Here is a 51,700-nt window from a genome sequence, read left to right as displayed (position 1 = left end):
CCCCTACCCCCACCGTGCCCCCTGTCGGGCCGTCCGTCAAATAGAGCAACGCCGCTGGAAGCGAGGCCAGCATTTTCGCGTTTCCGCTCGTCAGTGCCCGAGTCGCGGCTACGCTGGGGGCAGCTCGTACCTTCAGTCGGCGGTGGTGGCCTCGCGCAGCCGGGCCGCGGTGCGGCGCGGGTCGTAGTCCGGGCCGACGCCCTCCACGATGAGGGTGGCAGCCTCGATGTGCCGGGTCCGCAGCGGCAGGATCTCCTGGTACGCCGGCGAGGCGTACCAGGCTCGGGCCCGCTCGACGTCGGGGAACTCCACGATCACCACGGTCCCCGGCCAGTCACCCTCCAGGACCTCCACCTCGGCCCCGTGCACCCGGAACCTCCCCTGGTACGGGTCGAGGGTGGTCTGGATCCGGTCGATGTACTCGAGAACGTCCTCGTTGATCTGCGGCGTGCGAATATGGGCCAGCGCGAAGGCGGGCATGGTTTCTCCCCGTGTCGTCGACCCACCCCGTGTGGATCACTGTGGACGATTCTTCCAGCCACGCGGTGGACCGCCCCAGTGCCCCCGTACGGATCCGGATCAGCGCAACGCGACCGCCTGGAGGCCGACGTTGCCGCAGTCGGAGTTGAAGGTCCGCTCGACGACCCACGACATCAGCAGCTTCTCGCCCGGAGGCACCCGGAACCGCACGACCCACTGGACGGTGTGGCTGGTGTGCGGGTCCTCCAGCCGCACCGTCCGGGTGGGGCCGCCGGTGGAGAGCCGAACGTCGAGCCGGCCCCGCGCCATCCAGACGCCGACGAAGAGGCGCACGGTGTGCAACTGGCCGCTACCGGCCACGGCGAGACTGAAGCCGTTGCCAACACCGCAGGTGTACACGCTGGTCATGGCCGCGCCGACGGCGGCGACGGGGGTGCCGTCGCGCCAGCGGAACGACTCCGGGTTGGTGTCGATGCTGGCCCGCGTGCCCCGGCCGCCCTCGTCGCGGATCTCGAGCGACCCGCCCCGCTTGCGGACCTCGGAGTCGGGGCCGTGCAGTCCCCAGTGGACCCAGTCGCGGCTGCCGAGGGCGGTGAGGTCCACCGTGGCGGGCACCTCCGCCTCGGCGACGGTGAGCACCGGCCCGGCCTGCACCGGCTTCGTGGTCGGCGCGGCCGTGGGGGTCAGCGACGGGCTCGGCGACGGGGTGCGTTGCCGGGGCCGCAGCCCTGGGGAGGCGACACCGGCCTCGGTCACCTCCGCGGGCAGGCCGGTGGGCCGACCGGCCACGGTCGGCGCACCGGGCGACAGCGTGCGGTCCTCGGCCGGGAGCGCCCGGTCCCCGCCGACGTTCAGGTACGACACCAGAGCGGCCAGGCAGGTCAGGGCGGTCAGCGACGCGAGCGCCCGGCGGCGACGGCGTTTGCGGTGCCGGGCGGTCCGAGTGGTCGCGCCGTCGGAGGGACCGGGTCCGATCCGTCTCACCTGGTCGTCCGCCACCGCTTCTCCGTTCCGCACACCGCGCGTCGGCCAACCATGATCGCAAGGCAGACGTGAGCCCCGTCACGTTTACATCTGTACGACCGCTTACGCCATAGTCCGGCCTGTCAGCGTTTTGAGTTCGTTACCGAACGGCGGTAGCGAAAACCGTCCCAACGACGCCAGGATCGACCCGCTCAGCCGAGTACGAATCCTAGCGGTCCTATGTCCGTCCGGTCACGATGCGGGGATGGATCACCCGCACCGACTCCCTCCACTGTGGATGATCGGGTTTGACCGGCCGCAGCGCCAGACCGGAACAGATCAGGGCCGATCCGTCGGCGAAGCAGGAACGGCCGGCTCAGCGGAGCTCGAAACCCAGCGCCTGCGCCAGCACGAGCGCCTGCTCCGCGTCGATCAGGGCGCCGTCCCGCTGCACGGACAGCGGATCCAGCGCGGTCAGATCGCTGCCCCGCAGATCCGCCCGGGTCAGTCGGGCCCCGCGCAGCTGCGCGCCGGACAGGTCGACGCCGGTCACGGTCGCGTCGGTCAGGTCGGCCCCGGTCAGGTCCGCCTCCCGCATCCGTACGCCGGTGAATGTCGCCCCGCGCAGGTCGGCACCGGGCAACGCGACGAAGGACCAGTCCCCGCCGGTCACCCGCAGCGGGCGCAGGTCGCACTCCTGGAAGGTGCTGCCCACCAGCTTGCACCCGGCGAACTCGACGTCGAAGAGATTGCACCGCCGGAACGCACACCGGACGAAGGCCGAGTCGGCGTGCCGGGAGGAGTTGAAGGACACGTTGCCGAACGAACACTCGGTGAAGGTGGCACCCCGACTGGTCGCCTCGCCGAGATCGACCCGCTGCAGCGAACACCGCACGAAACGCCGGCCGACCAGCTCCTCGGCATACCAGTCTTCGTCGCGGAACGTGGCGTCCTCGATGGTCTCCGACATCGACCCACCGTAGCGGCACGGGCCGACAGTGACGGGCCGACTCTTCCGCCGCCGCAGCGGCGGCTAGTACTTTCGCGGGGTGAGCGTGGCACCCAACACCGACCCGGACCGGCTCGGCTTCGACCCCGCACGGCTCGCGCGGATCGACCGGCACTTCGGCCGCTACGTCGACGAGGGGCGGCTGGCCGGCTGGCAGGTCGTCGTCACCCGGCGGGGCGAGGTCGCGCACAGCACGACGTACGGGCTACGCGACGTCGAGGCGGGGGTGCCCGTCGAACCGGACACCATCTGGCGGATCTACTCGATGACCAAGCCGATCACCTCGGTCGCGGCGATGATGCTGTGGGAGGAGGGGCGGTTCGACCTGAACGACCCGATCAGCCGCTGGCTGCCGGAGTTCGCCGACGTCCGGGTCTTCGACAAGGGTTCGGCGCTCAAGGCGTACACGGTGCCGGCGGTCGAGCCGATCCGGGTCTGGCACCTGCTCACCCACACCTCCGGCCTGACCTACGGCTTCGCGCAGACCTCGGTCGTCGACGCCCTCTACCGCGCCGCCGGGTACGACCTCGGCGTCCCACCGGGCCTGGACCTCGCCGAAGCCACCGCCGGGATGGCGAAGCTGCCGCTGATGTTCCAGCCCGGCACCGGGTGGAACTACGGCGTCTCCACCGACGTGCTGGGCCGGTTGGTCGAGGTGCTCTCCGGGCAGCGCCTGGACGCATTCCTCACCGACCGGATCCTCGGCCCGCTGGGCATGACCGACACCGGGTTCTGGGTGGGCGAGCCGGACGCCAAGCGGCTCGCCGCGCTCTACATGGCGCACCCGGCGACCGGTCGGGCGATCCGCGCCGATCGGTTCGGCGCCGCCGCGCTGCACCGCCCGCAGTGCCTCTCCGGGGGCGGCGGGCTGGTCTCCACCGCCGCCGACTACCACCGCTTCACCCAACTGCTGCTGCGCGGCGGCGAGCTGGACGGCGTACGCCTGCTCGCCCCCCGCACGGTGCGCTACATGACCCGCAACCACCTGCCGGGCGGGGGTGACCTGGCGTCGTTCGAGCCGGAGGGGTTCGCCGAGACGGTGCTGGACGGCATCGGCTTCGGTCTGGGCTTCGCCGTCGTGACCGACCCGGTGCCGGCTCGGGTGCCCAGCAGCGTCGGCGAGTACTACTGGGGTGGTCTGGCCAGCACGGCGTTCTGGGTCGACCCGGTTGAGGAGATCACCGCCCTGTTCTTCACCCAGCTGATGCCGTCGAGCACCTACCCGCTGCGCGCGCAGCTGCGGCAGCTCGTCTACAGCGCCGTCATCGGCTGAGCCGGCGGGGGGATCCGGGCCGTTCCGGCGACGGGCGGTCCAGGTGCTCCATAGCCTGGACGGCATGAGCAACATCGTCGTGTACGGCGCCGGCGGCACCGCCGGCTCGCGGATCGTCGCCGAGGCTGTGGCCCGGGGGCACCGGGTCACCGCGGCGGTCCGCCGGCCGGAGTCGGTCACCTGGCTGCCGGCCGGGGTGCACGTGGTGACCGGGGACGCCACCTCGGCCCGCAGCGTGCGGGAACTCGCCGCCGAGGCCGACGTGATCGTGGTGGCCGTCGGCGGCGGTGAACGGGCGCTGTGGCGGGACGCGGCGCAGACGTTGATCACCGTACTGCGGGAGGTGCCCGATCCGCCCCGGGTGATCCACGTCGGCGGCGGGGCGACCCTGCTGACACCGCGGGACACCCCTTTCCTGGAGGAACCGGACTTCCCCGAGGAGTACCGGGACGCGGCGCTGGGCCAGGCCGACGCGCTGGCCTGGTACCGCTCCTCGGCCGACGGGGTGACCTGGACCTACGTCTCCCCGCCCCCGCTGGAGTTCCACCCGGGCGAGCGGACCGGTCGGTACCGGACCGGCATCGAGCACCCGGTTCTGGACGAGCAGGGGCGCTCGGTGCTGACCTACGAGGACCTGGCGGTGGCGATCATCGACGAGATCGAGGCGCCGCGCTTCGAGAACATGCGGTTCACCGCCGCGTACTGACCGCGTCAGTCGGCGAGCCGGGACGGGAAGCCGCCGGTGGCGATCGGGCCCCAACCGTCGATCGTCACCCGGATCAGCGACTTGCCCTGCGCCACCATGGCCTGCCGGTACTCGTCCCAGTCCGGGTGCTCGCCGGAGATGCTGCGGAAGTACTCCACCAGCGGCTCCAGCGCCTCCGGCAGGTCGAGCACCTCGGCGGTGCCGTCGACCTGCACCCACGGGCCGTCCCAGTCGTCGGAGAGGACACAGACGGAGACCCGGGGATCACGGCGGATGTTGCGGACCTTCGCCCGCTCCGGGTAGGTGGAGATCACCAGACGGCCCTCGGCGTCGACCCCGCAGGCCACCGGGGACGCCTGCGGGCGGCCGTCGGATCGGGTGGTCATCAGCACGACCCGGTGCCGGGGACGGAGGAACTCGATCAGGGCGGCCCGGTCGGCCCGGGTGTTGCTCGCGATACGGCGTGGCATGCCATGGTTCTACCAGGCCATCCGCGCGCCGGCCCACCGGCCGACGCACCGACGGATCCCGCCGGACCCGTACGCGACCGGTCCGCTGGGCCGCCGCACCCCGGTCAACCGGGTTCCGCGGTCGGTCGCTTCAAGGGTTCCGCCCGGCGACGCGGCCCGGCGCGGTCTGGGCCGGCACCCGGGGCCGGGCCGCCGCCCGCCACGCCCGGCCGTTGGCGTAGATCACCCGGAAGCCGAGGTACGCCGCCAGCGGCGCCCAGTGCGCCGAGCCCATCCGCAGCTCGGCGGCGTTGTGCCGCTGGCCGTTGGCGAGCACGTCGAGCAGCACCGTCTCGAAGGCGGCGGACTCCACCCAGTCCACCTCCCGGGTGAACCCGCAGATCAGGGCCGCCCCGGTGACGTCCAGGAAGGTACGCAGCGCGGCGTCGGAGGCGCGTAGCACCGAGCAGCTGCCGAAGTAGAGCCGCCGCCCCTCGCACCGCCCGGCCATCCGCTCCGCGACGTCGGCGAGCGCCACCGAGTCCCAGTCGGTCAGGCAGAGCCGGCTCGGTTCCCCGTGCATGGCGAAGAAGCCGACCCGGTAGTCGGCGTACTGCTTGAGCAGCCAGCGATCCAGGAAGTAGAACAGTTCGTCGCGGGTCGCGGCGTCCTTGTGGATGAAGCGGATCCGGCCGAGCCGTTCCAGCAGCTCGAGGGTGGGCAGGACGGAACCGCGCTCGTTCAAGTCACGATGCCACTGCCCCTCGACGCAGAACACGCCTCCGCGAGCCACCCTGACCTCCCCGTCGTCGGCCAGGGCAGACGTTACCGGTTGCGAACGGCAGGCCGGCAGTCACCCAACGTCGCCACATGTGCTCTTTCGGGCGGTCCGGGCCGGTCCGCGCCGGCCGTCCTCGCCGCCCCGCTCCGGTCGGATCGTCCACGGTACGAATCAGCGCAAGACAGAGTCGTCGCCTAGAAAAACCCCTCACTCCGAATGATTCTCGCAAATCGTCTCGAACGGGCAGGAGAACTGCCAGGGTGGGGAGGACGGGGCGTCGAGGTCGATGCCTGCTCAGTCACCCAGTCGCTCACCCACCGGAGGACACCTGTGCGCGTACACACGCTCAAGCGAGCCCTCATGGCGATGGCCCTCGCACTACCCGGGGCCGCGGCCGGCGCGGTGCTCGCCGCGCCGGCCGCCCACGCCGACGCCTGCTACACCTGGAACCGCACCCTGTCGTCGGGGCGCTTCGGCGAGGATGTCCGCCAACTCCAGGTCCGGGTCGCCGGATGGCCCGCCTACGGCGGCATCGTCCGGGTCGACGGGCAGTACGGACCGGAGACCGCCGCGGCGGTCAGCCGGTTCCAGGCCGCGTACGGGCTACGCGTCGACGGGATCGCCGGCCCGCAGACCTTCGCCAAGCTGTACCAACTGCAGGACGACGACTGCACACCCGCGCACTTCAGCTTCGACGAGATGGACGACGGGTGCGGTCGGGGCGGGTGGAGCGGGGGGCCGCTGTCGGCCACGGAGACCCGCGCCACCGCGCTGCGCACCATGTGGAAGCTCGAGGCGCTGCGCCACACGCTCGGCGACCAGCCGCTCCACGTCACCAGCGGCTTCCGCAGCGCCACCTGCAACCGACAGGTCGGCGGGGCGGCGGACAGTCAGCACCTCTACGGCAACGCCGCCGACGTGGTTCCCCTGGCCGGTTCGCTGTGTGACCTCGCCCGGGCCGCCCGCAGCCACGGGTTCAGCGGCATCCTCGGGCCGGGCTACCCCGGTCACGGCAGCCACGTGCACCTGGACTCGCGGCGCGAGAACGACCGCGACCGGACGAGCGCCACCACCGTCTGGTCGGCCCCGGAGTGCGGGGTCGGCTCCGCCGACTGACGGGGCTGTCCGGTCGGCTCCGCCGACGTGCATCGCTGTACGGCCGGCTCCGCCGATCGGACCGGCGCAAACATCGACGCCGGCCCGGCCGGGTGGGGGACCCGGTCCGGGCCGGCGTCGGCGGCACCCCGGCAACGCTGGCGGTCGTGCCTGCGCTCAGCTCGCCCGGGGCCAGCGCGGCGCGGTGGCGGGGGGCACCACCGGCCGACCGGGCACGCCGGGCCGGAGACCGGGCCGCATGCCCTGAGCCGCAGCCGGCCGCATGCCCTGGGCCGCAGCCGGCCGCATGGCCGGGGCGGCGGGCCGGCCCGGCTGGGTACGTGTCGGGTAGGCGGGTACGGGCCGGCCCGGCTGGCCGGGCGCCTGGCTGCGGGGTGGTGTCGCCGCGCCGGGACGCGACTGCGCCGGGCTGCCGTAGGTGAACGGGAACGGCACGTGCACGAACGGATTCCCGTGCCGGATCAGGGCCTCGATCTGACGTTCGTTGAGCCCGTGGTTCTCCAGTACCCGTCGTCCCCACCGGTGCAACCGGCACGGGTACGACGCGCCGTCGTTACGGCACAGCGGCCCGTTGGGCCACTCCTCGGCGGCGTGCACGACCACCGCCCGCACCGCGAGCCGGACGTCCTCCGGCGTCAGCGGTGCCGGCACCGGCACCTCGCCCAGAACCAGATCGATGGGGTCCGTCGACTGCTCACCAACTCGCACGGCAGGCCTCCCGCAGCTCGCCAGCGACTGCGGCTGTCCGCCGCAGCGCATCCTCGGCCAGTGGTACGGCCCGCGCGGGACAGCGGTTCAATCGCATCGGACCGTACCCCGCGCACGTTGGCCGGCAGGCGGTGGCGCACCGGGGACAGGCCGCCCGCGGTGCCCGTCAGACCAGGCCGGCGTCGTGCACCAGCAGCGCCACCTGCACCCGGTTGTTCAGTTCCAGCTTGGTCAGCAGTCGGGACACGTACGCCTTCACCGTCGCCACACTCATGAACAGCTCCGCCGAGATCTCGGCGTTGGTCCGCCCCTGCCCCAGGGCGAGCGCGACCTGTCGTTCCCGCTCGGTCAGGCTGGCGAGCGCCCGCAGCGCCCGCTGCTGCCGGAGGTCGCCACCGGAGGGTGCCGGACCGGCGGTCACCTGGGCGATCAGCTTCCGGGTCACCGTCGGGGAAAGGGTCGCCTCCCCCGCCGCCACCCGCAGCACCGCCCGGACGATCTCCACCGGCGGGGTGTCCTTGAGCAGGAACCCGCCCGCGCCGGCACGCAGTGCGCGCAGCACCTGCTCGTCGGCGTCGAACGTGGTCAACACCAGCACCTCGGGCGGCTCCGGCAGCGCGCGCAACGTCTCGGTGGCGGTCAGCCCGTCGACCCGGGGCATCCGGATGTCCATCAGCACCACGTCCGGCGCGTACGTCTCGACGGCGGCCGGCACCTCGGCGCCGTCGGCGGCCTCGCCCACCAGCTGGATCTCCGGCACCCCACCGAGGATCATCGACAGCCCTGCCCGGACCAGTGGGTCGTCGTCGACGACGAGCACCCGCACCGGCCCCGGCTCCCCCGCGCTCACCTGTCCGACCAGGGCAGCCAGGCGGCGAGCCGGAAGTCGCCGGCGGCGTCCCGGCCGTGTTCCAGCCGGCCCCCGGCCAGGCTGACCCGCTCGGTGACCCCCACCAGTCCCGTGCCGGTGCCCGGGATGGCCGGCCGGGCCTCCCCGACCGGCCACGGGTTGCGGATCTCCACGGCGAGCCCGTCGCCGGGCCCGCCGGCCAGCCGGACCGTGACCCGTGCCCCCGGCGCGTGCTTGCGGGCGTTGGTCAGCCCTTCCTGCACGATCCGGTACGCGCTGCGCCCGACCGCCGCCGGCACCGCTGCCGCCTGGCCGACCTCGTCGACCACGCCGACCCGCATCCCGGCCGCCCGGGACTCGGCGACCAGCGCCGGCAGGTCGCCGAGCGTCGGCTGCGGTCGTTCCGGACTCTGCTCGCCGCCGGACTCCGTGCGCAGCACGCCGATCACCTCGCGCAGGTCCTCAAGGGCGGCGTGGGCGCTGGCCCGGATCACCCCGGCCGCCCGGGCGATCTCTTCCGGGGGCGCGTCGGGGCGAAACTCCAACGCCCCGGCGTGCAGGCTGAGCAACGAGATCCGGTGCGCCAGCACGTCGTGCATCTCCCGGGCGATGCGGGTGCGCTCCAACTGCCGCGCCTGGGCCACCCGCAGTTGCTGCTCGGCCTCGGCCCGGTCGGCCCGCTCACGCAACGACAGGACCAGCTGCCGGCGGGCCCGGACGAACAGCGCCCAGGCCACCGCCACGCCCACGATCAGCACCGTCCAGGCGACGGCGGGCCAGAACGGCAGCTCCGGGTCCGGTCGGACCGCGAGGTAGACCGGCGTGGTGGCCAGATGCCAGGCGACCAGGGCGGCACCCGTCGGCAGGGGCCGGTGCAGCAGCACAGTGAACAGGATGACCAGCATCGCGATGCCGGCGCTGGACGAGAAGAGCGCCAACGGCGCCGTGGCCACCGCCAAGGCCAGCGGCCAGCGGCGGCGCAACCAGAGCGCGGCGCTCACCCAGACCCCGAGCACCAGGTCGACCCCGACCAGCCAGCCCGGCCCGGCGTTGAGCGCCAGCTCCGGATCCGGGCCCACCGCGTCGCCGAAGGAGAACAACGCCCAGGCGAGGGCGAGCAGGAAGCAGAGGCTGTCGACCACCCAGTCCCGGGCCGTGCGCCGCACCATGGTCGGTGGACGGGTCAGGGTCCCGGGCAGCAGCCAGGGATGTTCGGGTACGACGGCGGCGCTCACCCGCCCATGCTAGGAAGTCGGCTGCCCGCGCAGACAGCTACCAAAGTCGAGGGTTGCCGGTAGACCGAGGTATGGCCGGATCTCGACCGCCGGCCGCAGCGCATGGCCGAGTGGCTCCGACAGGCTCGACGCCATGATCGAAGTTGACCATCTCACCAAGCGGTACGGTCCGCAGGCCGCTGTGGACGACGTGTCGTTCCACTGCGAACCCGGCACGGTGACCGGCTTCCTCGGCCCGAACGGCGCCGGCAAGTCCACCACCATGCGGATGATCTGCGGGCTCACCCCGCCCACCTCGGGCGGCGCCACTGTCTCCGGCGTGCCCTACCGCCGGTTGCCCAACCCGGGGCGGCAGGTCGGGGTGCTGCTGGACGCCTCGGCACAACACGCCGGGCGGACCGGCCGGGAGGCACTGACCCTGGCCGCCCGGACGATGGGCGTGGACCGCCGGCAGGTGGCCGCGAAGCTCGACCTCGTCGGGCTCAACGAGGCGGCGGCGAAACGGCGGGTCGGGGCGTACTCGTTGGGGATGCGGCAGCGGCTCGGCCTGGCGCTGGCGCTGCTGGGTAACCCTCAGGTGCTGATCCTCGACGAGCCGGCCAACGGTCTCGACCCGGAGGGGATCTTCTGGATGCGTGGCCTGCTGCGCGACTTCGCCGACCGGGGCGGCACCGTGCTGCTCTCCAGCCATCTGCTGCGCGAGGTGGAGGCGGTGGCCGACCGGCTGGTCGTGATCGGCGGCGGTCGGGTGGTCGCCGCCGGCGACAAGGACGAGTTGCTGGCCGGGGCCGGCACCCTGGTCCGTGCCCGCGACCCGCTCGCGTTGCGGCAGGCCCTGGACCGGGCCACCCTGCCCGCCACCGCCGGCACCGACGGCGGTTTCGTGGTCCGCGCCGAACCCGGGGTGGTCGGTCAGGCCGCGGCGGACGCCGGGCTGGCCCTCACCGAGCTGCGGCCCGCCGGCAGCGGCGGCCTGGAACAGCTCTTCCTCACCCTCACCGCCGGCGCGTCGACAAAGGAGACCGTGAAATGACCACCACCATCGCCGCCCCGGCCGCCACCGTCCACCGGCCGGCCATGGTCGGACCGTCGCTGGCCCGGCTGACCGGCGTGGAGCTGCGCAAGCTCACCGACACCCGGGCCGGCCGCTGGCTGCTGGCCGCGATCGGGCTGATCGCCGCGGCCATCGTCACGGTGCAGGTGTTCGTCCTCGACGACGCCGAGCAGACCTTCCGCGCCTTCTTCACCCCGTCGCTGTTCCCGGTCGGGCTGCTGCTGCCGGTGCTGGGGATCCTCTCCATCACCTCCGAATGGTCGCAGCGCACCGCGCTGACCACCTTCGCCCTGGTTCCCCGCCGGGACCGGGTGGTCGTGGCGAAGCTCGCCGCCCTGCTGCTGGCGGCGCTGGCCTCGGTGCTGGTCAGCCTCGCCGTCGCCGCCGTCGGGACACTGGTCGCCAAGGCCACCGGCGGGGCCGGCACCTGGGCCTTCGACTGGCAGCTGCTGCCGCACGCCGCCGTGCTCCAGGTGGCGAACGCGCTGATGGGCGCGGCCTTCGGCCTGCTGCTGCTGAACACCCCGCTGGCCATCGTCAGCTACCTGCTGCTGCCGACGGTCTGGAGCATCCTCGCCGCGATGGTCACGGCGCTGCGCAAGCCGGCCGAGTGGCTGGACACCGCAGTCACCATGGAACCCCTGCTGAGCGCCGAGGTGACCGCCGGGCAGTGGGGCCGGCTGGCGGTGTCGCTGCTGGTCTGGCTGGCGCTGCCGCTGGCCGCCGGGCTGGTCCGGGTGCTGCGGCGGGAGGTGTCCTGACCGTGGACGCCCAGGGGCACGGCGAGGCCACCGTGGTCGACGGCGGCGTCACCGAACTGGTGGTGATGTGGGTCGGGTTCCCGCTGCTCGGGGCCGGACTGGGCGCGGGGCTGACCGCCGTGTCCGGCTGGCTCGCCGACCGGCCCTGGGTGCCGTTCGACAACTGGTTCGCGTTCCTGGCCCGGCTGCCCGAACAGCAGGCGTACGCGGCCGGTTGCGCGGTGCCGGCCCTGGCCGGACTGGTCCTGGCGTACATCGGCACCCGGGAACGGCTCATCGTCACCGTCCGCCGCACGGCGGTGCGGCTGCGCCACGACGGCCACGAGCAGGAGTTCTCCCGGGCCACGGTCGCCGGCGTCTTCGTCGACAACAAGGCGCTGGTGCTTCTCGGCGTCGACGGCGGGGAACTGGCCCGGGAGCGGTCGGATCTGGACCGGGACCGGCTGGCCGCGGCCTTCACCGGGCACGGTTGGCCGTGGCGGGAGCAGGACCCGCACCGGGAGGCGTACCGGCGGTGGGTGGAGGGGCTGCCCGGGTTGCCGGCCGGCGCGGACGCCCTGCTGCGCGCCCGGCAGCGGGCCTTGGACGCCGACCGTGGCGGCGAGATCCGGGAGTTGCGCGCCGAGCTGGGCCGACTCGGGGTGGTGGTGCGCGACGAAGGGAAACGCCAGTACTGGCGGACGGCGGGCGAGCCACTTCGCCGGGAGGAACGCACCGATGCCGGGTGGGTGACCGATGAGGAGCGTGACCGCTGACCGGGGTGCCCGCGCGGCGACCCAGCCGTTCGCGGTCGCGTACGCACGGTAGCGGAAGCGTCCTCGTAGATGGTCAGCCGGCGCAGTGGCGGCTACCGTTCCCCGGTGCGGGGAGGAGACGTCGGTGTACGTGGTGTCCGTGATCAACTACAAGGGTGGCGTGGGGAAGACCACCATGACCGCCAACCTCGGCGCGGAGCTGGCCAACCGGGGCATGCGGGTGTTGCTGGTCGACCTGGATCCGCAGGCCAGCCTCACCTTCAGCTTCTACGAGCCGGACGACTGGCGCGACCGGCTCCGCGCCGACCGCACCGTCAAGCGCTGGTACGACGGGCTGCGCGGGGACAGCCCGACGGTAACCCTCGGTGAGCTGGTGGTCTCCCCCGGCCCGGCCAACGCCCACCTGTCCGGCGCGGGACGGCTCGACCTGATCGCCTCGCACCTCGGCCTCACCGACATCGACCTGGCGCTGGCCCGGGGCGTGGCCGACGGCGAGGAGTACGACCGGGAGCTGTTCCGGGTACGCGGCTCGCTGGCCGAAGGGCTGCACGACGAGGCGTTGGGCGGCTACGACCTGGTGCTGATCGACTGCCCGCCGAACCTCAACGTGGTCACCCAGTCCGCCATCATCGCCAGCGATCACCTGCTCATCCCGGCCAAGGCCGACTACCTGTCCACCCTCGGCATCGACTACCTCTGCGGCAACGTGCGGGAGCTGGTCGACCGGTACAACGTCGACTCGCGGCGGTTCGCCACCATCCGGCGGCACCACAAGGTGGCTCCCGATATCGCCGGCGTGGTGTTCACCATGATCCAGTTGACCGCGCAGCGGCCGATCTCCGCCCACCAGGGCTACATGGACCAGGTCCGGGCGCTCGGCCTGCCCGTCTTCCCGACCGTGCTGCGGGAGAACGTCACGCTCTTCGCCACCAACGCCCCGCGGGGCGTGCCGGCGGTGTTGCGCCCCCGGGTGGGCCTGCCGGCGGTGCAGGAGGAGCTGCGCCAGATCACCAACGAGTTCCTGGCCCACCTCCAGCCGAAGGTCGCGGCGTGACCGAGCCGGCGCCCACCGCCGCGCTGTTGGTCCGCCTCGCCGAGCTGGTGCGGGACCTGCCGCCCGCCGAGCTGGCGGCGCTGGCCGAGGGCCGGGCCCGGCTGGCGGTCGTCCCCGCTCACGCCATCGCGCCGGCCCAGGCCCCGGACGACGACACCACCGCGCCGGCCCAGGCCCCGGACGACAACACCACCGCCCTCGCCCGTACCCCGGACGCCGCCGCGAACATGGGGGCAGCGCGAGGCCGGCCCGCTGCGCCGGCCGCCGACCCGGACCGGGCGGTGGCGGCGCTGGCGGCCATGACCAGCCGCGGCGACGGCACCGCCTACCTGTCGGCGTGGTCGGTACGGGAGCTGCGGGCACTGGCGGCCCGGCTCGGACTGGGTGCGATGGCCGGCAGCCGCAAGGGCGATCTGGTGGCCCGGATCGTGGACCGAACCGTCGGTTTCCGGCTCGACTCGGCGGCGATCCGCCGACTCTGAACCGTCCCGAGCGGAACCGGCACACCGTCGCCCACGACCCGCTCCGACGGCCGTGGGCACCGTATCGGTTCGGCTACGCCGCCTGTTCGGTCGATCAATGCCCGGCAATCTTGTCACCGGCCAGGCCCCTCGATACGCTCCCGCGGCTACTTCACGGAGAAAGGACCGCAGTGACCGTTTCCGCTCCGGGCAGCACCCAGAAGTCCTGGGTCGTCGCCCTGCTGCTCTGCTTCTTCATCGGTGTCCTCGGCGTCCACCGCTTCTACGTGGGCAAGATCGGCACCGGCATCCTCCAGCTCATCACCTTCGGTGGCCTGGGTGTCTGGACCCTCATCGACCTCATCCTGATCCTGGTCGGTTCCTTCAAGGACAAGCAGGGCCAGCCGCTCGCCAAGTGAGCCACGGTCGGGGCCGTGATCCGTCGCGATCCCGGCCCCGACCGGCATCAGAAGCGGTACGCGACGCCGTACTCCGGCACCAGGACCCGGCTGCGCGGCGACACCCGCCGTACGGCGGCGACCAGGTCGTCCAGCCGCCGCCGATCGTTCGGGGCGACGACCGGCGGGTTGACCAGCGGGGTCTCGAAGTTGTCCCAGTGCACCGGCACCACGGTCTTCGGACGGTCCAGCGCGGACATCAGCCGGGGCACGTAGTCGGCGGTGGAGCCGGTGGCGGGCAGCGCCACCATCGCCACGTCCGGCGCCAGCCCGGTGAGGTTACGCTCGACGAAATCGCTGGCGCCCATGAAGAACACCGACGGGCCGCCGTCGACCCGGATCTGGTACGCCAGGGTGTCCCCTTCGGGCAGGTCGGCGATGGTGGTCGGCTTCGACGGTGGGGTCACCCGTACGCCGGGGAAGGCGACCGACCACGCCGCGTTGCGGCTGTGCAGCGAGCTGACCACCTCGATCGTGTGGTCGCCGAACTCCAGCACCTCCCCGCCGCGGACCGGACTGAGCTGCCCCGTCGGAACGCCGTACGCGATTCCCAGGTGGTACGCGGTGAGGGTGCCGAAGACCCGGGCACCGGTACGGGCGGCGATGTGCGGAACGTCGTTGAAGTGGTCCCAGTGGGTGTGGGTGACCAGGATGGTGGCTGCCCGGTCCACCATGGAGTCGACGACGGCGGTGTCGACGGTGAGCGGGGTGGCAGGGTCGAAGGCGTCGCGGAACAGGCCGGTGTCGTAGCGACTGAGGAACGGGTCGACCAGCACCGTCCGGTCACCGATGTCGACCCGCCAGCCGGAGGTGCCCCACCAGCGGAAGCTGACCGCACCGGACCGGGCGCGCGGGGTCGAGGCGGCGGTGGCCGGTGCGGCCCGGGCCGCCACGTCGGGGACGAACCCGCCGGCGGTCACGGCGGTGGCTCCGGCCACGGTGGTCCGCAGGAACCGTCGGCGGTCGAGATGGTGTGTGGACATGCTGCTGCTCTCCCCGTCTGGAATGGGTCGGTCGCTGCACAGCCCACCACCGCGCCCTCGGCCACGTCCAAGATCAGAAGGACGGGGCCGCCATATCTGATGCGATATCAGAGCAGCTCACGGGCCACGGAGCCGATGTCGGAACGGTGGAAAGTCAGGATCGCAGTGCCGCCACGGCGGTCGCGGCGGCCGCGCCGATGGCCAGGTCCACGTCGATCCGGCGGGTGGCGAGCCGTTCGGTCCGGACGAGGACGGCCATCGCGTACCGGCTTCCGTCCGGGTACTCGGCGACCCCGGCGTCGAGATGCAGCCCCGGCAGAGTGCCGGTCTTCGAGGCGACCCGCACCCCGGGCGGGAAGCCGGAGGCCAGCCGGGTCCAGAAGAGCTGCCGGGACATCAGCTCCCGGACGGTGGCGCAGGCGGCCGCCGGACCGGCCTGGTCGCGCCAGATCAGGCTGAGCAGCCGGGTGAGTTCCCGGGCGGTGCTGGAGGTGGTCTGCTCGGGGTCGAAGACCCGCATCGCCCGGATCCGGTCGGCGGTCAGGGTTGGGAAGATCCGGGCGAAGTCCGCCTCGGTTCGGGCCCCCACGTCGGCGAGCATCAACTCGACCAACTGCCGGGGGCTACCCAGGATCCGGGTACGCGGCAGCTCCAGCTCGGCGGCGAGCATCGGCAGCACGTCCGCGCCGACCCGGCGCAGCAGCAACTCGGCGGCGGTGTTGTCGCTGACCGACATGGTGAAGAACGCCAGGTCGCGTAGGGACATCTCCACGTCGTCGGCGCACCCGGCCACACCCCACCCGCCGAGCCGGTCGGCGGCGGTCACCACCACCCGTTCGGTGGGGTCGAGTTGGCCGGCGGCGGCCTGCCGGGCGAACTCCAGCACCAACAGGATCTTGAATACCGAGGCGATCACGGTCTGCCGGTCCGCGTCGACGGCCACCTCCCGACCCTCCGCCGCGTCCACCGGCACGACGTGCAGGCTCCCGGTGACCCCGGCTCGGGCGAAGATGTCACGGATCCGCTCTCGTACTGCCACAGCGGCACGGTACCGAGGGCTGCCGTATCGTCCGGGCGTGGATCTACTCCGCCACCTGCGCCATTTCGTGGTGGTCGCCCGTGAGCTGCACTTCGGCCGGGCGGCCGAGGCGTTGGGCATGGCGCAGCCACCGTTGAGCCAGTCGATCCAGCGGTTGGAACGGGAACTGGCGGTGGAGCTGTTCGACCGGTCCCGTCGGCAGGTCGGGCTCACCACCGCCGGGCGGCTGCTGCTGGGCGAGGCGGAGGAGCTGCTGGCCGGGGAGTCGCGGCTGCGCCACCTGATGCGCCAGGTCCAGGAGGGCACGCTGGGCGTCTTCCGCGCCGGGGTGCTGCCGGAGACCCCCGCGGTCACGTTACGTGCGTTGCTGGACCGACTCGCCGCGTCCGCCCCGGGGCTCGACGTCGACCTGCACGAGCTGACCAGCGCGGAACAGGTCCGGATGCTCGCCGAGCGGCGGCTCGACGCGGGCCTGGTGCACCACCCGGTCCAGGCCGACGGGCTGCGCTTCGGCCCGCCGGTGGACGTGCCGGTGGGGGTGCTGCTGCCCCGGGCGTCGCCGCTGGCCCGGCCGCGCGAGGTGGCGTTGGGCGACCTGGCCGGGCTGGATCTGGTCGCTGCGCCCCGGGTCACCGCGCCCGGCTGGTACGACCACCTGCTGGACGGGTGCCGCCGGCACGGCTTCCTGCCGGCCCGGGTGCGACCGGCCCGTAATCCCGAGTTCGTCTTCGGTCTGCTGTTGGCCGGCGGCGCGGTGGCGTTGGAGCCGCAGTCACTGGCCCGGCGGGAACCGCGGATCGCCTGGCGGCCGATCGCCGGGGCACCGCTGGTGCGGCGCACCTCGGCGGCCTGGCCGGATCGGGCGGCGCATCCGGCTGCCGTGATGTTCGGGCAGCTCGCCGCGGAGGTGCTGGCGGCGCAGGAGCCGGCACCGCCGGCCGTGGTGGTGCCCTCGGAGCGGCCATGGCCGGTGCTGTTCGACGCCACCCACGACTGAGCCGGTTCGCTTGTCGCAGATCACCCGCGTCGGACCGGTGGTGTCCGCCCCGGTTGGGTAACGCTGTCGGGTGACCCGCGTCCCGTCGGCAGCCCTGTGGCGTGACCGGCCGGGCGCAGCTGAGATGGGAGAAGATGCCGACATGGCGAACACGGTTCCCGACATCACACTCAACGACGGCAACACCATTCCGCAGCTCGGCTTCGGCGTGTACCAGATCGCGCCGGAGGACACCGTCGAGGCGGTCGGCACGGCGCTGGAGATCGGCTACCGGCACATCGACACCGCCGAGATGTACGGCAACGAGGCCGAGGTTGGTGAGGCGATCCGCCGCTCCGGGCTGGACCGCGACGAGGTCTTCGTGACCAGCAAGCTGAACAACGGCTTCCACCGGCCCGACGACGCCCGCAAGGCGTTCGAGTCGACGCTGGCCGCGCTGAAGATGGATCACATCGACCTGTTCCTGATCCACTGGCCGCTGCCCACCCGCTACGACGGCGACTTCGTCTCCACCTGGAAGACACTGGAGGAGTTCCAGCGTGACGGCCGGGCCCGGTCGATCGGGGTGTCCAACTTCCAGGTCGCGCACCTAGAGCGCCTGGCCGCCGCGACGGACGTCGTGCCCGCGGTCAACCAGATCGAGGTGCACCCGTACTTCGGCAACGAGGAGGTCCGCGCGTACGGCCGGGCGCACGGCATCCCGACCGAGGCATGGTCGCCGATCGCGCAGGGCGCGGTACTCGACGACCCGACGCTGGTGGACATCGCGCAGGAACTGGACCGTACGGTGGCCCAGGTGGTGCTGCGCTGGCACGTGCAGCGCGGTGACATCGTCTTCCCGAAGTCGAGCACCCCGAGGCGGATCGAGGAGAACTTCCACATCTTCGACTTCGAGCTGGACGACGCGACGATGGAGCGGATCACCAGCCTGGACAAGGGCGAGGCCGGTCGGCAGGGGCCGAACCCGGACACGTTCGACTACATCCCGGCCTGACCCACCCGCACTGGGGGCCCGCGGCGGCGGGCCCCCGTCGGGCGGGTCGCTCAGATGATGAAGTGCGTCCAGTAGGCCAACCAGATCACGAACAACACCCCCTGCAGCAGGGCCAGCGCGACGCTCAGCCACACGTCCACCCCGGCGGTCCGGGTCCAGCGGGCCAGGACCAGGCAGACCGGAAACGCGGCGAGCAGGTACCGCAGCAGGCTCTTGTAGACCGGTGGCCCCATCGACAGCGGCGCCAGGACCATCAGCACCGCGTAGACGACGTACGGCAGCCCGATCCGCCGGAACCCGGCGAGCACCACGGCCAGGACGGCGACGGCGAACCAGACCCGTACCGCGTCCCGGCCGTCGCCGCCGGTGAGGCCCTGCCACATCACCCGCAGCGGGTCCTGCACGCTGATGCCCCAGCCCTTCTCCTGGGCGTGCTTGTAGGCGAACCAGTCCCCACCCTTCCAGCGGCAGAACGCCATGAAGGTCAACCAGCCGGCGGGGATCAGCAGCAGCGGCCACCCGCTGCGCAGGTAGGCCCAGAGGGTGCGCGGTCCCAGTCGGTACCGGTGCTGGCGCAGCAGAACCAGGGCCAGCGGTACGACCACCAGGAACCCCACCGAGCGGCTGAGCCCCAGGAGGTACCCGACCAGTCCCACCACCAGCCACCGCCGCCGCTCGGCGTAGTAGAAGGTGGCCACCGCCAGGCAGAGGAAGAGCGATTCGGTCAGCGCCGCCTGGAACAGGAAGGCCGTCGGCAGCAGCACCAGGTAGCGGGTGAAGCGGCGGGCCGAGCGGTCGTCGCCGAGCAGGATCTCCCCCAGCCGCAGCGCGTAGTACAGCAGCAGCAGGAACGCCACGTTGGCGATCAGCAGCAGTGCCAGCGCGGTGTCGCCGCCGAGCAGCACCGCGACCGGTCGGGCCAGGAACGGGTAGAGCAGCGGGAAGGCGAAGTCGTCCCAGGGCCCGGTGAGGGGTTCCCGGGCCAGGTGGTCGTAGATCAGGGCGTCCCAGGCGAACCACATGGAGATCCACCGCCGCGGGGAGATCGCCGCCTGCTCGGCGCGGGTGTCGGCCTCGTCGGCGGGCGGCGTGCCGGGCACCTCGTCCCAGGCGGCGAGCGCGACGACACCGAGGACGGCAAAGATGATCTTGGCGGCGACGAAGACCGCCATGGCGTACCGCCAGTGGCCCGGCACCCGGGCGACGAGACCGCCGGCGCCGCCCCTCAGGCGGGCGGCCGTGCCGGAACGGCCGCTGCCGCCCGCGCGGCGACCCCTGGTCGTCTCCGGCGTACGGTCCACCATGCCTGCTTCCTCGTGATCGGGTCCGGGTGCGCGGTCGGCCCACCGGGTGCCGCGACCTGCCCCGTCATCCCCCACCCGGACCGAATGACACCTCCCGCGCGGAGGAGTCCCCGACACCGGCGGGTCGGCATGATCGGGAGATTCCGCGGCAGTTGACGTGAGAGCAGCCAGAGACCGGGTATGCGCGCCTCCTCCGCAGGACCGAGGGCTAGGGAGCGCACGGGGATGGAAGAGCGTCACGGCACGGTGGTCATCGGCGCCGGCCCGGCCGGGTTGACCGCCGCGTACGAGCTGCTCCGGCACGGCGCGGCAGTCCAGGTCTTCGAGTCCGACCAGGTCGTCGGCGGCATCAGCCGTACGGTGGAACGCGACGGCTGGCGCTTCGACATCGGCGGGCACCGGTTCTTCACCAAGGTTCCGCGGGTCGAGGCGTTCTGGCACGAGGTCCTGCCCGACGAGGAGTTCCTGCTGCGCCCCCGGATGAGCCGGATCTTCTACCGGGGCGCGCTCTACGACTATCCGCTCAACGCGGGCAACGCCCTGCGCAACCTGGGGATCCGCGAGGCGATCCGGTGCATGGGCTCGTACGCGCGGACCCGGCTGCGTCCACCCCGCGACCAGTCGCACTTCGAGGGCTGGGTGTCGGCCCGATTCGGTTGGCGGCTGTACTCCATCTTCTTCAAGACCTACACCGAGAAGGTGTGGGGGATGCCGGCCGACCAGTTGCAGGCGGACTGGGCCGCCCAGCGGATCAAGAACCTGTCACTGTCGAAGGCGGTGCTCAACGCCCTGTTGCCGCGCCGCAACCGCAAGGACGTGACCAGCCTGATCGAGGAGTTTCAGTATCCGAAGTACGGCCCCGGCATGATGTGGGAGCGGTGCACCGACGAGGTCCGCCGACGCGGCGGCGAGGTCACCCTCGGCACCTGGGTGACGGCGGTGCACCGGGAGGGCGGCCGGGCCGTGGCGGTCACCGTCGACGGGGCCGGGGGCGAGCGGCGGATCCCCGCCGACCACGTGATCTCGTCGATGCCGATCTCGGAGCTGGTGGCGGCGATCCGACCGGCGGCGCCGCCGGAGGTGCTCGCCTGCGCCGCCGACCTGAGGTACCGCGACTTTCTCACGGTGGCGCTGGTGGTGCCGGAGGAGTTCTCGTTCCCCGACAACTGGATCTACGTGCACGACCCGGCGGTGCAGGTGGGCCGGATCCAGAACTTTGGTTCCTGGTCGCCGTACCTGGTCAAGGACGGCCGCACCTGCCTGGGGTTGGAGTACTTCGTCTTCGAGGACGACGCCACCTGGCGGACACCCGACGACAAGCTGGTCGCTCTGGCGACCGCCGAACTCGAAAAGCTCGGCCTGGTCCGTCCCGGCTGCGTGGAAGCCGGGTACGTGGTGCGGATGCCGAAGGCCTACCCGGTGTACGACGAGCGCTACCAGCGCAACGTGGACACCATCCGCGACTGGCTGGCCCGGGAACTGCCCAACGTGCACCCGGTCGGGCGTAACGGGATGCACCGCTACAACAACCAGGACCACTCGATGATGACGGCGATGCTGACCGCCGAGAACATCGTCCACGGCGCCGGCCACGACGTCTGGTCGGTCAACGTGGAGCAGGACTACCACGAGCGGTCCGACGGCGACCGCAACGACCGGCGGGGCACCGGGCGGGACGCCCCGGTCGTGCCGAGCCGCCCGCTCGGCCGGGTCACCACCGAGACCCGCCCGACCGGGGCCGGGCAGTCCGAGAAGCGTTCGACCGGGGCCGGTTCCGCCGAGACGCGCCCCCTGCGTCGACCGACCGGGGTGAACTGAGCAGCCGCCGTCCACCCACACGGCTGATTGATGAATGTGCATGTCTGTCCGTAGCATCGCACCATGCGGGCCCGTCGCGTCACCATCGTCACCGCCTTGGCCGTACTGCTGAGCGCCCTCGCCGTCACCGCCGCCAGGGCCGCCGACGACCCGGCGCTGACCACGCCGGGTGCCCCGGTGGTCGTCGCCAACGAGGCTCGCCGCCTCACCCTGGCCTGGTCACCGGCGGCGTGGAAGGGCGAACCGGGCGGCCCGGTCACCTACGACGTGCTCTCGCCGGTCGGCCCGAACGCCTACCGGGGGCTGGGCAGCACCCAGGAGCCGACCATCACGCTGACCGACCTCGCTCCCGGCACCGCGTACCGGATCGTGGTGCAGGCGTACGCCATCGGCGGATACTCCGACGCCTCGCCGGTCACGGTGGTGCGTACGGTCGACGGGCGCGCGACCGTCCACTACCGCAACCTGGACTCATCGCCGACGAACAACCAGGCGCAGTTCCAGCTCCGGGTGACCAACACCGGCACCGGGCCACTCAAGCTGGACACGGTGCGGATCCGCTACCACGTGCGCTTCGAGGGTGGGAACACCTCGCTGGTGCCCGAGTGCGACTGGGCGGAGCTGGGTTGCGCGGCCGTCGAGCGTACCGTCCAGTTCTTCCCGCCGCCGGGGCCGCCGCCGGGCCCCAGTCCGACGGTCTACCCGGTGCCGGGCACACCGGTCCCCGGCTGGGTGGAGGTCACCTTCACCGGCGGAGTGCTGGCCCCGGGCGGTTCGACCGGACCGCTGCAGCTACGCCTGCACCGGACGGACTGGACCGCCATCGACGAGCGCGACGACCCGAGTTGGCAGGGCGCGGCGGGCGGGTGGACCCGCAACGACCGGATCACCCTGGACGTCGACGGGGTGCGCGAGTTCGGCGACCTCTGAGCCCTCGGGCCGGTGCAGGATTGGCGACGGATCCAGCGGGTACGCGCGACCCAGGGGTGGCCCCTGCCGGCGAGCTCGCCCGAGCCGGCGGCGGGGCCGGCCCGTTTCGACACGGGGGTGGTGACCGGCGATGCCGAAGTTCCTGCTGAGGTCGACCTACACCATCGACGGGATGAAGGGGTTGGCCGCCGACGGCGGCACCCGGCGGGCCGAGGTGGTGCAGGCGATGGTCGAGAACGCCGGCGGACACCTGGAGTCGATGCACTTCGCCTTCGGCGAGGACGACACCTACGTGCTGTGCGACATGCCGGACCATCCCACGGCCGCGTCCGTGGCGATCGCCATCGAGGCGGCCGGCGGCCTGCGCGTACAGGTCGTCCCGGTGCTCACTCCCGCCGAGGTCGACGAGGCGACACACCTCATGACCGACTACTCCCCGCCAGGCGCCTGACGGGAGGTGTCAGGTCAGCCCCGGACCTGGTGCTGGGCCTGGGCGATCAGGTCGGACGGCAGGTCCAGTGCCCAGAGGACGGCGGCGAGGTAGTCCAGGACCCGCCAGTGCTGCTCCTCGGACAGGCCGAGCCGGCACCAGGCACCGCCGGCCGGACGCCCGGCGACCGGACCACCCAGCGCCGCGGTGAGCTGGGCGGCGAGGTGACCCGCCAGCCGTGGGCGGTCGATCCCGAGCAGGTACGGCGCCAGCTCGGCGTCGGCGGCGACGAGCCGCAGCCAGCGGTTGACCGCCCCGCGTACGCCGGCCGGCCCGAGCCAGTCGAAGGAATGGCGAGGGCAGTTGACCAGCTCCGTCGTCCGCACGTCCACGAATACGGTTGATCGGCGGTGATCAGTTCAGCACGCCCGGTGCAGACCTACCGACCACGCAGGTGGCTCAGCATCGTGTGGTTCGCGGCCCAGCCGTCCGGAAACCTGACCGGCACGTCCAGGTGCACCGGCTCCGTCGACGGGTAGGCGTCCAAGAGTTCACCGATCCCGGCCCGGGCCACCACCACACAGGCGTGCCGGTGCCGGGACGTCAGCACGCAGAGCCGGCCCGACTCCAGATGGAACGCGGTCGCGTCGCGTCGCCCGGAGAGCGGGTGCAGCACGATCGTCACGTCGTACTCGCGGCCCTGGAGCCGGTTGGCGGTGTCCACGGTGACGCCCGCCCCGGCCGTGCCCAGCCGGGCGCGGATCGCCGCGACCTGGTCGCGGTGCGCGGCCCCGACGGCGATCCGGTCCGCGGTGACCGGCGCGCCGGCCGGCGCGTGCTCACTGACCGCGACCGCACCCCGGCGCAGCACCCGCAGGGCCAGTTCCGCGCAGGCCGACGCGGCCTCCCCATCGGTACGCGGGGTGTGCCGGGCCGGCAGTTCGTGCCACGCCCAGCCGGACGCGGCGGCGGTTTCCACCGCCGCGTCGTACGCGTCGCCCGCACCGGGTTCGGTGAACGCCAGTGCCCGGTCGCCCGCGTCGGTGCCGGCCCGGAACCCGGTGAACGGGTAGAACGCCTCCGCCACCACCGGCGCCGCCGATGCCGGCAGCCGCCACGACACCGGCAGCCGGTGCACTGGCAGCTCCGGGTTGTGCCGCAGCAGCACCGCCACCGCCGCCTGCATCGGATCCCAGGTCAGGCCCGTCCAGCGGGCGGTCTCGACGGTGGAGAACGGATCCAGTTGGCCGGGGTCACCCACGAACAGCGCCCGCGCGAACCTGCCGGCCACGCGCAGCAGGGCGTCCGAGCGCATCTGGTACGCCTCGTCGACGATCGCCCACGGCCAGAGCCCTTCGGTCACCGTGGCCCACTTCGCGGCCGTACCGATGACCACCGCCGGACCGCCCAGGTCGGCGACCTTGGCGGCGACGCGTACGTTGTCGTGGCCCTTCACCCGCTCGGACGGTTGGTAGTCGGCGGCCGACAGCCGGCCGACGCGCAGCTCGGGGGCCTTGCCGGCGAGCCGGTCGATCAGGTCGTCGACCTGCTCGTTGGTCTGCGCGACGATCATCAGCGGCTCGCCGGCAGCGGCCAGCTCGCCGGCGGCGCGGACGACCAGGGTGGACTTGCCGGCACCCGGAGGCGAGTCGACGACCACGCCCCGGTGCCGGCCGGAACGCAGGTCGGCCAGAACGGCCGTGATGACCCGCTCCGCCTCGACGGCGGGCGGCACCGCCAGCCCGAGCATCGCCCACCTCCTTGCCGTCGCCCCGACCCTACCGGGACCGACCCGGACGCTGCGGAACACCGTTCTCCGGGCGGATCGACGCCGGGTGCGAGGCGCCGTGGTGCACCGCCAGCGCGTCGAGGATCAGGTCGAGGCCGAATTCGAACTGCCCGCCGAAGTGGTATCCCGGCTGCTGGACGTGTTGTGTGGCGAACTCGACCAGATGCGGGTAGTCGCCCGAGGCGAAGCCCTCCATGATCGAGCCCGCGACCGCGTTGGCGGAGTCCGCGCTGTCGAACGGTAGCGATGCCTCCTGGAGCACGAAGCCGAAGACGTAGGCGTCGAGGATCGCGTACGCGTGGGCCGTCATCGGTAGCGAGAACCCCCCGGCCCGCAGCACACCCAGCATGGCGTCGTGGTGGCGCAGGGTCGCCGGCCCGGGGTTGGTCCGGGTTTCGACCAGGGCCAACGCCCAGGGATGCCGGGCGAGCACGGTACGCGCGGAAACGGAACGCCGCCGCACCTCGGCCCGCCAGTCGCCACCCACCTCGGGCAGTTCGATCTCCGCGAAGACCCGGTCGACGAGGGCGTCGAGGAGTTCGTCCTTGTTGCGGATGTAGTGGTACAGCGACATCGGTTTGGCGTTCAGCTCGGCGGCCAACGACCGCATGGTCAACGCCCCCAGGCCGTGCGCGTCGGCGATGCCGACCGCGGCCTCCAGCACCCGCTCACGACTCAACTGTCGCGCCTGTTCGCCCACCGTCCGGTTCCCGTCCTCGTGACACTCCGTTGACCGATCTCGCCACCAAGCGTATCGTACTTAGTACTACTTACTTAGTACGAAAGCCTGTGAGGCGAAGATGTCCCTCCGTACGACCGGCAGATGCGCCGGCGCGTTCATCCTGTTGGCGTTCGTCTCCTACGGCATCGGCAGCGCACTCGCCGGGCAGTTCGCCGGGGCGGCGCTCGTGGTGCTCACCTCCGTCATGGTGGCGGCCATCGGCGTCCTGGCCTTCCGGGCACTGCACCGACGACAACCCGGGACCGCCTGGGCCTACCTGGTCGCGCGCGGCGCGGAGGCGTTCCTGCTCACCGCCGGGATCGTCCTGCTGGGCCCGGTCGGTACCGGCGCCGCCGACACCGCGTACCAGCTGGCCATGCTGTCGCTGGGGTTGGGCAGCCTGCCGTTCTGCCTGGCCCTCAAGCGGCAGCGCTGGCTGCCGGGCTGGCTGGCGACCTGGGGCTTCGTCGGGTACGCACTGCTGGCGACGGGCGCGACCGCCGAGTTGATGGGGGCCGAGGTCGGGCTCGTGCTGGCGATCCCGGGCGGCCTGTTCGAGATCGTCTTCGGTCTGCTGCTGCTCGCTCGCGGCTTCGCGCCGTCCACCGCTGTACGGCCGGGTGCCGCGTCGGCCGAGGCGATAGCTCAGGGTGTTCAACCGACCGCGCAGTGATTATGGTCGGTTCGGACCTCCCAGCACATAGGAACAGACATGGGCCAGAGCGATGACGGAGACGGCCAGGACCGCGCGGCAGGCTCTGATCATGCGCTTCGAACGGGTCCAGACCTGGAGCGGGCGCAAGGCACGCCTGTTCACCCCGGCGCACATCACCACGGCCTACGAACGGCTCAAGGCCACCGGCCTTCTGCCCCGCATGGCGCCCTCCCCAGTCTGAAGACGATCTCGCCTCGGCTCACCGATCGCGCCGTGTTGCGGTGTCCAGCGACGAGGACACCGCAACACGGCGCAATCCGGGATGTCGGCCCAGGCCCGCAAGCCCGACCTCAGCGACGGCGCTCCCCCACCCGGTACGTGATCAGGTTCGGGTCGGCCCTGAGCTGCCGTTCGGTGAACTTGATCGTGTCGAAGCCCTTGCCGGAGTAGAGCCGGGTCTGGTCGGCGTACCAGGGCGAGTTCGGGTTGGCCGACTGCGAGTAGGTGAGCAGCTGCCGGCCCGACGGGCCGCCCCGGCCCAGCTCCACCGCCATCAGGAACGACGTGCCGTGCTGCACCTTCCGGTACCCCACTCCGGGCTCCACCACACTGATGATCATGTTGAAGACGCCGCCCTCCGGCCACCCACCGTGGATCGGAATCCGTTCGTCGCCGCGCGGCTCGGTCTGGATGTCACCAAGTTGGGCGTCCAGCGAAATGTCACCGAGCGCCCGGACGGCGTCGGCCAACGCGGTGCGTACCCTCGGGTCGTCGACGGCGAGCCGACGCGGCGTGCTGACCGGCGCTGCCGGGTCGAACGGGTCGGCGAAGCGCAGCCCGCCGGCCCGGGCGAACTCGGTGAACACGTGCGAGCCCCGGCTGTCCAAGTCGACCCGCAGGTCCCAGCCGCGCAGCGCGGCACAGGCGGCGGTGAGGTCGACGGCGCTGCCGTCGGAGGCGATGGCCGCCGGCTGCGCCTCGCACAGCGCCACCAGGTCGTCGCGGACCAGCTCACCGCCGTACGCCCGGTTGCCGAGCGCCACCTGCCACAGGTTCGCCGTGGTGAAGCCGGTGCCGGGCAGCCCGTCGGTGCCGGCGACGCGCTGCTGGACCTGGAGCAGCCCCAGGCGGGTACGCAGGCTTCGGGCGGTCCGCTCGTCGCCGAGGATGCGCGGGAAGCCGGCCAGGGGCTGCTGCGGATTGGCCAGCCAGTGGCTGTCGTTGGAGTTGGTCACGTAGTCGCCGCGAACCAGGACGGGCAGGTTCGCCGGGCCGAGGATCCCCGGTACGGCGGCGTCCGGGTCCTTCCCCGGCGCGCACGCCGACCGGGAGCCGTCGAGGACGGCCTGCCCGCGGGTGGCGTACAGGTCCCGGAACTCGGCGGGGATGCACGCGGCGGCGACGGCGTCGGTGACCCGGGGGACCACCGAGTGGTCGCCGTACAGGGCGCTACCCCGCTGGTCGGCGGCGATGGTGTTGACCCAGGGCAGGAACTGCCGCCGGTCCAGCACCGCACGTAGTTCGCCCACCGTCCGGGCGCGTGCCATCGCCAACCAGCCGTCCAGAGCCCGGTTGTTGCTGGCGTTGGGGTCGCTGACCGCGTACGCGGTGCCGGTGGTCCACTCGAAGCGGCCCGGCACCACCACGACCGGGCCGAGGTGGGTGTCGTAGAGGGTACGGGTGACCGTCCCGGACTGGGTCCGCACGGTGACGGTACGAGTGGTCATCTTCCGGGTCCGGCCGTCGTACCGGTAGGCGGTCGGGTCGCCGGGCACCAGGGTCAGCCGGTGCCAGGTGAAGCGGCGGGCGGTGGAGACGGTGTGGCTCCAGGCCACCCGGCCGTTGTGGCCGATCTGCACCAGCGGCTCCCCGACCAGGGACGCGCCCTCGACGTCGTACCTGCCGGGCACCTTCAGTCGCATCCGGTAGAACCGGTCGGCGCCGTCCCACGGGAAGTGCGGGTTGGCCAACAGCATGCCGGCGCCGCGGGCGGTGGCCTCGCGCCCCAGCCCGTACGCGTTGCTGCCCACCCCGGCGGGAGCGCCGTCGCGGGCGTCGACCACGGCCTTCGCCTGCGGGGCGGCTGCCGGCGCCGGGGTCCCGTCGGCGCGCGGCGGGGCGGCGGCGGTGATGCCGTCGGCGAGCGCACCGGAGCCGGCGCGCACCATCCGCGCCCAGTGCGACCGCCACAGGTCCAGCTCGGTGATCGGGCGCACCCAGGGTTTGCCGGCGCAGGCCGGGTCGGTGATGTTCGCCGCGCCGGTGCGGCGCAGGTACGCGTTGTAGCCGGCGGCGAAGCCGCGCATCTGCTCGCGGGCCTCGTCCGACGGTGACCGGATGCCGTCGCGGGGGCCGGTGAGCAGCCGCTCCACCGCCCCGCCGTCGATCGCCCGGCGGTGGAACAGGTCGCTGGTGACGTTGCGGGCGGCGTTGCCGAAGTGCTGGCTGCGCTCGGCGTTGACGGTCACCATCGTCTCGGCGATCAGGCAGATGTTGTCCTCCGCCTGCGCGTACCCGACGCCGTAGCCGAGGCCGGCGAAGTCGCGGGCGGTGATGTGCGGAACGCCGTACGACGCGCGCTGGATGGTGGCCGCGTAGCCGCCGGCGTGCCGCTGACCGGCAGCGGCCGGGTCGGCGACGACCGCGGCGGCGAGTAGGCCCAGGACGCTGACGGCGGCGACGGTGCGCCGCCGGAGTGGTCGGCCGGAAAGTGGCATCGGACATCCTCCCCGTTTCGTGACTGTCCGGTATCGACGGACGTTATGCGCGCCCGGGCACCGGAACATCAGGGATGACCACCAGATGATCCCTGAGGATGTCACGTGCCGCGCCCGGCCTTCTGGGTCCGAAACACCGTCTCTATGGTGGACCCATGGCATCGGTCAGGCAGGTCCAGGTCACCTTCGACTGCGCAGACCCCGAGCGTGTCGCTCGTTTCTGGTGCGAGGTGTTGGGGTACGTCGCACCGCCGCCACCGGAGGGGTTTGCCACCTGGGACGACTTCAATCGCACGCTGCCGCCCGAGCAGGCGGGTTCATGGTTCGCATGCAGCGATCCCACCGGTGCGGGCCCGCGACTGTATTTCCAGCGCGTTCCGGAAGGCAAGGTCGTCAAGAACCGGCTGCATCTCGACGTGCGGGTCGGCACCGGGCTCGTGGGCGAGGAGCGCCTGGCCGCACTGGAGGCCGAGTGCGCCCGACTGGTCGCGCTCGGCGCGACCCGCGTGCGACTGCTGCGTGCCGACGGCTACAACGAGTCGTGCCTGGTGATGCAGGACATCGAGGGCAACGAGTTCTGTCTCGACTGACCAGGACGTCCTGGTCCGGGCGCAGGTGGTCGAGAGCGGATTCGGCGTGGAGTGTCGCAGCCGGGTCGTAGCCTGCCCCTGTCACATGAGTGAAGGAGACAACGTGCTCGATCATCTGGGCATTCAGGTTCGCGACGTGCCTGCCAGCCGGGCCTTCTACGACACCGTCCTGGCCACGCTCGGCGCGCGCCGGATGATGGAGTTCGGCGACGTCCTGGGCTACGGCGTCGACCGGCCCGACTTCTGGATCAGCCCGGTGACCGGTGACGGCGAGGGACACGAGACGCACATCGCCTTCACCGCTGCGAGCCGCGCCGCCGTGCAGGCGTTCCACGACGCCGCGGTGGCCACCGGCGCGGAGGTGCTGCACGCGCCCCGGATCTGGCCGGAGTACCACCCGACGTACTACGGCGCGTTCGTCCGCGACCCGGACGGCAACAACGTCGAGGCGGTCTGCCACGCCCCGGAGTAGGGGTGTTGGCAGGAAACGTGTCCCCAAAGGGCACATCTGTTACGGTCGATACCTAAGCGCGACCCATCCGTAACCGTCGCTGCTGCGAAGCGTGTTCGACGGGGAGGAGCCGGATGAGTGCACTGTTCAACGCCCTGCGCGAGCGGGTGGAGGTCAACGCCCGGCAGGCGGTCGAGACGTTCACCAGCGAGGTCGACGAGTACCAGACCATGCGTCCGGGCTCCGACGAGCGCATCGGGATGTACGACTTCGCGGTCTTCATCCGGCGCCGCTCGCTCGACCTCGCCGCGGCCGAGCTACCGCTGGGCGAGGCCGACCTGGCCGGCATCGCCGCGGTGGGCCGGCAGCGGGCGGAGATCGGCCTGTCCGTGCCGTCGCAGCAGCAGGTGCTGGGTCTGCACACCGCGATGATGGTGCGTGAGGTGCACGATCTGGCCCGCCCCGAGGACGTCACCGACCTGCTGCGTATCGTCGGCTGGCTCGGCACCCAGGGCGTCCCCGCACGTAGCGCCTACCTGCGCGGTTACACCCGGGGCGTGGGCACCGCACGGATGCTGTCGACGCGACTGGAGATCCTGGCTCGGGCGCTGCTCGCCGACGAGCCGGTCGAGCCGTTCGTCGCCGACCTGCGCCTCGCCGGGCAGTACCATCTCGCGGTCCTGAAGACGGCGCGGCCGGTGACCGCGGAGGCGCAGGCCGAGGTGGTCGCCGCGTTCACCGCCGACCGGATCCCGGTGACCTGGCTCGCCGCCGACGAGCTCGCCGTGCTCACCCCCGGCAACGAGTCACAGACAAAGATCCTTCAGCGGGTACGGACCGCGGCGGTGCTGATCGGGCAGCCCTGCGGCATCGGTGCGGCGCAGGGCGCGGTGGGCGGGCTGGCCGAGACGCTCGCCTGGGCACGGGAGGCGAGCCGGGTGGCGCCGCCGCAGGAGCGTCCGGACCGGCTGCCCGGCATCACCGACCTGTTCGTGGAGATGGCGGTCGCGCGTGCCCCGGCGGTCGACGGGTGGCTGCGCAGCTATGCCAGGGCGCTCGCTACCGGCCCGGACCTGGTGGCGACGTTGTGTGCCTACTACGCCCACGACATGAACCGCACGAGCACCGCCACCGCGCTGCACATCCACCCCCGCACGTTGGACTATCGGCTGCGCCGCGTACGCGAGGTGACCGGCATCGACCCCAGCTCGACCGCCGGCGTACGGCTGCTGAGTGCGACGGTAGCGCGGACGCTCGCCGTGGACCACTACGCGGACTGACAAACGTCACTGGGAAATTGCGCACGGCTCACGAAGACGCGCACCCTTCGGCACCGACAGACTCCCGGCAAGACGAAGGGAGCAGATGTGCGACGAAGACTGGTGCGCGGCCTGATCGCGACGCTGTTGGCGGTTGGGGTCGCGGTGCCCAGCAGTGTTCAGCCGGCCCGGGCGCAGGACGTCAGCGACTCGGTCATCACCCTTGTGTTCACCGCCGTGAGGATCGGCCGTGATGGCCTGTCCCAGGCTGAGGTCGAGGCGCTGGTCCGCGAGGTGGTCGGCCTGGTCGGGCAGGCCCGGAACGAGGTCATCAGCCACATCGACGGGCACGTCGCCGCCCGGGCGCTGGGCGAAATGGACGGATTCGCCATCGAGTACCTCAACTATGAACAGTTCCGCCGCGACCGACGGTGGGTGCAGAACCTCGCCAGCAGGATCATCACGTCCGCCTCGCACGACAAGAGAGACCTGAACGCCACCCAGGACGACAAGGCCGCCGACGCCATCGGTCACGCCCTGAACGTCAAGTACGCGATGGCGGAGGCGGCCGCCAGGGACGCCGGGTACAACCCGGAGTCCAGGAAACTGCTCCGCCAGCGGTACATCGAGGCCAACGAAAGGATCATGCAGAAGCTGGAGCCGAAGTGCGAGGTGATGTGGACCGAGAACGACGCCTACTGGTACTCGAAGACCTGGGCGTGTAAGGCGGCCAATGGTGAGACGGCGGCGGCCACGGAGACTCTCAACAAAGTGACCGGCCAATGGACAAGGCCGCAGGTCAATGTGGAGGACCTCAAGCTCGCGGCCGCGGTCAACTCCAGCTGGAAAGTAGCCAAGACGACCCTGCCCACGTTGAAGCAGCCATAGGAGTTTCAGTGAGAACAAGACTGTTGAACAGCCTGGCCGCCGCCAGCCTGGCGGTGTCGATCGCGGTGGCGGGCACCGGTGTGCCGGCCCAGGCCGCCGCGACCACCAGCGAGACCAAGCGCCCGACCGAAACCGCCGCCGTTCAGGCGTTCGCCTTCGACTGGGTCAGCGCGGCCATCGCCGTCGCCGGCTACCTGCTCAACGACGGGGGCGGGGGCGCCAACCTCGACGCCGCGATCCGTGAGATCAAGGCGGCCATCGCCCAGAACAGGACGCAGATCATCGCGCAGATCGACGCCATCGCCGCCGCCGAGGTGGAAGGCTGCCTCGAAGCCCACACCATCGAGTTCCTCAACATCGACTTCATGGACGAGTACACGCTGCGGGCGTGGGCCCAGAACGCCACGAGCTGCGCCACCCAGGCCAGCGCGTTCGCGAATGCGGTGCAGAGCCCACAGGCGGTCGACAAGATCGGCTTTGTCATCGGCCCGATCTTCGCCATCGTTCTCGCGGCCCGCGCCCAGGCCGGCTTCGTCAACGGCACCGACCTCGTCCTCCGCAGCCAGATCCGCGCCTACGAAGCGGTCGTCGCCAAGCTCACGCCGACCGACTGTGTGAAGAAGCGCGCCCGCGACCCCGGCTACCCGGTCGACAAGTGGTGGGAGTGCACCGCCTACAACGGTGACAAGGGCAGCTCCGACTGGGTCACCGGGAACCTGCGCGAACCCGACCGCACCCAGGCCGAGGACCGCGCCACCAGGAATACCAGCCGCCCCACCGCCAAGACCGCCCTGCCTCAGCTCCGCGCCCTGGGAGTCTGAGCCACCACCGGGCCGCACGGCCGCCCACCGGCGCCGTGCGGCCCGGTCTCGTTCCGCCGGCTCCTCACCGGTTTCGTCCTCGCCACACCGCCAGGCAGCGCGGCACGTCGTCGGCGTGGTAGATCCGCTCGCTCGGCTCGATGTTGGCGAGGAACATCGCGTACACCGCTGCCATCCGCAGCGCCGCGACCGGCCGCAACAGTTCCACGGCCCGCTGCGGGTCGCAGCCCGGTACGCTCGCCCGCCACCGCGCGCACCAGGCCGCGACCAGCGGGTCGGCGGTGTCGGGGGCGAGCCCTTCGGTCAACCGGAGGATGTCGAACGCCGGGTGCCCGACGAACGCGTCGCCCCAGTCGATGATCACCCGCCGGTGGCCGTCGCCGCGCACGTTGCCCGGGTGCAGGTCCCCGTGGACGAGGACGTCCGGCAGCCCGCACCGGGCCACCTCCGCCAGCCGCTCCGCCAGACCGTCGAGAGGCGCATCCGGTGGGAGGAGGGCGCGGATCCACCGGTCGAGCGCCGGCCCACGCAGGTCCGGCACCCCGTCCGCGACGAGGTCGTCGACGGCCGGCAGCGTGCGTACCTGAAGGTCGTGTTGGTCGGCGGCGATGGCCGCGCGTTCGGTGGCGTCGGCGCCGTAGCGGTCCTCGCCCGGCACGTGGTCGAGCAGCATCCGCCCGGTGCTGTCGTCGGTGGCGAGCAGCACGGGTACGCGACCTTCGGCGAGCAGGTTGAGGTGGCGCAGCACCGCCGCCTCGTGCCGGAAGAAACCGGGCACCTGCTTGAGCCAGGCCGGTCCGTGCGGTCCGTCGAGCCGCCAGATCGCCGACAGGTTCCAGGTGCGCCGCTGGGTCACCTCGGTGGCGGGCCGACCGAGGCGCTCGAGGACGCTACGGGCCCAGCCGACGCTGGCGGCCGGGCCGCCGGGCTCGGCGTAGGGGGCGCGCAGCGGGTGCCCGGTGAGGTCCACCGGCACCGGACGCAGCGCGACGGCGGGCGGCCCGGCGACCTCGGCCAGGTAGGTGACCTGCCCGCCGGCACCGGGTCTGTCGCTCTCGCCGGTGAGCAGCCGCAACACGACCACGTCGACGGGCGCGCCCCGGATGACCGGCTCGGCCTCCTGCCACCACGGGCTCTCCACCTGGTACGACGGCAGCGCCCCGAGCGGCTGGCCGGTGGGGTCGACCAGGACGAGGGTCACGGTACGGGTCACAGCCACCGACGGTAGTGCGCTCGGCGCGGGCCGGCGACGGGTTATCGGAGCGGGCGTGCGACAGGGCCGCAACGAGCGCAGTCGGTTGGATGGACTCCGGGTGTCCTCAGGGGACGGGGCGGGAGTAACCCGGATGACCCGTCGCTCCCGCGCCGCCAGGCTGGGTCGATGACCGTCATCGACCGCCGACACACCGCCGCACTGCGCCTGCCCGCGCTCGCCGCCCCGCTGCTCCTGCTCGTCTACGGCCTGTTCCGGGTGGCCGACGGTCTCGACGGCGACCGGGGCAACGGCTGGGCGTGGGACGTCGGCCATGTCGCGTTCGGCCTCGGCATCCTCTGCTTCGCCGTGTTGGCGGTGAGGCTGCGCGGCGTACTCCGGCCGGCCGGCCTGCGGGCGATGCTGGAGACGGCGACGGTGGCCACCCTGCTCGGGGCCGCCGGCTTCCTCTGGGTGATCGGGTACGACCTCTTCCCCGACCTGGAGGACGTGGCGGTGATCCCCGGCCCGGTGTTCATCCTGGGGCCGGCCCTGTTCGAACTGGGCCTGTTGGCACTGCTGGTGCGGGCGGTCGTGGTACGGCCGCGGTTGCTGCCGGCCTGGAGCCCGGTGCTGGCGCTGGTCGGGTTCGTGGCGATCGCGGTTAACCTGGATCTGCTGCCACTCGGAGCGGCGCTGGTGCTGGTGGGGTTGCTGCCGCTCGCCCGCCGTCGCCGCTGACCGGAAGGGAAGCGACATGTCCGAGCCGTCGTCGGGACCATCCGATTCGCTGCCCCCGTCGTCGGCGACTGCGTGGGGTTCGTCGCGCGCCAGGTGCGGGCGGCCCGAGTTCTCGGCTTGGGAGGTGGCGATTCCGGCGCTGCTCGGCGCGATACTCGGTGCCCTGGTCGGCGTGGTGTGGCGGGGGCTTCGCGAGCCAGGCCGGTCGGCCGAGGACGCCATCGGTCTGCTCTACCTCTCGGTGGTGGTCGGGCCGCCGGTGCTGGTGGTGGTGAGCTGGGTCGTGCTGGCGTTGACCGGTCCGGCCTGGACGGCGCCCACGGTGACCATCGCGGGCCTGGCCGCCGGGACCTACGCCGTGGCCCTGTACCTGACGGTCACCGACACATCAGGGGCACCGCCGGTCGCGCTCTGCGCGCTGGCCTGGGGGGCCAGCTACGCCGTTGTCGCGGTGGCCTGTCTGCCCGGGGTGTCCTGGTTGCTCCGGGGCGCCATGGTCGCCCTGCTGCTCGCCCCGGCAGTCTTGCTTCTCGCCCTCTGAGTACGGGCTCGGGCTCCCCTGCCGGCGCTCAGGTCCAGACGCGGGGCTGACCCAGGACAGGAAGCGGTGGGTCAGGTTCGGTTCACGGCCGCCGTCGAGGTCGGTCAGGTCGCCGTGGGCCAGCTCGCGCAGCACTGGGTGCCGGGTCTACTGCAGATCCCGGAGTACGCCCGGGCGACGCTGGCCGGGGAGGCACTGACCGCCGAGGAGGTCGACCAACTCGCGACGGCGCGGATCAAGCGGCAGGCAATCCTGCGCCGCGACCACCCTCCGCTGCTGGTTGCCGTCATCGACGAATCGGTCCTACGGCGGTCGATGCGGGGGCGGCCCGAGCTGATGCGTGAGCAGTGCGAGCACCTGGTGGCGTGCACCGACCTGCCCACGGTGCAGATTCACGTGGTTCCGCAGGACACCGGCATGTACCCGGGCCTGGGCGGGCCGTTCACCATCGCCGAGATGGAGGACGGCACGCGGTACGCCCATGTCGACGGTCAGGTCAAGGCGCAGATCCTCGACCAGCGGTCGGAAATCGCTACCCTCGAACGGCGCTGGGCGCGCATCGTGGGGGAGGCCCTTCCCCGGGCCCAGTCCCTCGATCTCATCAGGAAAGCGGCGACATCATGGACCTGACCGGCGCACGGTGGCGCAAGAGCACCAAGAGCGGCAACAACGGCGGTGACTGTGTAGAGGTCGCCGACAACCTTGCGGGCACGGTCCTCGTCCGCGACACGAAGGACCGCGACGGCGGGACGTTGGTCTTCACTCCCGAGGCGTGGCGCGGCTTCGTCGCCTTCGCGAAGACCTCCCGCTAACCCACCTGCCGGGGGTCCGCACACGGTCGAGGTGCTCCGGAGGCACAGGGCATCGCCCGGCACACGTGCTCGTCAACGACGACCTGTGTGCGTGGGCGATGCCCCGGGAGTCGTCCGACTCCCATTGGCCCGACCGACGGCGCGGGCCAGCAACCGCGTACCCGAGGGTCAGGCACCCGCGGCGTCGAGCCGGGCCAGTTGCTCGTCGCTCAGCTTGATGTCGAGGGCCGGCAGCGCCGCCTCCAGCTGCTCCGGCGTACGCGGCCCGACCAGCGGCACGACGGTCGGCGAGTGACGCAGCAGCCAGGCGAGAACCACCTGGCCCGGCGCGGCTCCCACCTCGGCCGCCACCTGGTTGAGCACGGCGAGGCGGGCGACGGTGTCCGGCCCCTCGTACGGCCGCATGATGTGGTGGCCGTTGCGCTTCGCCGGGTCGTCGTAGACGCCCTTGAGCAGCGGCGAGTACGCCACCAGCGTCAGGTCGTCGTGGGTGTCGAGGTAGTCGAGCTGCTCGTCGTCGACGATGGACACGTCCGGCAGCCCCGGCCGGCGCCGCAGGTACGAGTGCTGCTGCTGCAACGCCACCGGCGTCGGCCAACCGTGCGCGGCGCAGAGCTGCCGGATCCGTTCCAGCCGCCAGGTGCGGACGTTGGACCATCCGATGTAGCGGGCCTTTCCGGCCTGCACAATCCCGGCGAGCGCCTCAAGGGTTTCCTCCAGCGGCGTGGCTCGGTCGTCGACGTGCACGTAGTACAGGTCCACGTGGTCGGTGCCGAGCCGGCGGAGGCTGTCGTCGATCGCGCGGCGCAGCGTCTCCGCGCCGGCACCCTCGAACCGGGTACGCGCGACCTCCCAGTCCGGTTCGTCGCCGGCGCCCCACAGGCTGCCCGGATCTGTCATCTTCGCGCTGCCCTTGGTCGCGAGAAACACCTCGTCGCGCCGGCCGCTGCGAGCCAACCAGCGCCCCAGCAGCTCCTCGCTCTCCCCACCGTGGCTGCCCCTGCGCAGCCACCAGGCGTAGCAGTCGGCGGTGTCGAGAAAGGTGCCGCCGAGGCCGGTGAACCGGTCGAGCATCCGGAACGAGTCGGCCTCGTCGGTACGCGTTCCCATCAGCATGCAGCCGAGTGCCAACTGACTGACGTGTTCACCGGTGCGGCCCAGCTCCACGGTCTTCATCCGTACTTCCCCCTTCATCGGCACGACCACCCGACCGTAGGAGCTGGAGCGCACTCCAGGTCAACCGGATCGCGCATCGCGTCGACGAGGCCGGCGAGTCGGCACCCAGCTACTTCCGCAAGGATCTCATTGCTACGACCTCGTTGGTTTTCAATGACGCAGTACTTGGCGGCAGCGCACCTGCAGGAATTGCGTCGGCAAGGCACTTGGCCGGGCTGCTCACCTCACCGCCGGGCAGCCCAAAACCCGGTTGGGGCCGCCGATGAACGTCGGCCCCAACCGGGGTTTCAGGCCCGAAGGGAGTAGCTAGCGCTGCCGCATCCAGCGTGGTACCACGATCGCAACGGCGATCACCACCATCAGTGCAGTAACGCCGATGGCGACGCCCTTGGGCACACCGGTCACACCGAGCACGAACCCCACGATGGCGATGAACACGACCGCGATGATGGCGGTCCTTTTACTTATAGGAAACTTCGCAGGCTCACGAGTCATAACTACCACGACAAACAGTCATGTTCTTTGCAGACCCTTCCGGTCGAATATCCAAGCCCGGCGACCGCTCCGATGCCTCCGCCGATCAGCGCACCAGCACCTGCGCCTTCGATGCACCCCGCCAAAATCGTCGCGATGCAACCGACCACCCCTCCCAAACCGGCTCCGGCACCGGCGAAGTCCGCCGTCGTACCGACGATGTACTCCAGATCATTGGGTTCCGGGGCCAGCCCCGTCGGATCAATGTGGTTGACAGGGTTGCCGCCTGCGTAGGCGTACCGGTTGCCCTGCTGGGGGTTGCCGATGAAGCTGAGATTGTCCTGTTGGGTGAAGCGTCCCTGCACCGGGTTGTACCACCGCTGCCCGAACTTCGTGAACCCCGTCGACCAGTCATACGTCCCACCCGCGAACCGGATCAGACTCGTCTGCCCCAGGAAATACTCGTCCGCCGTCGTGCTCACCCCGTACGGGTCGTACTGGTAGGTCGCGACCTTCGTCCCGTCGGCCCGCACGATCGCCACCGGCGAACCAAGAGCGTCCAGCACATACGCGTGATCGGTGCCGTTGATCCGCAGGCCCAGCGGCGTGCCGATCCCGTCACGCTCCACATAGGCGGTCGAGCCGCCATACGTCCAGGACTGCAACCACGGCATCCCGTGCTGGTCCTCCATGCCGTACTGCATCGTCGCCACCGCGCTACGGGTCAACTCCACCTGGTCGCTACCGGCGTAGCCGTAGCTCGCGGAGTTCGCACCCACCATCTGCTTGACGCTGTTGTACGTCATCGGGTTCACCGACGGGTGGCTGGCGCGGGTCTGGTTGCCCCGGCCGTCGTAGCTGTTGTCCGCGGCGGTGATCTGGTTGGCGGAGTTGAAGGTCAGAGACTGGGTGGTGGAGCCGTCCAGGGCGACGCTCTTGCGGTTGCCGTTGCTGTCATAGGCGTACTCGTAGGTCTTGCCATGGTGGTTGGTGGCCTTGGTCAACCGGTTGGACTTGTCGTAGTCGTACCGGGCGACCGCCCCGCTGACCTCGTCCTTCTGCCACTGCCGCAGGCCGGTGTCGTCGCCCTTGTCGGTGGAGCAGGGCTCGCCGGCGACGTACTTGGCGTGGCAGTAGGTGACGTCGTGGACCGTCGCCGGGCTCGCCGAGTTGCGGGTGGCGGTGATCCGGGTGGGCCGGTCCGAGTCGTCGTAAACCGTCTTGATCCGCAACGCCCACGCGCTGTTGGTCTCGTTGGTGGCGAAGTACGTGTGGGTGCGGTTGCCGTTCTTGTCGTAGAGGAAGTTGTAGCGGGTGCCCCCGGCGGTGTCCATGCGGACCAGCCAGTTGCGGGTGTTGTAGTAGTACCGCGTGGTGCCCCGCCCGTCGGTCAACTGCTCGAGGTTCCCCACCGGATCCGGCACGTACTTCAGGATGCCACCGCCGGGATTGCTGCGCTCGCGGAGCCGGTTCAGCGGGTCGTACGACCAGGTGGTGGTGCCGGTGGCGTCGGTGCGGGTGAGCAGGTTGCCGGTGCCGCCGTACTCGAAGGTGACCGGCGGCTGGGTGCCACAGCCGGAGTAGGCGATCTCCATGACCCGGTCGTCGGGCTGTAGGTGTAGCTGGTGGTGCAGCCGTCCGACACGGTCTTGAGCCGGCCGTAGGGGTCGTAGGTGAAGGTCTTGACCGCCAGGTTGTTGCCGGTCGGCGGGGTGACCTTGGTCAGCTGCCTGCTGTCGTCGTAGCTGTAGCTGGTGGGGTTGTCGTCGTTGGCCGGGTCGGTGGAGGTCTTCACCGTGCCGTCGTCGTTGTAGTCGACCTTCGCCTCGGCGGCCATCGCGTCGGCGGTGGCGGTGCGGTTGCCGGCGCCGTTGTAGGTGTAGGTGGAGCTGTTGCCCTGGGTGTCGATCGAGGACGACGGCTGGAAGTTCGCCGTCGGGTTCGTCGACGTCGCCGCGTTGGCGTACGCGGCCGACGCGCTGGCGCCGGTCGGCGAGGCCGACTTGGTCAGCGACTCCCCCGCGTTCGCGCCGTAGGTGTTGGTGACCGTGCCACCCTCGGGGCTGACCGAGGTGGCCACGTCGTGGAACGGCGTGTACGTCTTGCTGCGCTCGTTGCCGGCAGGGTCGGTGGTCTTGGTGACCCGCTTGTCGGCGTTGATCTCGTACGTGGTGTGCGGCACCGAGGCGATCGGCTGGGACAGGTCCTGCCGGGCGTCGGCCACCTGGGTCTGGGTGGAGCTGGGGTACGCCAGGCGGGTCGTCGAGCCGCGCATGGTGGCGATGTCGGTGACCTGGGTGAACGAGGTGACCCGGTGCTGACCGTCGTAGGTGATCGTGATGAAGGTGTTCTCCTTCGTGGTGATCTTCGTCAGGTCACCGGCGGCGTCGTACTCGAACATCACCTTGCGCCAGGTCGGCGACTGGATCGTCTGCAACCGGCCCAGGCTGTCGTAGGCGTACGACACCTCCCGCCAGCTGCCGTCGGCGCCGGTCTGCCGGTACTTGCCGATCTTCCCGGCGGTCCAGGTCGCCGTCGCCGTCCGCGCGGCGGTCGGGCCCCGGTCCGAGGTGATGGTCGTCATCTGCCCGCCGCTGTAGGTGACGTCGGTGACGTTGCCGTTGCGGTCCTCGGTCTTGTCCAACAGCCCGTCCGAGCCGAAGAACAGCTCCTTGCCGCTGCCGTGCTCGGTGAGCTTCCAGCCGGAGCCGTCGCGCGCCAGGGTCGCCTTGAACTCCTTGGGCGACGAGTAGCCGGAGCCCGACTCGGTGAACCTGCCGACCACGCCGTCGGCGGCGGCGTAGGTCACCGACCCGTCGTCGGCCGGGTACAGCCGCACGTCCTGGCCGGCCCGGGTACGCCAGCCGGGGCCGTGCGCGCCGGTCTCCAGGTCGCTGTCGAGCAGCAGGCTGTTGAAGGTGGCGCCGATGGTGACGTTCTCCGCGACGCCGGGCAGCGTCAGCTCGGTGCTGCGCAGCATCAGGTTCCCCGACCCGACGTTGATTTTCGCTTCGAGGCGGTCGCTCAGTGAGAACGACAGCTCGGTGGCGTTGCGGACCGGACCGGTCCCCTTCGGCACCGACGGGGCCGCCCCCGCGGCGGCCGCGGTGCGCGATGCCGGACGCTCGGGGGTGTCGAACAGCCACATGGTGGACTTCGACATCGGCGACACCACCGGATCGCCCACATTGTCCCGACCGTGCGCGGGAGCCGGCGCGGCCGTCGCGGGACGATCGGCGGCCGGAACCACCAGCACCGACGCCACCAGCAGCGCGGACGTCATCGCCAGCGCCGTTTTACGTAGACCCATCAACTAGCTAATGTGGCGAGCCAGGAAGAATGGTGCCCATCTCTTCACATCGACTCCGCCCGTGGCGCTGGGTGACGGCTCCGGTCGCGGGCGTGGCGATCAGCATCCGGACGGACCGTCTTCACCGGCCCGGTACCCTCCACTGACATGGAGCAGCGGATCAGTCTGATCACCCTCGGCGTCACCGACCTCGCCCGCGCCCGCGCCTTCTACGAGCGGCTCGGCTGGCACGGGCAGGAGGTCGAGGAGACGGTCTTCTTCCAGGCCGGCGGCCTCGCGCTGGTGTTGTGGGGGCGGGCGAAACTGGCTGCCGACGCGGGCGTACCGGAGCGCGGACCGGGTGCTCTGACGCTGGCGCACAACGTCCGCTCCCGCGCCGAGGTCGACGAGATCATGGCCACCGCCGCGCAGGCGGGCGCGGGGATCACCCGGCCGGCCGCCGACACGTTCTACGGCGGGTACGCCGGCTGTTTCGCCGACCCGGACGGTCATCTCTGGGAGATCGCCTGGAACCCGGGCTTTCCGCTGGCCGCCGACGGGACGCTGACCGTGCCGGACCTCACCGCCGCCCCCGACCCGTCTTCCCCACCGGCCTGAGCCACGCGCCGGACGCACCCGGGGCAACCGCGCCTCACCTTGCGGCATCCCGCGCTGTCCTGGGCGGAAGACACCCCAACCCGGCGCAGACGGAGTCGATCGCGCCCGGGCGGGGTAAACGGTCTGTCGGCACGTCGCGGTCAACTCGACGGCGTCCACTGCACCGACAGGCCGGTGGCCGCGCGTTCGGTGCGGACTTCCATCATCGTGCCAAGGATCGTCGCCCGGTCCACCAGGATCGGCCGCTCATCGAGCCCGTACGTGACCCGGTCGGAGAGGAACACCGGCGTCCCCACGGGCTGGCGCAGCAGCTCCGCCACCGGCGCGACCAGCACCTCCGGGCGCAGCACCTCGGTGGCGCGGTGCACCACGATCCCGTGCTCGGCGACGGCCGCGTACAGCGAGGTGTCGCTGAGATCGGTGTCGCGCAGCTTGGCACCGGCCGGGGAGCGAACCCAGGAGAGCTGGTGCACCGCCGGCCGGCCGGCCAGCAGCCGCAGGCGTTCCAGCCGCAGGACCCGGGCGGTGCCCAGGTGCGCCGCCACCCAGGCCGGCGGACGCTGCATGGCCTGGCCGAGAATCTCCGTGCTGACCGTACGGCCCTGAGCGCGCAGATCCTCGGCCAGCCCGCGCAGCGAGTCCAGGCGATAGGTGGCCTTCGGCGAGGCGACGAACGTGCCCCGGCCCGGCTGCTGGGAGAGCAGGCCGTCGTCCTCGAGCTGTCGCAGCGCCTGCCGCAGGGTCACGAGTGTCACCCCGTACGCGGCGCTCAACTCCTTCTGCGGTGGCAGCGCAGAACCCGGTGGCAGCTCACCCCCCCGAATCTTCGCGGTCAGGTCAGCCGCGATGACCCGATATTTCGGCGTGCGGCGTTCCAGGAGACACCCCCAGGTCGAGTGCGGAGCGGAAGGCCGCGACGTCGGCGGCGAGCGCGCCGGCCGAGGCTCCGTCGAGCACCCTACGCATCAGCGCCGACGCGACGACAGCACCGTCCCCGGCGCGTCCCGCCTCGGCGGCCTGGGCCGGGGTGGACACCCCGAATCCGATCAGCACCGGCAGGTCGGTGACCGCCTTGACCCGGGCGGCCAGGGTGGCAGCCGAGGCGGCCAGGTTGGGACGCTCGCCGGTGGTGCCCATGACGCTGACCGCGTACAGGAAGCCACGGCTGCGGGCGCAGATCTCCCGCAGCCGGTCGTCCGGGGTGGCCGGTGCGGCCAGCAGCACCAACTCGATGCCGGCGGCGGCCGCCTCGGCCTCGAGCCCGGCGGACTCGTCCAGCGGCAGGTCGGGAACGATCAGACCAGACACCCCGGCGGCGACGAGCGGGGCGATCCCCGTCCGCAGGATGAGGTTCGCGTACGTCATGACGACGATCGGCACCCGCAGCGGCGTACCCGCGAGGTCGGCGAGGATCGAGTCCACCGTGGCACCCCGGGCCAGGGCCCGGTGCGAGGCCTCCTGGATGGTCGGGCCGTCGAGCATCGGGTCGGAGAACGGCAGACCGACCTCGATCGCGTCCGCGCCGCTGTCCTGATAGGCGAGCAGAACATCCGTCCAGTCCGCGGTGATGCCACCGGTCACGTACGGCACGAGCAGCGGCCGCCGGGCCGCCCGCAGTGCGGCACCGAGCCGGGGCGTACCGGCGCGCGACTTGTCCAGCCCGGGCATCGCGGTCTGCTGGTTGGTGTCGGTGCTCATCGCAGGCCCTCCATCAGCTGGGGCATGTCCTTGTCGCCGCGGCCGGAGAGCGTCAGCAGCACCGTCGAGCCGGCCGGCAGATCAGGTGTCCCGGCCGCGCGCAGCACCCACGCCACCGCGTGCGCCGACTCCAGCGCGCAGATGATGCCCTCCCGCTCGGCGAGGCGGCGCACCGCGACCAGCACCTCGTCATCGGTCACCGTGACGTACCGGGCCCGGCCCAGCTCGTTGAGCTGTGCGTGCTCCGGGCCCACCCCGGGATAGTCGAGTCCGGCGGCGATCGACTGCGCCTCGGCGACCTGCCCGTGCCGGTCCTGCAACACCAGCGACCGGGAGCCGTGCAGGACTCCCGCCTCGCCCTGGGAGACAGCGGCGCCGCCCGCCGCCTCGACACCCACCAGGCTCGCGCCCGTGTCGACGAAGCCGGCGAACGTGCCGGCGGCGTTCGACCCGCCGCCCACGCAGGCGACGACCGTGTCCGGGATGCCGGTGCCGAGTTCGGCGGCGCACTGCCCGCGTGCCTCATCACCGATCACCCGCTGAAACTCCCGGACCATCCACGGGTACGGGTGCGGTCCGGCCACCGACCCGAGGCAGAAATGGGTGTCCTCGACGGTCGACACCCAGTCGCGCATGGCCTCGCTGGTGGCGTCCTTGAGGGTCCGGCTGCCGCTGGTCACCGGGACGACCTCGGCGCCGAGCAGGCGCATGCGAAAGACGTTGAGGACCTGGCGCTCGATGTCGCGCTCGCCCATGTAGACGGTGGCCCGCAGCCCGAACAGCGCCGCCGCGGTGGCCGTGGCGACGCCGTGCTGGCCGGCGCCGGTCTCGGCGACCAGCCGGGTCTTGCCCATCCGCCGGGCGAGCATGGCCTGCCCGAGCACATTGTTGATTTTGTGGGAACCGGTGTGGGCCAGGTCCTCGCGCTTGAGCAGGAGCGTGACGCCCAGATCGACGGAGAGGTTGCGGGCGGTGGTGAGGGCGGTCGGCCGCCCCGCGTAGGTGCGGCGGTGAACGTCGAGCTCCATCCGGAACGCCGGATCGGCCCAGGCATCCCGGAACGTGTCCTCCAGGGCGAGGCAGGCGGGGATCAGGGACTCCGGAACGTACCTGCCGCCGTAGTCCCCGAACCGTCCGCCGGCGGCGGGCTCGCGCATCACCGTTGTCACCAGAACCTCCAGAGTTCTAGAACCGTGGACCGAGTGTGTCACAATAGTCAGCAAAGTTCTAGAACTTTTTGAGGTTGTTCGAAGCCGACCAAGCCCCCCTGGAGGAGGACGGGCGGCAGGTCGGTCAGGTGAACACGGTGCGGCGTACGCCCTTCTGGTCGGCGCAGGCGCCGCGACGCCCACCGGTCAGGCTGACCGACCCGTCCCGACACTGCACCAGGTAGCCGCGTCCGGACCAGAAGTCCCGTACGCAGTCGAAGTGGTCGCAGATCCGGTGGTCGGGGCGGCGGATCCGCTGGCCGTCGCAGAAGTCGTACCCCATCGGGTTGGCCGGGGCGCCGCAACGCCGCTCGCGGGGCGCGACGCTGGCCGACGGCGTGGGCCGGGGTTTCGCCCGGCGGGTGGCCGCCGGCGTGGGCGACGTGGCGGGGGTGGCGGCGACGGCCCGTTCGGAGGCGGATCGCACCGGCGGGTCCGAGTCGAGGACGGCCACCGGCACGGCCAGGGTGAGCGCGGCCGTGACGACGACGGCGCGGCGTCCGCCGGGGATCCGGGCGGTGAGCCGGGCCTGGGCGGGGGTGACGATCGCCGGGCGGAACGGTCGGGTCTGGTCGTGTTCGGCGATCAGCTCGTCGAGCTGCGCGAGCACGGTGTCCCGCTGCTCGATGGCGTCGGCGAAGGCGAGGGTGAGCACGAACCGGAAGTCGACCGCCGCCGCGGCCGGCAGGCGCAGACCGGTGGTCCGCTTGCGGTCCAGGACCTGGATCAACGTCACCGGGGCCGCCGGGTCGTGGGACAGCCCGGTCATCTTCGCGTACGCCCAGTCGCGCCGGCCGCCACCGCCGAGGAACGCCAGGCGACGGTTGGTGATCACGGCCATCCCGGCGTCGACGGCCCGGACCCCGTCGGGGGATCGGTGCCGCAGCGGTGCCGGGTGCGGTTCGAGGGTCAGATCGGGGGCGGGCAGCACCGCGGTGTGCCGCAGCTCGACCAGTTGGGCCGCCGGCCAGGCCCGGAGCACCTTCTCGCCGTGGTCGAGCGCCAGCGGCAGCCCTCGGCCCGCCGCTGCCGAACCGCGCAGGTCGACGGCGAGGGTACGCAGCCGCCGCAGTTCGTCGTCGTGCCGGCGCCAGGCCGCCTCGGCCGCGCGGTAGCGGCGCTGCCGGCGCTCGTTCTGTTTGCGCGCCCAGGTGTAGCGCCAGGTGGAACCCGTCGAATCAGTTTCAGCCACGCCGACCCCTCCGCCGCGCGAGCCACCAATCGGGGTGTCGTACGGATTAACAGCGGACCAACGCCGACGGAACCGGCGCGACGGGTCCTTTCACCCGATCGGGTGATTGCCTCGGACGGATTCTGTGAGCAGGCCCGGTCGGCGCCGGGAACCCGGGTGGGCCGATCGGTCGGCCCACCCGGCCCGGACGATGACCGCTCAGGCGCGGTGGATCGCGTTGGCGTGGATCGCCTCGGCGAGGTAGGCGGCCATGCCCGGCGCGAGTGTCTCGAAATACGCGGTGAACCGGGGATCCCCCACGTACATGTCCGCCAGGCAGGTGTGCATCTCGTACGAGCAGTCGTAGAACCACTCGGTGATGAGCCGCCGGTGCTCCTCGGCCAACGCCATCGCCTCCGCCGAGTCGGCCGGCACCCCCGAGGTCATGACCGCCACGAAGCGGCGGCCCCAGTCCTCGTTGGCCGCCTTGTTGCGCAGCCAGTCCTCCTTCGAGTAGCTGGCCGTCCGGCGGGCCGACTCCCGGTACGCGTCGGTGTCACCCCAGCGCTGCTCCACCTCCTCGGTGTGCGCATCCGGGTCGAAGTCGCCGAAGACCTCGAACCGCTCCTGCGGGGTGAGCTTGATGTTCATCCTTTTCGCCTCCATCGCCATCTCGATCGCGGCGACCATCTCCTGGAGCTTGCCGATCCGGCCGCTGAGCAGCTCGTGCTGCCGGCGCAGGTGCGCCACCGGGTCGGCATCCGGGTCGTCGAGGATCGCCGCGATCTCCTCCAGCGGGAACCCCAACTCCCGGTACCAGAGGATCAACTGCAGGCGCTCCAGGTCCGCGTCGTCGTAGCGGCGGTAGCCCGCCGCGGTGCGTCCGCTGGGCGAGAGCAGTCCGATCTCGTCGTAGTGGTGCAGCGTCCGGACCGTCACCCGGGCCGCCTTCGCCACCTGCCCCACCGTGTACGTCATGGGTTCCCTCCCTTCCGCGACCAAGGCTCCCGCCTTCCGTTACGTGAGGGTCAACCCGATTCTGCGCGCGTCCCCGCCGCCACTGTCGGAAGTTGTCGGCGGTGCCGGGACCTGGTCGCCGGCGCCGTGCCGGCGTGGTCAGGCCGGTGTGTGGTGCAGGGTGGCCAGCGCGCCGGGGCGGCCGTAGCGGTAGCCCTGGCCGTGCACGCAGCCGATCGCGGTGACCGCCGCGTGCTGCCCCTCGGTCTCCACCCCCTCGGCCACCACCGCCAGGTCGAACGCCCCGGCCAGCCGGGTCACCATCTCCACCGTCGCGTACGCCCGGGTGTCCGAGTCGAGCCGGGCCACGAACGAACGGTCGATCTTCAGCTCGGTGGCCGGGATGCGGTGCAGGTAGCTCAGCGACGAGTAGCCGGTGCCGAAGTCGTCGATGGCGATCCGGATGCCCAGCTCGCGTAGCTGTGCGAGGCGTTCCAGCACCGCCTCGCTGCCGTCGATCAACGCCGACTCGGTCAGTTCCAGGGTCAGCGCGCGAGGCGCCAGGCCGGCGCCGGCGGTGGCCGCGGTGACCGTGGCGATGAGATCCGGCCGGCGCAGGTGCGCCGCCGCGATGTTCACCGCCACCGTCGCCTCCGGCACCCGCTGCCGCCAGGTGGCGGCGGCCCGGCACGCCTCGTGGATCACCCAGCGGTCCAGCGGCACGACCAGTCCGGTCTCCTCGGCCAGCGGCAGGAACGCCGCCGGGTTGAGCAGCCCCAGCCGGGGATGCCGCCAACGGACCAGCGCCTCGGCGCTGCGTACCTCGCCGGTGGCCAGGTCGACGATGGGCTGGTAGTCCAGGTGCAACTGCCGCTCGTCGACCGCCCGGCGCAGGTCGGCGATCAGCTCCGCGCGGGTCACCGCCGACTCGCGCAGGGCCGGGGTGCAGGTCCGGTACGCGGCCTTCCCGGCCGCCTTCGCCGCGTACATCGCGATGTCCGCGTCGCGCAACAGGTCGGTGTGGGAGGTGTGCTGCGGGCCGTACTCGGCGATGCCGATGCTGGCCGACGGGTGGATACCGGCGTCCTCCTCGCCCGGCGACGGTTGCAGGGCGGTGAGCAGGCGCTCGGCGAGCCGTTCCGGGGCGACCGGCCGGCCTGCGTCGACGAGCACCGCGAACTCGTCGCCGCCGAGCCGGGCGACGGTGCCGTCGTCGCCGACCGCCTCCCGCATCCGGCCCGCGATGCAGGTCAGCAGGGCGTCCCCGGTGGCATGCCCGAACCGGTCGTTGACCTGCTTGAACCCGTCGAGGTCGAGGATCAGCACGGCGACCGGCGGCCCGTCGCGCAGCGCCCGGCGCAGCCGCCGGGTGAACATCAGCCGGTTCGGCAGGCCGGTGAGTTGGTCGGCGTACGCCAGCCGACGCAGCTGGGCGACCAGCCGCAGGTTCTCGTAGGCGGCCAGCCCCTGACGCAGCGCCAGCGCCCCCAGCAGCGTCATCACGCCGACGAAGATCAGATGCGGGGTCTGCCCGGTCGGGCGGCGGGCCAGCACGACGGCGACGATCGCCCCGCCCACCGGCAGGTACGGCAGCGCCACCCGCCACCAGGACGGCAGCGGCGACTCGCCGCTGTCGTCGGCCTCGGTGCAGGTCGGTGGTGGCGGGTGGAGCGCCGCCACCGCGATCAGCAGGTAGCTCAGCGGCCAGCACAGGTCGACCGGGTGACCGGGGGCGTAGCTGCCACCGACGACGAGCGCGACGTAGACCGCGTCGGCCACCCCCCGGACGGCCAGACTGGCCCCGATCAGGGTCATCGGCCGCCACACCGGCCGGGCCGGGCCGGTCACCGCGACCAGGACGGTCAGCTGCATCAGGTCGAGCATCGGGTAGAGCAGGCCGAAGCCGTGCAGCGGGTCGGCCAGGTCGGCGGCGGTGATCCCCCGGAACATCACCACCCAGCCGACGGGGATCAGGGCGAGCCCGACGATCACCCCGTCCAGCAGGGCGCGGGTCTGACCGACCCGGTTGCGGGGAGCCGACACCGAGCAGAGCAAGGCGGCGGTGCCGGTGATGATGCCGGCGGTGAAGATCGCGCCGATCAGCGCGGTGTGCGGCAGTTCGCTGCTGCCGAGCCGCCCGGCCGTCCACACCGTACGGCCCGCCACGGCCAAACCCATGGTGACCGCGAGCAGCACCCAGAACCGGCGCAGCGGGGTGGGATGCCGGCGGGCCGCGCCCACGCAGGCCGCCGCGGCCAGGCCCGCCACCGTGATCGCGCCCAGGTCACTGGCGAGCGCCGCGTCCGGCAGCCCCATCAGCAGCCAGAGCGCCTCGACGAGAAGCACCGCCGCCGCGAGCGCCACCCCCGCGCGGCGCAGCGGCGCGGCAGGATACGGCGTGACGGCCTCGGGCTGCACGGTGATCGCTCCGGCTCCCTCTCCTGTGCGCACCTCAAGGCTGAAAACCGGCCACGGACGGGCGAACCATCGAAGCGTAACCACCACCCGTGCGCCCCGCCAGAGCCGACCGGCCCTGTCGGTGTGCACCCTTTGGGGCATGCCGGCTCGGTTGGTCAGGACCAGTCCTCCGCCGCGTCGCCGTCAGCTGTGGACGCGGGCGGACCGCCGTGCGTCCAGGGGGTCTCCTCCGGGGCCGGGAACGCACCGGCCGGCAGGAACCCGTCGGAGAGGGTGGTCAGGCAGAGCCGCTCCCCCACCTCCGGCACCGTCCCGGGCGGCGCGGTCAGTCCCCGCCCCATCCCGCCGGAAAGCTCCAGCACCAGTTCGGTCTTGCCGTCCGCGGCCGGGGTCAGGAACACCACCTTCGCCTTCTGCGCGGGCCGAGCCGGGGAGAACAACGTCGTCCCCACCGGCACCGGCACCGGCTCGGTGGTCACCACCTGGATGCGGGGGCGCAGCACCGGCCGCCGGCCGCTGTCGTCCACCCGGGTCGGGTCGGCCAGCGTCACGTCGCCGACGAACGCCTCACCGGTCAGCCGGTGCTCGGCCATGACCAGCGGGTCGTCGTAGGCGCGTTGCACCGCGTACGAGGTCAGAGCCCGTTCCCACCGGTGCAGCCGCGCCGCCGCCGCCACCGCGCCGTCGCGCCGGGGCTGCGGACCGCCACCGGCGTCGAGGTGCTCGACATGGCCGGTGAAGGCGTCCTTGTCGCCGTCCCAGCGGCCCGCCACCCGCGCTCCCGGCGGCAGCGCGCGCAGCAGCCCCACGCCGCGCCACATCAGCTCCCAGGTGGGCGCGAGCTGACCGCGCAGCACCCGTTCCAGCGCCGCGTACGCGGCCGCGCGGGCGGCCGGGTCGTCCTCGGCACCGGTGTACGCGGCGATGGCCGGGGCGAGCACCCGGTTGTCGAAGTCCGGGTCGGTGGCCGGGCCGGCCGGCGGGCAGAGCGTCGGATCCTCGGCGCGGGCCGCCATCTGCGCGCCGGTCGAGCCGACCGGCGGGTCGATCCAGCCCAGCAGCGCCGGCAGGTGCTGGTCCTCCACGCTGCTCTGCCCGGTGGCCCAGTGCAGGGTCAGCGCGTCGGTCATCGCCACCAGCGCCGACGAGCCGGGATGCTCGGCCCGCTCGGCGAAGAAGGTCAGCCAACGGCCGAGCAGCGGCACGTCGGGGTGCACCGGGTGCTCACCGTCGGGGCGGCGGAACCGCGTGGAACGGCCGAACAGCCGCAGGAACGTCACCCCGGCCGGATTCGGCACCAGCAGTTGCGGCGCGTCGGCGTACCGGTGCCGGACGTCACGGCCCCGGTCCACCGGCACCGCCTCGGACACTGTCAGGAACTCCGCCAGGTACGGCAGCACGACCGCGGCCAGCTCGGCGGCGAACCGGAACCGCTGGTCGCGGTTGCGGGGTTGCGGCACGATCAGCAGCCGCGCCGCGTCCGGGGCGGTGCCGACCAGCGCCGCCAGCGGGGCGTTCGCCTCACCGGCCAGCGCCAGCGGCACCAGCACCAGCGGTCGCTCGGCCAGGTGCAGGTGCCGGACAGTGGCCACCGGCTGGGCCACCCCGGCGGCGACGGCCTGCGCCTTCGCCAGCGCGCGCAGCGTACTCACGCGGGGTTCCCGGCGAGGGCGTCGGCGCGCAGCCGGGCCGCGGCCCGCAGCAGCGCGGCGGCCTCCGCCCGTTCCGGTTCCGCGGCGCGCTCACCGGTCGCCAGGGCCAGCACCTCGGAAACCTCCTCGACTCCGCCGAGCGCTTCCCGCACCGGCCGGCCCAGCGCCCCGGTGTGGTCCCGCGCCTCGGCCCGGCAGAAGTACGCCAGCTCGCACGCGGCCAGGCACTCCGGCGCGTAGTGGGCCTCGACGGTGCGCAGCGCGGCGGTCAACGTGGCCGGGTCGGCGCCCGGGTCGGCGGTGAAGTCCGGCGGCACGTTGGCCAGCACCACGTCCAGTCGGGCCATCCGGTCGAGCTGGCGACGCAGCACCAGTAGCTGCCTGCGCACGTCGAGCAGGCTGGCCACCGGCCGGTTGGCGAAGTCGCGCGGGCAGACCAGCACCACGTCGTGGGAGACCAGCTGCGGGTCCTGTCCCTCGGCGGCCAGCAGCTCCCGCAGCGCCAGCACGTAGACGGCCGACTGGATGGCGGCGGCGGCCACCTTCGCCGGGTCGGCCTGGCCGTCGATCACCGGAAAGGATTTGATCTCCACCACGTGGAACCGGCCGCCGAGGCGGGCGGCGACCAGGTCCGGCTCCAGGTGCACCCGCTGCCCGGCGACGTCCAGCCCCAGCAGCGGATGGTCGAACAGCGCCGCGTCCGGCCCGGTGGCGGTCAACGCCCGACGGGACCGCTCCTGCCGGTCCGGCAGGTCGTCGGCGCCGCCCAGATCCGTCCAGTCCGCCCGCTGCGGCACCGGTACGCCCAGCCGCTGCGCGACCAGCCGCAGCAGTTCCGTCCCGCCGTCGGCCTTCACCTGCGCCTCGAACGTGTTGCCCCGGCTGATCGCGAACCGGGACTGCCCGAAGCGGGCTGGATACCCGATCCGCTCGGCCAGCTTCGGCTTGTCCACCCCGGCGCCGTCGAGCACCGCCCGGCGGGTGCATCCCGGGTTCCCGGTGAGGGCGGCGATGGTACGGGCGTTGTGCCGCTTCGGCGGCACGGGTCCCCGGATCACGGCCAGGCGCTGCGCGGTGCTCGTCACGATCCGTCAGGATAGGCGCTGGGCGCCGGTTCGGCCCGGACGCGGGCGGTCCGGATGGGGTTGAAGAACAGGGTCAGCGCTCGGCCGACCGGTTCCAGGGCGAGCGGGGCAGCCGGGTCCCGGCGAGCGGCCGACCGCGGCGGCGGCGCCGGCGGCCGGGGGTGCAGGG

Annotated in this window: 54 protein-coding genes; 26 read left to right on the top strand and 28 right to left on the bottom strand. The window is 72.1% G+C overall.

All coding sequences use genetic code 11. The features are described from left to right. Window positions 1-132: 132 nt before the first annotated feature. From E1182_RS05480 to E1182_RS05470, 3 genes are all read right to left on the bottom strand, one after another. On the bottom strand, window positions 133-480 hold the full coding sequence (locus E1182_RS05480) for a DUF1330 domain-containing protein (RefSeq protein ID WP_132261559.1): 348 nt from the start codon (window positions 478-480) through the stop codon (window positions 133-135). Window positions 481-579: 99 nt separating this feature from the next. Beyond that, window positions 580-1,464 carry a hypothetical protein gene (locus tag E1182_RS05475; protein ID WP_243706051.1) on the bottom strand — a complete coding sequence of 295 codons (885 nt, stop codon included), beginning with the start codon at window positions 1,462-1,464 and terminating at the stop codon, window positions 580-582. A gap of 355 nt (window positions 1,465-1,819) precedes the next feature. Then, on the bottom strand, window positions 1,820-2,413 hold the full coding sequence (locus E1182_RS05470) for a pentapeptide repeat-containing protein (protein ID WP_132261558.1): 594 nt from the start codon (window positions 2,411-2,413) through the stop codon (window positions 1,820-1,822). A 79-nt stretch (window positions 2,414-2,492) separates the two neighbouring features. Here E1182_RS05470 and E1182_RS05465 point away from each other — a divergent pair, with 79 nt between their 5' ends. After that, complete coding sequence (locus tag E1182_RS05465; protein WP_132261557.1) at window positions 2,493-3,725, top strand: serine hydrolase; 1,233 nt, start codon at window positions 2,493-2,495, stop codon at window positions 3,723-3,725. A gap of 64 nt (window positions 3,726-3,789) precedes the next feature. Next, window positions 3,790-4,431 (top strand): NAD(P)-dependent oxidoreductase, encoded by a 642-nt coding sequence (locus E1182_RS05460; RefSeq protein WP_132261556.1) that lies wholly within the window; start codon window positions 3,790-3,792, stop codon window positions 4,429-4,431. Window positions 4,432-4,436: 5 nt separating this feature from the next. On the opposite strand, the gene E1182_RS05455 is transcribed toward E1182_RS05460, so the two are convergent. Beyond that, window positions 4,437-4,901 carry a PPOX class F420-dependent oxidoreductase gene (locus E1182_RS05455; protein WP_132261555.1) on the bottom strand — a complete coding sequence of 155 codons (465 nt, stop codon included), beginning with the start codon at window positions 4,899-4,901 and terminating at the stop codon, window positions 4,437-4,439. A 130-nt stretch (window positions 4,902-5,031) separates the two neighbouring features. Then, window positions 5,032-5,673, bottom strand: coding sequence for a DUF6642 family protein (locus tag E1182_RS05450; RefSeq protein ID WP_132261554.1), 642 nt, complete (start codon window positions 5,671-5,673; stop codon window positions 5,032-5,034). Window positions 5,674-5,991: 318 nt separating this feature from the next. Here E1182_RS05450 and E1182_RS05445 point away from each other — a divergent pair, with 318 nt between their 5' ends. Continuing rightward, on the top strand, window positions 5,992-6,777 hold the full coding sequence (locus E1182_RS05445) for a D-Ala-D-Ala carboxypeptidase family metallohydrolase (RefSeq protein ID WP_132261553.1): 786 nt from the start codon (window positions 5,992-5,994) through the stop codon (window positions 6,775-6,777). A gap of 156 nt (window positions 6,778-6,933) precedes the next feature. Here E1182_RS05445 and E1182_RS05440 read toward each other — a convergent pair whose 3' ends face one another. The 3 genes from E1182_RS05440 to E1182_RS05430 all read right to left on the bottom strand — a co-directional run bounded on the left by E1182_RS05440 (window position 6,934) and on the right by E1182_RS05430 (window position 9,570). Further along, window positions 6,934-7,485 carry a hypothetical protein gene (locus E1182_RS05440; protein WP_132261552.1) on the bottom strand — a complete coding sequence of 184 codons (552 nt, stop codon included), beginning with the start codon at window positions 7,483-7,485 and terminating at the stop codon, window positions 6,934-6,936. 166 nt (window positions 7,486-7,651) lie between these two features. Next, window positions 7,652-8,356 carry a response regulator transcription factor gene (locus tag E1182_RS05435; RefSeq protein ID WP_132261565.1) on the bottom strand — a complete coding sequence of 235 codons (705 nt, stop codon included), beginning with the start codon at window positions 8,354-8,356 and terminating at the stop codon, window positions 7,652-7,654. Continuing rightward, entirely contained in the window at window positions 8,332-9,570 is a 1,239-nt protein-coding gene (locus E1182_RS05430; protein WP_132261551.1) for a histidine kinase, read from the bottom strand. The genes E1182_RS05435 and E1182_RS05430 overlap by 25 nt, the downstream gene beginning before the upstream one ends. A 133-nt stretch (window positions 9,571-9,703) precedes the next feature. Here E1182_RS05430 and E1182_RS05425 point away from each other — a divergent pair, with 133 nt between their 5' ends. From E1182_RS05425 to E1182_RS05400, 6 genes are all read left to right on the top strand, one after another. Next, window positions 9,704-10,603, top strand: coding sequence for an ABC transporter ATP-binding protein (locus tag E1182_RS05425; RefSeq protein WP_132261550.1), 900 nt, complete (start codon window positions 9,704-9,706; stop codon window positions 10,601-10,603). Beyond that, the gene (locus E1182_RS05420) at window positions 10,600-11,385 is read left to right on the top strand and encodes an ABC transporter permease subunit (RefSeq protein WP_132261549.1); all 786 of its coding nucleotides are present in this window, start codon (window positions 10,600-10,602) and stop codon (window positions 11,383-11,385) included. The genes E1182_RS05425 and E1182_RS05420 overlap by 4 nt, the downstream gene beginning before the upstream one ends. Before the next feature lie 2 nt (window positions 11,386-11,387). Then, window positions 11,388-12,140: a hypothetical protein gene (locus tag E1182_RS05415; protein WP_132261548.1), complete on the top strand. Its 753-nt coding sequence runs from the start codon at window positions 11,388-11,390 to the stop codon at window positions 12,138-12,140. Window positions 12,141-12,264: 124 nt separating this feature from the next. Further along, on the top strand, window positions 12,265-13,194 hold the full coding sequence (locus tag E1182_RS05410; RefSeq protein ID WP_132261547.1) for a ParA family protein: 930 nt from the start codon (window positions 12,265-12,267) through the stop codon (window positions 13,192-13,194). Further along, a complete protein-coding gene (locus E1182_RS05405) occupies window positions 13,191-13,676 on the top strand; it encodes a hypothetical protein (RefSeq protein WP_132261546.1) in 486 nt (161 codons plus the stop codon). Before E1182_RS05410 ends, E1182_RS05405 begins: the two co-directional genes overlap by 4 nt. A gap of 170 nt (window positions 13,677-13,846) precedes the next feature. Next, a complete protein-coding gene (locus tag E1182_RS05400) occupies window positions 13,847-14,074 on the top strand; it encodes a TM2 domain-containing protein (RefSeq protein ID WP_132261545.1) in 228 nt (75 codons plus the stop codon). 47 nt (window positions 14,075-14,121) lie between these two features. Here the strand turns inward: E1182_RS05400 and E1182_RS05395 are convergent, their stop codons facing one another. Together E1182_RS05395 and E1182_RS05390 are read right to left on the bottom strand one after the other, a co-directional pair. Further along, entirely contained in the window at window positions 14,122-15,096 is a 975-nt protein-coding gene (locus E1182_RS05395; RefSeq protein ID WP_132261544.1) for an MBL fold metallo-hydrolase, read from the bottom strand. A gap of 154 nt (window positions 15,097-15,250) precedes the next feature. After that, on the bottom strand, window positions 15,251-16,135 hold the full coding sequence (locus E1182_RS05390; protein ID WP_132261543.1) for a serine hydrolase: 885 nt from the start codon (window positions 16,133-16,135) through the stop codon (window positions 15,251-15,253). A 37-nt stretch (window positions 16,136-16,172) separates the two neighbouring features. On the opposite strand from E1182_RS05390, the gene E1182_RS05385 reads away from it, so the two are divergent. Both E1182_RS05385 and E1182_RS05380 read left to right on the top strand, forming a co-directional pair. Then, window positions 16,173-17,132 carry a LysR family transcriptional regulator gene (locus tag E1182_RS05385; protein ID WP_132261542.1) on the top strand — a complete coding sequence of 320 codons (960 nt, stop codon included), beginning with the start codon at window positions 16,173-16,175 and terminating at the stop codon, window positions 17,130-17,132. Between the two features lie 142 nt (window positions 17,133-17,274). Then, the gene (locus E1182_RS05380; protein WP_132261541.1) at window positions 17,275-18,126 is read left to right on the top strand and encodes an aldo/keto reductase; all 852 of its coding nucleotides are present in this window, start codon (window positions 17,275-17,277) and stop codon (window positions 18,124-18,126) included. A gap of 50 nt (window positions 18,127-18,176) precedes the next feature. Here the strand turns inward: E1182_RS05380 and E1182_RS05375 are convergent, their stop codons facing one another. Continuing rightward, window positions 18,177-19,430: a hypothetical protein gene (locus E1182_RS05375; RefSeq protein WP_243706050.1), complete on the bottom strand. Its 1,254-nt coding sequence runs from the start codon at window positions 19,428-19,430 to the stop codon at window positions 18,177-18,179. Between the two features lie 225 nt (window positions 19,431-19,655). On the opposite strand from E1182_RS05375, the gene E1182_RS05370 reads away from it, so the two are divergent. From E1182_RS05370 to E1182_RS05360, 3 genes are all read left to right on the top strand, one after another. Then, complete coding sequence (locus E1182_RS05370) at window positions 19,656-21,248, top strand: NAD(P)/FAD-dependent oxidoreductase (RefSeq protein WP_132261540.1); 1,593 nt, start codon at window positions 19,656-19,658, stop codon at window positions 21,246-21,248. 63 nt (window positions 21,249-21,311) lie between these two features. Continuing rightward, complete coding sequence (locus tag E1182_RS05365; protein WP_132261539.1) at window positions 21,312-22,178, top strand: cellulose binding domain-containing protein; 867 nt, start codon at window positions 21,312-21,314, stop codon at window positions 22,176-22,178. A gap of 130 nt (window positions 22,179-22,308) precedes the next feature. Then, entirely contained in the window at window positions 22,309-22,629 is a 321-nt protein-coding gene (locus E1182_RS05360; protein ID WP_132261538.1) for a GYD domain-containing protein, read from the top strand. A gap of 14 nt (window positions 22,630-22,643) precedes the next feature. On the opposite strand, the gene E1182_RS05355 is transcribed toward E1182_RS05360, so the two are convergent. The 3 genes from E1182_RS05355 to E1182_RS05345 are packed head-to-tail and all read right to left on the bottom strand — an operon-like array spanning window position 22,644 to window position 25,097. After that, a complete protein-coding gene (locus E1182_RS05355) occupies window positions 22,644-22,994 on the bottom strand; it encodes a globin (protein WP_243706049.1) in 351 nt (116 codons plus the stop codon). A gap of 53 nt (window positions 22,995-23,047) precedes the next feature. Next, window positions 23,048-24,358 (bottom strand): AAA family ATPase, encoded by a 1,311-nt coding sequence (locus tag E1182_RS05350; RefSeq protein ID WP_132261537.1) that lies wholly within the window; start codon window positions 24,356-24,358, stop codon window positions 23,048-23,050. Window positions 24,359-24,386: 28 nt separating this feature from the next. Beyond that, window positions 24,387-25,097: a TetR/AcrR family transcriptional regulator gene (locus E1182_RS05345; RefSeq protein WP_243706048.1), complete on the bottom strand. Its 711-nt coding sequence runs from the start codon at window positions 25,095-25,097 to the stop codon at window positions 24,387-24,389. A 100-nt stretch (window positions 25,098-25,197) separates the two neighbouring features. On the opposite strand from E1182_RS05345, the gene E1182_RS05340 reads away from it, so the two are divergent. Both E1182_RS05340 and E1182_RS32680 read left to right on the top strand, forming a co-directional pair. Beyond that, window positions 25,198-25,791 carry a DUF4386 family protein gene (locus E1182_RS05340; RefSeq protein WP_132261536.1) on the top strand — a complete coding sequence of 198 codons (594 nt, stop codon included), beginning with the start codon at window positions 25,198-25,200 and terminating at the stop codon, window positions 25,789-25,791. Window positions 25,792-25,882: 91 nt separating this feature from the next. Further along, window positions 25,883-26,014 (top strand): hypothetical protein, encoded by a 132-nt coding sequence (locus E1182_RS32680; protein WP_256370811.1) that lies wholly within the window; start codon window positions 25,883-25,885, stop codon window positions 26,012-26,014. Window positions 26,015-26,123: 109 nt separating this feature from the next. Here the strand turns inward: E1182_RS32680 and E1182_RS05335 are convergent, their stop codons facing one another. Beyond that, window positions 26,124-28,490 (bottom strand): penicillin acylase family protein, encoded by a 2,367-nt coding sequence (locus E1182_RS05335; protein WP_132261535.1) that lies wholly within the window; start codon window positions 28,488-28,490, stop codon window positions 26,124-26,126. Between the two features lie 155 nt (window positions 28,491-28,645). Here E1182_RS05335 and E1182_RS05330 point away from each other — a divergent pair, with 155 nt between their 5' ends. The 5 genes from E1182_RS05330 (at window position 28,646) to E1182_RS05310 (ending at window position 32,499) form a co-directional block, all read left to right on the top strand. After that, the gene (locus E1182_RS05330; RefSeq protein ID WP_132261534.1) at window positions 28,646-29,080 is read left to right on the top strand and encodes a VOC family protein; all 435 of its coding nucleotides are present in this window, start codon (window positions 28,646-28,648) and stop codon (window positions 29,078-29,080) included. 103 nt (window positions 29,081-29,183) lie between these two features. Further along, window positions 29,184-29,552 carry a VOC family protein gene (locus E1182_RS05325; RefSeq protein WP_132261533.1) on the top strand — a complete coding sequence of 123 codons (369 nt, stop codon included), beginning with the start codon at window positions 29,184-29,186 and terminating at the stop codon, window positions 29,550-29,552. 113 nt (window positions 29,553-29,665) lie between these two features. After that, window positions 29,666-30,811 carry a CdaR family transcriptional regulator gene (locus E1182_RS05320; RefSeq protein ID WP_132261532.1) on the top strand — a complete coding sequence of 382 codons (1,146 nt, stop codon included), beginning with the start codon at window positions 29,666-29,668 and terminating at the stop codon, window positions 30,809-30,811. An 87-nt stretch (window positions 30,812-30,898) separates the two neighbouring features. Further along, window positions 30,899-31,678: a hypothetical protein gene (locus E1182_RS05315; RefSeq protein ID WP_132261531.1), complete on the top strand. Its 780-nt coding sequence runs from the start codon at window positions 30,899-30,901 to the stop codon at window positions 31,676-31,678. A gap of 8 nt (window positions 31,679-31,686) precedes the next feature. Further along, complete coding sequence (locus E1182_RS05310) at window positions 31,687-32,499, top strand: citrate lyase subunit alpha (RefSeq protein WP_165942522.1); 813 nt, start codon at window positions 31,687-31,689, stop codon at window positions 32,497-32,499. Window positions 32,500-32,563: 64 nt separating this feature from the next. Here E1182_RS05310 and E1182_RS05305 read toward each other — a convergent pair whose 3' ends face one another. Next, a complete protein-coding gene (locus E1182_RS05305; RefSeq protein WP_132261529.1) occupies window positions 32,564-33,712 on the bottom strand; it encodes a phosphotransferase family protein in 1,149 nt (382 codons plus the stop codon). Between the two features lie 168 nt (window positions 33,713-33,880). On the opposite strand from E1182_RS05305, the gene E1182_RS05300 reads away from it, so the two are divergent. The 4 genes from E1182_RS05300 to E1182_RS05285 all read left to right on the top strand — a co-directional run bounded on the left by E1182_RS05300 (window position 33,881) and on the right by E1182_RS05285 (window position 35,785). Continuing rightward, entirely contained in the window at window positions 33,881-34,432 is a 552-nt protein-coding gene (locus tag E1182_RS05300; protein ID WP_132261526.1) for a hypothetical protein, read from the top strand. Between the two features lie 124 nt (window positions 34,433-34,556). Beyond that, a complete protein-coding gene (locus tag E1182_RS05295; protein WP_132261524.1) occupies window positions 34,557-34,973 on the top strand; it encodes a hypothetical protein in 417 nt (138 codons plus the stop codon). A 66-nt stretch (window positions 34,974-35,039) separates the two neighbouring features. Then, window positions 35,040-35,603, top strand: a complete 564-nt coding sequence (locus E1182_RS05290; protein ID WP_132261522.1) for a DUF5753 domain-containing protein — start codon at window positions 35,040-35,042, stop codon at window positions 35,601-35,603. Continuing rightward, the gene (locus E1182_RS05285) at window positions 35,594-35,785 is read left to right on the top strand and encodes a DUF397 domain-containing protein (protein WP_132261520.1); all 192 of its coding nucleotides are present in this window, start codon (window positions 35,594-35,596) and stop codon (window positions 35,783-35,785) included. Before E1182_RS05290 ends, E1182_RS05285 begins: the two co-directional genes overlap by 10 nt. Window positions 35,786-35,953: 168 nt before the next feature. Here the strand turns inward: E1182_RS05285 and E1182_RS05280 are convergent, their stop codons facing one another. The 4 genes from E1182_RS05280 to E1182_RS31965 all read right to left on the bottom strand — a co-directional run bounded on the left by E1182_RS05280 (window position 35,954) and on the right by E1182_RS31965 (window position 40,745). Beyond that, complete coding sequence (locus tag E1182_RS05280; protein WP_132261518.1) at window positions 35,954-36,961, bottom strand: aldo/keto reductase; 1,008 nt, start codon at window positions 36,959-36,961, stop codon at window positions 35,954-35,956. 306 nt (window positions 36,962-37,267) lie between these two features. Next, on the bottom strand, window positions 37,268-37,399 hold the full coding sequence (locus tag E1182_RS32675; protein WP_256370810.1) for a hypothetical protein: 132 nt from the start codon (window positions 37,397-37,399) through the stop codon (window positions 37,268-37,270). Between the two features lie 59 nt (window positions 37,400-37,458). Beyond that, on the bottom strand, window positions 37,459-39,024 hold the full coding sequence (locus tag E1182_RS31970) for an RHS repeat-associated core domain-containing protein (protein WP_243706052.1): 1,566 nt from the start codon (window positions 39,022-39,024) through the stop codon (window positions 37,459-37,461). Beyond that, on the bottom strand, window positions 38,907-40,745 hold the full coding sequence (locus tag E1182_RS31965; protein WP_243706047.1) for a DUF6531 domain-containing protein: 1,839 nt from the start codon (window positions 40,743-40,745) through the stop codon (window positions 38,907-38,909). Before E1182_RS31965 ends, E1182_RS31970 begins: the two co-directional genes overlap by 118 nt. 147 nt (window positions 40,746-40,892) lie before the next feature. Between E1182_RS31965 and E1182_RS05270 the strand changes: the two genes are divergently transcribed. Further along, entirely contained in the window at window positions 40,893-41,342 is a 450-nt protein-coding gene (locus tag E1182_RS05270; RefSeq protein WP_132261517.1) for a VOC family protein, read from the top strand. 140 nt (window positions 41,343-41,482) lie between these two features. On the opposite strand, the gene E1182_RS05265 is transcribed toward E1182_RS05270, so the two are convergent. From E1182_RS05265 to E1182_RS05230, 8 genes are all read right to left on the bottom strand, one after another. After that, window positions 41,483-42,151: a GntR family transcriptional regulator gene (locus E1182_RS05265; RefSeq protein ID WP_371687515.1), complete on the bottom strand. Its 669-nt coding sequence runs from the start codon at window positions 42,149-42,151 to the stop codon at window positions 41,483-41,485. Between the two features lie 28 nt (window positions 42,152-42,179). Next, window positions 42,180-43,040: a tryptophan synthase subunit alpha gene (trpA, locus tag E1182_RS05260; RefSeq protein ID WP_243706046.1), complete on the bottom strand. Its 861-nt coding sequence runs from the start codon at window positions 43,038-43,040 to the stop codon at window positions 42,180-42,182. Further along, entirely contained in the window at window positions 43,037-44,197 is a 1,161-nt protein-coding gene (gene trpB, locus E1182_RS05255) for a tryptophan synthase subunit beta (protein ID WP_132261561.1), read from the bottom strand. Before trpB ends, trpA begins: the two co-directional genes overlap by 4 nt. A 136-nt stretch (window positions 44,198-44,333) precedes the next feature. Beyond that, window positions 44,334-45,440: a hypothetical protein gene (locus tag E1182_RS05250; protein ID WP_132261513.1), complete on the bottom strand. Its 1,107-nt coding sequence runs from the start codon at window positions 45,438-45,440 to the stop codon at window positions 44,334-44,336. Between the two features lie 198 nt (window positions 45,441-45,638). After that, the gene (locus E1182_RS05245) at window positions 45,639-46,397 is read right to left on the bottom strand and encodes a MerR family transcriptional regulator (RefSeq protein WP_132261511.1); all 759 of its coding nucleotides are present in this window, start codon (window positions 46,395-46,397) and stop codon (window positions 45,639-45,641) included. Window positions 46,398-46,535: 138 nt separating this feature from the next. Next, window positions 46,536-48,794, bottom strand: a complete 2,259-nt coding sequence (locus E1182_RS05240; RefSeq protein ID WP_243706045.1) for a bifunctional diguanylate cyclase/phosphodiesterase — start codon at window positions 48,792-48,794, stop codon at window positions 46,536-46,538. Between the two features lie 155 nt (window positions 48,795-48,949). Beyond that, entirely contained in the window at window positions 48,950-50,446 is a 1,497-nt protein-coding gene (locus E1182_RS05235; RefSeq protein ID WP_132261509.1) for a hypothetical protein, read from the bottom strand. After that, complete coding sequence (locus tag E1182_RS05230; RefSeq protein ID WP_132261508.1) at window positions 50,443-51,531, bottom strand: hypothetical protein; 1,089 nt, start codon at window positions 51,529-51,531, stop codon at window positions 50,443-50,445. The genes E1182_RS05235 and E1182_RS05230 overlap by 4 nt, the downstream gene beginning before the upstream one ends. Window positions 51,532-51,700: the final 169 nt, after the last annotated feature.

The sequence above is a fragment of the Micromonospora sp. KC721 genome, from assembly GCF_004348355.1.
Lineage (GTDB): Bacteria > Actinomycetota > Actinomycetes > Mycobacteriales > Micromonosporaceae > Micromonospora.
This window is presented reverse-complemented; position numbering and strand designations above follow the sequence as displayed.

Excerpts from the sequence above, each read along its gene's own strand:
- E1182_RS05470 (WP_132261558.1), bottom strand. The coding sequence starts at position 2,413 with ATGTCGGAGACCATCGAGGACGCCACGTTCCGCGACGAAGACTGGTAT.
- E1182_RS05340 (WP_132261536.1), top strand. The coding sequence starts at position 25,198 with ATGTCCCTCCGTACGACCGGCAGATGCGCCGGCGCGTTCATCCTGTTG.
- E1182_RS32680 (WP_256370811.1), top strand. The coding sequence starts at position 25,883 with ATGCGCTTCGAACGGGTCCAGACCTGGAGCGGGCGCAAGGCACGCCTG.
- trpB (WP_132261561.1), bottom strand. The coding sequence starts at position 44,197 with ATGCGCGAGCCCGCCGCCGGCGGACGGTTCGGGGACTACGGCGGCAGG.
- E1182_RS05245 (WP_132261511.1), bottom strand. The coding sequence starts at position 46,397 with ATGACGTACACGGTGGGGCAGGTGGCGAAGGCGGCCCGGGTGACGGTC.
- E1182_RS05360 (WP_132261538.1), top strand. The coding sequence starts at position 22,309 with ATGCCGAAGTTCCTGCTGAGGTCGACCTACACCATCGACGGGATGAAG.
- E1182_RS05330 (WP_132261534.1), top strand. The coding sequence starts at position 28,646 with ATGGCATCGGTCAGGCAGGTCCAGGTCACCTTCGACTGCGCAGACCCC.
- E1182_RS05380 (WP_132261541.1), top strand. The coding sequence starts at position 17,275 with ATGGCGAACACGGTTCCCGACATCACACTCAACGACGGCAACACCATT.
- E1182_RS05285 (WP_132261520.1), top strand. The coding sequence starts at position 35,594 with ATGGACCTGACCGGCGCACGGTGGCGCAAGAGCACCAAGAGCGGCAAC.
- E1182_RS05480 (WP_132261559.1), bottom strand. The coding sequence starts at position 480 with ATGCCCGCCTTCGCGCTGGCCCATATTCGCACGCCGCAGATCAACGAG.
- E1182_RS05335 (WP_132261535.1), bottom strand. The coding sequence starts at position 28,490 with ATGCCACTTTCCGGCCGACCACTCCGGCGGCGCACCGTCGCCGCCGTC.
- E1182_RS05455 (WP_132261555.1), bottom strand. The coding sequence starts at position 4,901 with ATGCCACGCCGTATCGCGAGCAACACCCGGGCCGACCGGGCCGCCCTG.
- E1182_RS05280 (WP_132261518.1), bottom strand. The coding sequence starts at position 36,961 with ATGAAGACCGTGGAGCTGGGCCGCACCGGTGAACACGTCAGTCAGTTG.
- E1182_RS05365 (WP_132261539.1), top strand. The coding sequence starts at position 21,312 with ATGCGGGCCCGTCGCGTCACCATCGTCACCGCCTTGGCCGTACTGCTG.
- E1182_RS05370 (WP_132261540.1), top strand. The coding sequence starts at position 19,656 with ATGGAAGAGCGTCACGGCACGGTGGTCATCGGCGCCGGCCCGGCCGGG.
- E1182_RS05460 (WP_132261556.1), top strand. The coding sequence starts at position 3,790 with ATGAGCAACATCGTCGTGTACGGCGCCGGCGGCACCGCCGGCTCGCGG.
- E1182_RS05420 (WP_132261549.1), top strand. The coding sequence starts at position 10,600 with ATGACCACCACCATCGCCGCCCCGGCCGCCACCGTCCACCGGCCGGCC.
- E1182_RS05320 (WP_132261532.1), top strand. The coding sequence starts at position 29,666 with ATGAGTGCACTGTTCAACGCCCTGCGCGAGCGGGTGGAGGTCAACGCC.
- E1182_RS05350 (WP_132261537.1), bottom strand. The coding sequence starts at position 24,358 with ATGCTCGGGCTGGCGGTGCCGCCCGCCGTCGAGGCGGAGCGGGTCATC.
- E1182_RS05300 (WP_132261526.1), top strand. The coding sequence starts at position 33,881 with ATGACCGTCATCGACCGCCGACACACCGCCGCACTGCGCCTGCCCGCG.
- E1182_RS05270 (WP_132261517.1), top strand. The coding sequence starts at position 40,893 with ATGGAGCAGCGGATCAGTCTGATCACCCTCGGCGTCACCGACCTCGCC.
- E1182_RS05395 (WP_132261544.1), bottom strand. The coding sequence starts at position 15,096 with ATGTCCACACACCATCTCGACCGCCGACGGTTCCTGCGGACCACCGTG.
- E1182_RS31965 (WP_243706047.1), bottom strand. The coding sequence starts at position 40,745 with ATGGGTCTACGTAAAACGGCGCTGGCGATGACGTCCGCGCTGCTGGTG.
- E1182_RS05375 (WP_243706050.1), bottom strand. The coding sequence starts at position 19,430 with ATGGTGGACCGTACGCCGGAGACGACCAGGGGTCGCCGCGCGGGCGGC.
- trpA (WP_243706046.1), bottom strand. The coding sequence starts at position 43,040 with ATGAGCACCGACACCAACCAGCAGACCGCGATGCCCGGGCTGGACAAG.
- E1182_RS05425 (WP_132261550.1), top strand. The coding sequence starts at position 9,704 with ATGATCGAAGTTGACCATCTCACCAAGCGGTACGGTCCGCAGGCCGCT.